Raw genomic sequence first — 56,381 nt, forward strand, 5'->3', positions numbered from 1 at the left:
TGCCCCAACCCTTGCGCAGCTAACTGACGCACTTCCCCGTCCCTGTCGGTCAGCGCTTCGGACAGCGCCTCCACCGCCAGCGGATCCGGCCCTAGCTTGCTCAATGACCAGGTGGCCGCGCGCCGCACCAGGCGGAACTCATCCCGCCGCCGCAGCGCCGCAATCAATGGGGCCACCGCCAGCGGCGATCCGACGCGACCCAACGCCTGCGCGGCGACCTGGCGCACGCCGGGAATGGCATCCTTCAACGCGGTGATGAGCGCCTGAATAACCTCATCGTCCTGCGCTTGGGCCAGCCGGCCCAACGCGGCGCTGGCGCTGGCGCGCACGCCGGGATCATCGTGCTGGGTCAACTCGATCAGGCGCGGGATCGCCGTGACCTCGCCCAGCTCGGCCAATGATTCGGCGGCCGCAGCCAGGCCAACGGGACTATCGCCAGCGAGGGTCTGCTGTAAGATTCCGATTGCGGCTTGACCGCCTACATCTTTCAAGGTCATCGCTGCCTCCCATCGGACAAACGGTTCTGCATCAAGCAGTAGATCGCCCAGGGCCGTTAGATCGTGACCGCTGAGCGGAACGTCGCGCAGCGCGGCCGCGGCCTGCCAGCGTTGGTGCGGAGACGGGCTTGCCAGCGCCATACGTTGTTGGCGCAGCCAGGCGCGCGCTTCCGGCTGCCATTGGAACCGGGTGTAGCGCAGGCCGCGCAGCACCTTTTCCTGCCAGCCTTGCAGCCGTCGGGCCAGGCGCTGCCAGGCGCTTCCTGCCTGGCGTGATGCTGGAATGGTCGCAGTCGTGTTCACGCGGGTTGACCTACAGAGACGATCATCATCGGGTGGGTAGTATACACGCAACCGCCGTTGCTGCAAAGAAACCCGTTGCGCAGAGAGCAGTTCCCCACGTGTGCTGCGCTGCCGCTTGTAAGCGGCTTTGGCCTATGACAGGTCACTTGCGAAAAAATCGCCTCTTGACAAACCGATCCCTTGGCCTTCCTCATCGTTCCATCGCTCTTCAGGGTGCCTTTGTATTCCACGGCTGGCGGCGCGCTCGCAACCTACGATGCCGAGAACCGGTTGACCGGCATCAGCGGCTCGACTCAGCATTCGGCGAGCCGCGCTCACGCCGAAGGCTCAGGGCAGGTCGTGGGGGGAAAATCGTTACACCCTCGGTGCGATGCCGATGCAACGCCGACCGGCGCATTGCGTTCACGCACGTGATTGTCCGCTAACGAAGCCCATTAGGCGCGATTTCAATTGCTCGCTGCGGGTCAACAGCGCAGCGCGTATGCATCGCAAGGTTGTTCGTGTATCGTGTTTCCGCTATAATGTCCCCACCATTTCCACCACGAGAGGCGTGTCATGTCTCCGAAACCGATCAGCGACAATACCTTGTTTTACGGCGACAACCTCAAGATTCTGCGCGAGTACATCACCGATGAAAGCGTGGACCTGATCTACCTCGATCCGCCCTTCAACTCCAGCCGATCGTACAACGTGCTCTTCAAGGACGAGAGCGGCCGCGAGGCCGAGTCGCAGATCATGGCCTTCGACGACACCTGGCACTGGGGCGAATCGGCCGCGCAGCAGTACGAAGCGCTGATCTCCAGCGCGCCGCCGCACGTGGCCGCGATGATCGGCGCGCTGCGCCAGTTCATCGGCGCTAACCAGATGATGGCCTACCTGGTGATGATGGCTGGCCGCCTGGTGGAACTGCACCGCGTGCTCAAGCCGACTGGCAGCCTCTACCTGCACTGCGACCCGACCGCCAGTCATTACTTGAAAATGGTGTTGGATGCAGTCTTTGGACCTCAGAATTTTCTGAACGAGATCATTTGGAAGCGAACAAGTGCCCATAGCAGCGCGAAGCGATACGGACCCGTTCATGACGTGCTCTTTTTTTACGGCAAATCTGAGATGTTTGTTTGGAACCAGCAATATGAGCCATTCGATGCGGCCTATGTAAGTACCCATTATCGTTCCACTGATGAGCAAGGAAGAGCTTTCACCCTGTCCGATCTGACGGCTGCGGGCACGCGTAACGGATCATCCGGCCAACCATGGCGCGGCTTTGACCCTGCTTCAAAAGGGAATCACTGGAAATACACCATCGAGAAGCTCGAACAACTTGATGCTGAAGGGCGTATTTACTGGCCTTTGCGAGGAGGATGGCCCCGATATCGCCGCTATTTTAGCGAAGTCAAAGGCGTTCCTATACAGGATGTTTGGAGCGATATCGATCCCATCAATGCCCAGGCGGCTGAACGCCTCGGCTACCCCACGCAGAAGCCGCTGGCGCTGCTCGAACGCATCATCCAGGCCAGCAGCAACCCCGGTGATTGGGTGCTCGACCCCTTCTGCGGCTGCGGCACGGCCGTGGCCGCGGCGCAAAAGCTGGGCCGGCGCTGGATCGGCATTGACATCACGCACCTTTCGATTTCGCTGCAAAAGTACCGCCTGGAGAGCATGTTCCCCAACCTGACCGTGCGCGTGGTGGGTGAGCCGGAAGACTTGGGCGCGGCCAGAAAGCTCGCCCAGGACGACCGCTATCAGTTTCAGTGGTGGGCGCTCTCCCTGGTGCGCGCCAAGCCAGTCGGCGGCGCGGCCGGCGTCAGGCAGGGCAAGAAGGGCAGCGACAAAGGCGTGGACGGCGTCATCACCTTCATGGACGATCGCAGCGGCAAGGCCAAGCGCGTGCTCGTGCAGGTCAAAAGCGGGCACGTCAAGTCAGGCGATGTGCGCGACCTGATCGGCGCGCTGCAAAACGAGGACGCGGCCCTGGGCGTTTTCATCACCCTGGAAGCGCCCACCAAGGAGATGGAGGCGGCCGCGCACGCCGCCGGCTTCTACGATTCGCCGGGCTGGGGCAAGAAATACCCCCGCATTCAACTGCTCACCATTGAGGAATTACTCAAGGGCAAAACGGTCAACATGCCACCCTCCGCGCAGACCTTCAAGCAGGCGCCGCGCGCCGACAAGGCGACCGAGATGAAGCAGCCGGAACTGGCCGGACTGACCGATGTTTAGCGCGGACGATTCTGTCCAGCGGTTGCTGCTCCTGAGCGACAATCCCGCCATGTTTTCATCCACGCCGCTGCGCATTGTGATTATTGCCGATGACCCCCTGGCTCGCGCGGGCCTGGCCGCGCTGCTGGCCGGCGAACCAGGCTGCCAGGTGATCGGTCAGACCCCGGCCGACGCGGAGCTGGCCGCCACGCTGGACGTGTATCGCCCGGATGCCGTGCTGTGGGACCTCGGCTGGGATCCGCAGCGCGTGACCGCGCCGGGCGGCAAGTCGGCCCTGGAGCGCCTGGCCGAACTGGAACGGCCCGAGCTGGCCCTGGTGGCCCTGGCGCCCGATCCGACCCACGCATCGGCCGTGTGGGCCGCCGGGGTGCGCGGCCTCCTCTTGCGCGACGCTACCTCAGACATGATGATTGCCGCGCTGACCGCGGCCAGGGCGCGCCTGGCCGTGTTGGACCCCGCCCTGGCCCCGGCGCTGATCATGCCCGCCGAACGCCCAACGGCCGCCCTGCTTGAGACGTTGACTCCGCGCGAGCTGGACGTGCTGCGCCGACTGGCCGAGGGCTTGTCCAACAAGGAAATTGCCCGCCAGCTCATCATCAGCGAGCACACCGTCAAATTCCACATCAACGCCATCCTGGGCAAACTGGGCGCGCAGAGTCGGACCGAGGCCGTCGTGCGCGCCACGCGCCTCGGCCTGGTTGCCCTCTAGTCTCAAGCACGCGCTTCAACCTAACCTTTTTTCCAGGTCGCACCCTCACCAAGCGGCGGAAGCCTGCGCACGCGGGCTGCGCGATACTGGTCCTGTTTGATTGGTAATGATGATTCACAGAGGAGAAAATCAGATGACTTCAGTTTTACAGGATTTTTCGGATGCATTGGCGCTCACCGTGGAGCAGGCCGGGCCGGCCGTGGTGCGGGTGGAAGCGCGGCGGCGCCTGCCGGCCACCGGCATCGTCTGGTCGGCCGCGGGCGTGATCATCACCGCGCATCACGTGGTTGAGCAGGATGACAATATCGGCATCGGCCTGCATGACGGGCGTACGCTGTCCGCGCGCCTGCTGGGTCGCGACCCCACGACCGATGTGGCGGTGCTGCAGGCGCAGCTTGGCAATGGGCAGTCTCCCCTGGCCGCGCCGACCTGGGCCGACCCGGCTAATCTGCGCGTGGGACACCTGGCGTTGGCTCTGGGGCGTCCAGGTCAGCGCGTGTTGGCTACCTTCGGCATCGTGAGCGCGCTCGGCGAGAGCTGGCGCACCCCGGCCGGCGGCGAAGTAGATCATTACTTGCAGAGTGACGTCGCGATGTATCCTGGCTTCTCCGGCGGCCCCTTGGTGGACGCGGCCGGCCAGATCATCGGCATGAACACCTCGGCCATGCTGCGCAGCATCAGCCTGACGATTCCCGCGCCGACGCTGCGCCGGGTGGTGGAAACGATCCTCTCGCACGGCCGCGTGCGTCGCGGTTACCTGGGCGTCAGCGCGCAGGCGGCGCGTTTGCCGGCCCTGCTGGCTCAGCAGTTAAACCAGGAAACCGGTCTGCTGCTTGGTTCCGTGGAAGCTGATGGCCCGGCCGACAAGGCTGGTCTCTTCATGGGCGACACCATCATCAGCCTGGACGAACAGCCCGTGCGCCATCTCGACGATCTGATGGCCCTGTTGAGCGGCGACCGCGTCGGCCGCGCCGTGGCGGCGCGCATCGTGCGCGGCGGCCAGGTGCAGACCGTCAACGTGGTCATTGGCGAGCGCAGCGCGTAATCCTGGAGAGGTGTGAGGAACACGCATGTCAAACATACTTTTGCAGTTGAACGATGAGGTTGCCGACCTGGTCGGCGGCACGCAGCGCAGCCTGGTGCAGATTACCAACGGTGGAATGCGCGGGGCCGGGTCAGGGGTGATCTGGCGCGCGGACGGCTTGATTCTGACGAACAATCATGTCGTGCAACGGCGCTCGCTCAACGTCACACTGCCCGATGGCCGTAAGCTGCCGGCCCGGCTGGTGGCGAGCGACCCAGATAACGACCTGGCCGTGCTTGGCATCGAGGCCAATGGCCTCCCCGTGGTTGACCTGGGCGATTCGCGTGGTCTGCAGCCGGGTGAACTGGTGTTTGCCCTGGGGCATCCGTGGGGGGTGCGCAATGTCGTCACCACGGGCGTGGTCATCGGCGTCGGTTCGCAATGGCCGGAGATGCCGCGCAGCTCACGCGACCTGGTGATGGTCAGCCTGCACCTGCGCCCCGGCAATTCCGGCGGCCCCCTGGTGGATAAGGTCGGCCGCCTGGTGGGCATCAACACACTGATGACCGGGCCGGATGTGGGCGCCGCCGTGCCCGTACACGTTGCCAAAGAGTTCCTGCGTCACTCCGTGCGCGTTTGATCTGAAAACGTCCAGAGCGATTGAAATTGCGCCTGACCGCGCACCGCCGGGCGTTCAGTTCAGAGCGAATGAATTCTCGCCTGATGGGCGTACCGCCAGGCGTCCGCCTGCGCGGACGCGATGTCGGCCGGCGCAGGCCGGCCTTGTGGCGGCACGCCCTTTCGGCCCGAATTCATTCGGCGGCTGCGAGCGCCGCCAGCGCGAATCTGCGTCCCGAACGATTGAAATCGCGCCTGACCGCGCGCCGCCGGGCGTCCAGAGCGAATGAATTCGCGCCTGATGGGCGTACCGCCAGGCGTCTGCCTGCGCGGACGCGATCTCGGCCGGCGCAGGCCGGCCTTGTGGCGGCACGTCCTTTCGGCCCGAATTCATGCGGCGGCTGCGAGCGCCGCCGGCGCGAATCTGCGTCCCGAACGATTGAAATCGCGCCTGACCGCGCGCCGCCGGGCGTTCAGAGCGAATGAATTCGCGCCTGATGGGCGTACCGCCAGGCGTCCGCCTGCGCGGACGCGATGTCGGCCGGCGCAGGCCGGCCTTGTGGCGGCACGTCCTTTCGGCCCGAATTCATGCGGCGGCTGCGAGCCCCGCCAGCGCGAATCTGCGTCCCGAACGATTGAAATCGCGCCTGACCGCGCGCCGCCGGGCGTTCAGAGCGAATGAATTCTCGCCTGATGGGCGTACCGCCAGGCGTCCGCCTGCGCGGACGCGATGTCGGCCGGCGCAGGCCGGCCTTGTGGCGGCACGCCCTTTCGGCCCGAATTCATGCGGCGGCTGCGAGCCCCGCCAGCGCGAATCTGCGTCCAGAGCGATTGAAACCGCGCCTGACCGCGCGCCGCTGGGCGTTCAGAGCGAATGAATTCGCACCTGATGGGCGTACCGCCAGGCGTCCGCCTGCGCGGACGCGATGTCGGCCGGCGCAGGCCGGCCTTGTGGCGGCACGCCCTTTCGGCCCGAATTCATGCGGCGGCTGCGAGCGCCGCTGGGCGTTCAGAGCGAATGAATTCGCGCCTGATGGGCGTACCGCCAGGCGTCCGCCTGCGCGGACGCAATGTCGGCCGGCGCAGGCCGGCCTTGTGGCGGCACGCCCTTTTGGCCCGAATTCATTCGGCGGCTGCGAGCGCCGCCGGCGCGAATCTGTGTCCAGCCCAGCGAGCGAATGAAATTGCGCCTGACCGCGCGCCGCCGGGCGTCCAGAGCGAATGAATTCGCGCCTGATGGGCGTATCGCCAGGCGTCCGCCTGCGCGGACGCGATGTCGGCCGGCGCAGGCCGGCCTTGTGGCGGCACGCCCTTTCGGCCCGAATTCATGCCGCGGCTGCGAGCGCCGCCGGCGCGAATCTGCGTCCAGCGAGCGAATGAAATTGCGCCTGACCGCGCACCGCTGCGTGTCCAGAGCGAATGAATTCGCGCCTGATGGGCGTACCGCCAGGCGTCCGCCTGCGCGGACGCGATGTCGGCCGGCGCAGGCCGGCCTTGTGGCGGCACGCCCTTTCGGCCCGAATTCATTCGGCGGCTGCGAGCCGCCAGCGCGAATCTGCGTCCAGCCCGGTTCAACCAGGCGGACGCAGATTTGCGCTAATTCACGCAGATACACACCGGCGCGGCGATCTCCGGTCTCCTCGTTACTCCCCGCTGAGATCGCCTCCCGTCGTCGGTAATCCGACCGGCGGCAAGATCTTGATGCGCACCGGCAGCGACTCGCCCAGCAGGTTGCCGCTGGCGTCGTTGGCCGCCACCTTGAAGTCGTAATCTCCAGGCGTCAGATCGGCTGGCACGATGAACTGCCAGGCGCCATCCGGGCCGACCTGCGCGGTGCCCAGCGCCTTACGGCCGGCGTAGATAGTCACCGTGCTGTTGGGCGGCGCTGCGCCGGTCAGCCGTTCGCCCGCTGGAAGCTGGCCGCCTGGCGGCAGGTTGATGGTGGGCGGCGCGGCCGGCTGTGCATCGGCCGCAATCGTGAACGGCAGCGGATCCGCAAAGACCTCACTGCCATCGGCGTCCACCGCGGCCAGGCGCAAGACATGATCGCCGACTGTGAGGGCCGCCGGCGGCACAAAGCTCCAGTTGCCCGTCGCATCGGTTGTGACTTCACCCAGAAGTTTGTCGCCATCATAGAGACGCACCTTGACGCCAGGTTCAGCCGTGCCGGCGAAAAGCGGCCGGCTGGTGTGCAGCGGCGAGACCAGGGGACTGGTCAGGGTCGGCGCTTTGACGCGCCCGCTGCTGGGCGTGCCAACCGGCGTTGGCGTGGCGGCGGGTGTTGCGCCCGGCGTTGTTCCCGGTGTTGCGCCCGGCGTGCCGCCGGCGCTGGGTGTTGCGCCTGGCGTGCCGCCGGCGCCGGGTGTGGTTCCTGGCGTGCCGCCCGCGCCGGGCGTGGTTCCTGGCGTACCGCCCGCGCCGGGTGTGGTTCCCGGCGTGCCGCCGGCGCCGGGTGTGGTTCCTGGCGTGCCGCCCGCGCCGGGCGTGGTTCCTGGCGTACCGCCCGCCCCAGGAGTTGCGCCTGGCGTGCCGCCCGCGCCTGGCGTTGCGCCTGGGGTCGTTCCTGGCGCGCCGGCTGTGGGCGTGGGTGAAGCGGCGTCTACGATCGTGATGTTGAGCGGCTGCGAAGTCGCCAAGGTGTTGCCGCTGGCGTCCACGACGCGGGCGGTGATGACATGGCTGCCGCTGCCCAGGGCCGGGAAGGGGAAGCGCCAGGCGCCATCCGGGCCAATCGTCGCTGCGCCAAGATCGGTGTTGCCATCGAAAATGCGCAGGGTGTCGCCCGGCCGGCCGGCGCCGGCGAGGTCGCCCAGGCTGCCAGCCGTCAACTGCGCACCGGGCGCGGGTGAGGTGATCGTGGGGATCACGACAGTCGGCGTTGCTGTCGCGGCATCCACGATGCTGATGTTGAGCGGCACGGAGGCGGCCAACAGGTTGCCGTTGGCGGCCACGGCGCGCGCCGTGATGACATGGCTGCCGCTGCCCAGGGCCGGGAAGGGGAAGCGCCATGTCCCGTCTGGGCTGACGGTCACCGCGCCAAGATCGGTGTTGCCATCAAAAATGTGCAAGGTGTCGCCCGGCCGACCGGCGCCGGCGAGGTCGCCCAGGCTGCCAACCGTCAACTGCGCGCCGGGCGCCGGCGAGGTGATCGTGGGCACCACGACGGCCGGCGTGGGCGTGGCCGCGGTCGCTGGCAGCACAGTGATATTCAGCGGGCCTGAGCTTGCCAGCACCTTGCCGCCGTTGTCCACGACGCGCGCAAACAGCGTGTGCTGGCCGGAAGTCAGCGCCGGCAGCGGCAGCCGCCAGTTGCCCTGGGCGTCAGCCTGCGTGTTGCCGATGGCGCTGTCGGCGTCGAAGAGGCGAATGTTCTGATTGGCGCGGGCCGTGCCCGCGGCGTCGCCCAGCCCATCGGCCGCCAACTGCGCGTTGGCGGTGGGTGATGTGAAGACCGGCGCAGGCGCCGGGTTGACGCGTGTCACCAGCACGATGAACAGCACCGCCAGCAGCAGTGCAGCCAGCACTTGCCAACGATCGAAGAGCGGCGTCCAGTACCATCCACGTTGGCGAAACATGACTTAAGCCTCCCCTAGTCTGGCTTTGGCCTGGCGAATCCAGTCGGCATAGTTCGGGCGACGCCAGGCGGGCGTCGGGCAGATCTGCGCCAACTGCTCCTCGCTGGCATCCGCCAGGGCGCGGTTGGTGCAAATGCCGGCATCGTACAGTTGACCTTCGAAGACAGCGCCGATGCCCTCCATCGTCTCGAAGTCGTCTGGCGCTGAGCCGTCCCACCCTCGACCGATCGAGTTCGTGGCTTCGGCGAGACGCCGCGCGTCGGCTTTGATGGCAGCCAGGTCTACTTTCTGAAAGCCCTTGATCCCAAAGATGCGGCGCAGCTCCTCGTCGTCCGCATTGGCCAGTTCCCAGAAACTGCCGATCCCCGCGGCGTACAGCTTGGCTTCGTACGACTGGCCGACGCCTTGCACTTTGGAGAGGTCCTGCGGACAGGCGGTCATGTGCGCCTTCTGATCGGCAGCCCCGCTGAAGACAGCTCCGCCGGCCGCCAGACCGGCGCCTAGTCCTGCCAGGCCGCTGATTGTGGACTCTTGTTGTCCAAATGGCGCGCTGCGACTGCCGTCGGCGGCCAGCTCTGCCTGCACATTGGCTGTTCTCACGTCGGCGGCCGCCGCTTCCGGGTGAGATGCTGCGCTGGCAAGCTGGCTGCGCAGGCTGTCCGCTTCTTCGAGGGCCGGAATTTGCGCGGGCCAATCGGCTCGCAGACTGGCCAGTTGGTCTTGCAGCGCGGCCTCGTGCGTGCGCGATTCGGCCAGGGCAGCTTCCAGCGCGCGATAGGCCGCATCACGCGCCTGCAGCACGGAGTCTAGTGAATCACGGCGGGCAGTGGTCTCGTTGAGCTGGCGGCGCAGGCTGTCCAGGTCGCCTTGCGCGGCGCCCAGGCTGGCATCCCGCGCCTGAAAATCGGCGCGCAAGCGGCTGATCTCATCTTGCAGGGCCGCCTCGTGCGTGCGTGATTCGGCCAGGGCCGCATCGAGCGATTGGTAGGCGGCCTCGCGCGCCTGCAAGGCGGCGTCGAGCGAATCACGGCGGGTGTTGGCGTCGCCTACCTGTGCGCGCAGCATCTCCAGTTCGCCCAGCGCCGCCGTCAGGCGTGCATCCACGTCCTGGCGACCGGATTGTAGGCCGCTGACCTGGGTTGTGGTATTATGCAGCTGCGTTTGCAGGCTGGACGCCTGACCGCGCGCCTCCGCCGTCGCAGCCTGGCAGGCCTGCAGCTCAGCCTGCAGCGAGGTCACGCGGGCTTTGACCGTGCTAAGGTCGCTGCGCAGGGCGTCCGCCTGGGTGCGCGTGGCCAACAGGTCGCGGCTGCGCTCTTGCAGATCAGCCTCGGCGCGCGCCAGGCGTTCCTCGCTGCCGCGGCGTTGGCGTCTGAAATAGAGCAGCTCCAAGAACCATTCGATGATGAAACCGATCAAAATGCCCAATACGAGGGCGGCTAACGGGCTGAAGTTGAACGAAATTGGCATAAACACCTTCCTTGTCTCGGCATCTGCAAGCACATGGCTGATTCCTGGACGGCGGCGCCCGCGAAGAGGGTGATGGGTCGCCAGGTGGTTATCTGGGCGATTGACAGGGATATTATAGCACAGCGGAATTAAAAGGTACATTACAAATGCCTGCAGCGGCCCCCGCTACAATAGCCGGATTGGCAGGCAGTCAACCCGTTGATGGTTGCCTTTGGCCGCAGCAGGGCAGGAAATCGGCGCCGATTTCGGAAACTAATCGGACATGCGGTGCGTTTTACGGGTTATGCTTCATGTGATGAGCGAACGCAAACTACGATGGCTGAGGCCAGGCCTGGTCATGCTGGCGATTGGCGCGCTGTGCGGACTCCTCCTGCTGGCCGTTGGCGCGCAGCGCTACGGTGGGCTGGACGGGCTTTGGCGCCGCGCGCAAGCCGCGCTGGGCGAACCACAAGCGCATCCCCTGTTTGTGCCGACGCCCCTGCCCACGGCCACGGTGGCTGCGATGGGTTTGCCGCCAGCGGACAGCATCCCGTCGCCTACGCCGCGCCAGCCGCGGCCAACATTGACGGCCACCCCTTGGCTGCCGACGTCGTCGCCGCCGTTGATCCTGCCCACAGATGCCACGCTGCCGCGCGCCGCGCCAACGACTGCGCCCACACCGCAGCTGCTTTTTCAACCGGCCGGGGCGCAAGTTTTGCTGGCTGGGGTGCGCCATGAGTGGCAGACCTGGAACAACTGCGGCCCTGCCACGCTCTCTTTTCAGCTCAGCTACTTCGGCAGCGCGCTGCGCCAGGAAGACATCCGCCGCGCCTTGCGTCCCAACAAAGAGGACAAGAACGTCAATCTGGGGGAAATGGCTGCGTTTGCCCAGTCCCAGGGTCTGCAAGCGTTGGTGCGCGCCCATGGCGACGCCGACCGCCTGCGCCTGCTGTTGAGCAACGGCTTGCCGGTGTTGATCGAAACCTGGCTGGAGCCGCACCCGAACGATGGCATGGGGCATTACCGTCTGTTGACTGGCTACGATGACGCCGCGCAGGTATGGATCGTCTATGATTCGTATGTCAGCAATGGCCTGAAAAAAGGCGATTCGTACCAGGGCATCCGCGTGCCCTACGCGGAGATGGAAGCGTTGTGGCGCATCTTCAATCACACCTATTTGCTTGTTTACCGGGCGGAGCAAGCGCCGTTGGTGACGGCCATCCTGGGGGCGGATGCCGATGCGGCCGCGGCCCTGCAGCACGGCCTGGCGCTCGCGCGGGCTGATGTGGACGCCCGGCCGCAAGACGCCTTCGCCTGGTTCAACCTGGGGAGCGACCTCACGACCCTTGCGCAGTTTACGGAGGCGGCCGCAGCGTACGACCGCGCGCGGCAGTTGGGTCTGCCCTGGCGCATGCTCTGGTATCAGTTTGGCCCGTTCGAAGCCTATTTTGAAGTAGGGCGCTATGCGGAAGTCCTTGCTCTGGCCGACGCCACGCTCAAAACCACGACCGATGTCGAGGAACTGTATTTCTGGCGCGGGCGCGCGCTGGCCGCGCTGGGCGATGCCGAGGGCGCGCGCCAGGCATTTGCACGGGCCGTGGCGCTGAACCCGCGCTTCGCCGCGGCCGTAGATGAGCTGGCGCGCTGAACAAGCGACCGTTGGCTTCGACGGACGATTTCAACGCAAGGGCGCCCTGTGAAAATGGTCGCGCCAGTGGTAGGTCACGCCTCCGGCGTGACGACGCTCTCGGCCACAGATCATGTTTCCCTGCGCCAGCGTCGTTCGGCCAGGAGACCGGACCTGCGGAAGACAACGCTGTTGCGAGCCAGCGTCCCAGGTAGGTCACGCCTCCGGCGTGACGACGCTCTCGGCCACAGATCATGTTTCCCTGCGCCAGCGTCGTTCGGCCAGGAGGCCGGACCTACGAAGACAACGCTGTTGCGAGCCAGCGTGCCAGTAAGGAAAATCGCGCATGACATTACGCGGACAGCCCACCTCACGATTCACACACATTGCCTGGAACACCCTGGTCGTGGCTGCCGCGTTTGGTCTGGCCGCCGCGGCCGGCCTGCTGCGCAACATCATCATTGGACGCCAATTTGGCATTGGGGCCGACCTGGATGCCTATTACGCCGCGTTCAAGCTGCCTGATTTGATTTTCAGCATCGTAGCCGGGGGCGCCTTGGCAACGGCCTTCATTCCCGTGTTTGCCAGGTTCCTGTCCGCCGATGACCGCGCGGGCGCCTGGCGTTTGGCCAGCGCCGTGACCAACCTGGTCGTCGTGGCCGTCACCGGGCTGGCAGTTGTTGCCGGACTGCTGGCGCCCTGGATTGTGCGCACGCTGATCGCGCCTGGCTTCACGCCCGCCGCGCAGACTGAAACCGCCGCCGTGATGCGCATCTTGCTGCTTTCCACGATCGTTTTTGGCGTCAGCGCGGTACAGGGCAGCGTCTTGCACGGCTTCAAGCATTTCTTGCTGCCAGCCCTGGCGCCGGTCGTCTACCCGCTCGGCATCGTGGCCGGCGCCGTTTGGCTCAGTCCAACGTTAGGCGCCCGCGGGTTGGCGGTGGGGGCTGTGGTCGGCGCGTGCCTGCACCTGGCGATCAAAATCCCGGCCCTGCTGCGCTACGGTTTTCACTGGCGCCCGGTGCTTGACCTGGGCGCGCCGGCCGTGCGCCGCGTCCTCTGGCTGCTTGGCCCGCGTCTGCTCGACCTGGGCGTCTTTCATGCGACGCTTATCATGATGACGAACCTCGCCTCGCGCCTGGGGCCGGGCAGCGTCAGCGCGCTGGAATGGGGCTGGGACGCGATGCAGCTGCCGGAGACGATCATCGGCACGGCCTTTGGCTTGGTTGCGTTTCCCACCCTGGCTGAACTGGCGGCGCAGGGCGACCTGGCCGGGCTGCGGCGCACCCTGCACCAGACGCTGCGCGTCGTCGTGGCGCTGACCGTGCCCGCGGCCGCCGGCCTGATTCTGTTTGGCCGGCCGCTGCTGCAGCTGCTCTATCAGCGCGGCGCGTTCGATGCCCACAGCACTGAGGCGGTTTACGTGGCGCTGCGTTTCTACGCGTTGGGCCTGGTGGGTCATTCCTGCCTGGAGTTGGTGGCACGCGCCTTCTTTGCGCGCCAGGACACGATCACGCCGCTGCTGTTGGCGGCGGCATCGGCGGCGGTCAACATCCTGCTGGGCCTGCTGCTCATGGGGCCGTTGGGCTTCGGCGGCCTGGCTCTCGCAAACTCGATCGCGGTCACGGCAGAAGTGATCGCGTTGTACGTTGTGCTGCGCCGGCGGTTGGGGGGAGAATGAGGATCGGAGATCGGAGATCAGAGATTAGAGAACGAAGATTGCGGAAGACTCGGTCATCATTGTCCTGTGGTATAATAGCGTGCCTGCCCGGCCTTTGTCTGGCGGCAGGCGCACCAACTAAGAGAGGATCAGCACAATATGGCGAAGCAGTGGAATAGTCCCCCGGCGATGCAGATTGATGTCAAGAAGAATTACTCAGCCACCCTCGTGACCATCCGGGGGACGATTGAGGTGGCCTTGTCGGCGCAGCATGCCCCGAAGACGGTGAACAATTTCGTTTTCCTGGCGCGTGAAGGCTTCTATGACGGTGTTTCGTTTCACCGCGTGATCAGCAATTTCATGATCCAGGGCGGCGACCCGACTGGCACAGGGACCGGCGGGCCGGGCTATCGCTTCGAAGATGAAACGCGGGGCAACCCGCTCAAGCATGAGACCGGCGTCATTTCGATGGCCAACGCCGGACCTGGCACCAACGGCAGCCAGTTCTTCATCACGCACTCGCCGCAGCCGCACCTGAACGGCAAGCACACCGTTTTCGGCAAGGTGGTCAAGGGAATGGACGTGGTCAACGCCATTCGCCAGGGCGACGTGATATCGAGCGTCACGATTACCGAGGCGTAAACCGCGCGCGCTGTTGGCCGCAAGGAACACAAAGAGCGCAAAGAGGCTGCCGACGTGGGGCTGCTCTACTGCTTCTTCGTGATCTCTGCGTTCCTTGTGGTCGAATACTTCTTCTTGGAGGGTATCATGAGTGTCGCTGTCAGGTAGACGGGTTCGTCAAGGCGCGGAAACGACCTTGCCCGGTTGACTCAGACGGCTGTTCGCTTGCGACCAGGTCAGATATGAGTATCAATGACATGGTGCGCAGCCGAGGGACCAGGCTGGTCGCTTGCCGGCTACCGCCGCCTGGGACGGTCGGAAGAACGTATCCTCAGCAACTTCCCCACCTTACGACCGGCTGATTTACGCAACGCCCTGGCTAATGTGACAGCCCACGTGGGCGAGATCGAACTGGCCGTCGGTGCTGCCAGATTTGCGAATTCCTGAAAGTTATATTACTATCGGGAACATGATCCCTAGATTTCTAGAAGAAACCATCATCGAGCGATGCACCTCCCTGCATAAGGTCATCTTGATCCTGGGCGCGCGGCAAGTGGGGAAGACGACCCTCCTGCATGCCATCGAGTCCAGGCTGGCACGCGCCGGTCGTCGTGTTCGCTACCTGAACTGCGATGTAGAAGAGGAACGCCGCGCGATTGACACGACCGCGCGGACGCTGTTGGACCGGTTGGTGGCAGGTGTAGATGTGGTGTTGGTTGATGAGGCGCAGCGATTGGACAACCCTGGCCTGACCTTGAAGATTCTTTACGATCTGTACCCTCAGCTCGTCGTGATCGCCACAGGGTCATCGAGTTTCGATCTGCGCAATCGGGTGACCGACGCCCTGACGGGACGCTATCTCGACTTCACCCTGTTTCCGTTTTCACTGGGCGAAATGCTGACTGCTTCCGGTGTTCTGTCTGACCTGGCGCTGCGCCAGCCGTCCGCCGATGCGCTGCTTCCGGGCCTGCTGCTGTATGGTCTGTACCCGGAGATCTACCTGGCGGGCGACCCGAAGACCCGGCAGCTTCTGCTCGCCAAACTGGTCGAAAGCTACCTTTTCAAGGACATCCTGGCCTTCCAGCGCATCCGCTATTCCCAGGTGATTGTGGACCTGGCGCGCGCCCTGGCGTACCAGGTTGGCAATGAAGTGAATGAGACCGAGCTAGCCAGCCGACTGAAAATTGATCGCAAAACGGTCGTGAGCTATCTCGATATTCTTGAGAAGGCGTTCGTGATCGCCCGCCTGCACCCATTCTCGAACAACCCGCGGCGTGAGATCGGCAAACAAGCCAAGATCTACTTTCTTGACCTCGGCATCCGCAACGCGCTCATCAACGACTTCAACGACCTGGCGATCCGCGCCGATCGTGGGCGTTTGTGGGAGAACTTCCTGGTCGTGGAGCGTCTGAAGCATTTCGCCAACCGCGGCGAGACAGTGCGCAGTCGCTTCTGGCGCGCGTACGGCGGCGCCGAAGTAGACTACCTGGAAGAAACGGCTGACGGCGTCCACGCGTACGAATTCAAGGTCGGCGCTGGTTCAGTGCGAGCCGGCGGCGACGCGTTTCGCCGCGCGTATGGCGTCGGCGTTCAACTCGTCAACCAGGAAAACTATCTCGATTTCGTGTTGGGTTCCTCCTGACCTGGACAAGCCGGCGCGCATGCCTCGGTGTGGGCTGCACTGACTATCGGTCTCGATGGTGAAACTGACGGCGCAGCGGCTGCGGTTCGATTTTACCGAGGAAATCTACACTGAAGAGGGCAAATCCAACTCCAGCTTGCCCAGGGTGATCAGGCTCTCCAGGTCGTCGAGACCGTCCGGGGCATACTGGCGAAATACGTTGCGCACCTGCGCCAGGGCGGCCTCATCGGCCAGTCCTAGCATACGAGCGATATCGCCCAGGTCAATCGTTCGACTCGCATTGAACTTCATGAGCGCCAGGTAAGGCAGAGGCAGCACCGGTAGTCCCTGCGCGTCGCGGTTAACTTGCGCGGCCTCTAACGCGACCGGCCACCACGGATCAATCCCTTCAATCACGTCAATTGATTCCCCGGCAGGGCTTTGCCAACGTGAGCCGCCGATACTGAGGGTTCCCATGCGCACGTAACCGGCAGCGTACAACTTGCGCGTCGCGATCTCAACATCTTGAACGCCAACGACGATGTCGAGATCGCGGGTGAACCGCTCTGGCATGTAGAGGCGTGTGGCGGCCGCACCGACGACCGCCCACAAGATAGGTGAAAGCACAGGCGCGAGATCAGGCCATTGGGTCATCGTGGTTCTCTCAAGCAAGAATTCACGCGAGCTGCCGCTGCCACTACGTTGGCGCCGTCGTGCCATATCAATGATCGTGCGTCGCGTCAAGGTGCGAACATCAATCGCTGCTGTCATGGCGTAATGATAGCACAGGCGCGCCATTTTGACGAAACGGCCGTAGCGGGCAGCCTTCAGCCGACTTGGGTCACTCCGCCGACGGCCAGCTTAACCGTCCCGGGGGACTGTGCGCAGCTCGTCCCCTCGGCTGCGCACGATTGATGGAAGTTGGCGAATTCAAAACCTTCTTGACCGTTCTTGCCCGGACTGCTATACTCTCGCGCAGAGGCAAACATGAGTACAAACATACCAATATCTCCCGAAGCGATGATCCGATATCGGCACGCAGCGCAAGCCAGAGATTTGGCGCGTAAGGAGGAAAACGGGCAACGCCGCCAGGCTGCGTGGATTATCGCACGCGAGGCCGCACGGCTCCTCAAGGATGTTTTCGGAGCCTCGCGCGTGATTGCGTATGGCTCACTGGCCCATGGCGCGTGGTTTGGTCCCCGCTCAGATATTGACCTGGCAGCTGAAGGTGTTCCGGTCGCGGCTTTCTGGCGTGCGTGGGCCGCGCTGGATCGAATTGACCCCTCCTTTGAGATTGACCTGGTTGCCTTCGAATCAGTCTCTGAACGCCTGCGCGCCGAAATTGTCGAGTACGGAGTCACCCTATGAGCAGCCGCTATCAAGTCCTTGCCCGGCGCATACAGCTTGAAGTTGAGGAGCTCGAACACACCCAGGCGACCATCCAGAAACATTGGCAGATTGCGCTTAGAACAACGACAGACCAGGACGCGTACCTCAATTCGGTGGCTCTCAATTTGCATAGTCTGTATTCCGGCCTGGAGCGGGTGTTCGAGTTAATCGCTGTCGAGCTTGATGGCGGCGCCTTGGGCGGTGAGGCTTGGCACACCGAACTGTTGCGGCAGATGGCCCTGGATGTACTGGACGTGCGCCCCGCTGTGCTTCAAACGGACACGGCTATGCGCCTGGACGAGTACCGCAAGTTCCGGCACCGCATTCGCAACATTTATGCCACCAACCTCGATCCTGAGCGGATGAAGCATCTGGTGCTGGAACTACCGGCCTTGTGGCGTCATGTTCGACAGGATTTGGATCGGTTTGTGGATTTCCTCAAGCAATTGACATCAGATTGATGCCGTGAGACCACTCAGTGCGCGCAATGGGTGGAGAAGAGATGTCCTTGACCATTTTGCTCAGACCGCTGTTCGCTTGCGACGAGGTCAGACATGAGTACCAAAGACATGCTGCGCAGCCGAGGGACCGGGCTGCGCACGAGTGAAGGTAGTTGGCGGATGCACAGGAAACGGCAACCGCTCACGGCGCTAAGCCTCGCTTCCCCACGTGTCAGGGCCGGAACGGTTGCCGCCATACGATGCGTCATGACAACGGGTCATGGCGCTGAAATGGCCCAGACTTGTCATTCTCCCTGTGACCCATCCTATCTCAGTTTCAATTCATCCACCCAGACGCTGAAATCAGGATAGCTCCCACTCGATTGGTTAGTGGTCAAGGCCTTGATGCAGACCGCCTGAATGCGGCGTCGTTCAAGAGACCGCCCGTCCGCCCTGCTGTCACCAATTATCCTTGCCTGCGCGCGTGCCAGGTCGCTGCGCACTTCCAGTATACACGCCCTCGCGCCCATCTGGACTGCACACTTACTGCACTCTTACTGCACTCTTTCTGCACAGATATGGCCAACCGCCGCGGGCGCAGTTTGACGGCGAGCGCAGCTTGCCCTTATAATGAACCCAGGATTCTCTATCTCCATCGCTGCATGGCTGAGGAGCCTCCGCATATGCCATCTTCCCTTGAAACCGGCACCGGCCAGGCGTGGCTGACGCTTGTCAAGCAGGCGCTGCACGCCTACCACGACGACCATGAACTGCTGGCACTCACGCGCCTGGCCGATTGGCGCCTGGTGCGGGCAGCCCAACTGCGTCCTCCCGGCGCCTCCCTACCCGACGCGGTGCGCGCGGTGCTGGCTGACGGCCTGCAGCGGCTGCAGGCCAGCGACGCCGTGGGCGCCGCGGTGCTGCGCCGCCACTACGTGGAGCGCGAGCCGATGGCGCAGCTCGCCCTCGACCTCCATTTCTCCGAACGTTCGCTCTTCAAACATCAACAGGCCGGCCTGACCGCGCTGAGCCAGCTCCTCTGGCAGGCCGAGGAGCACGCGCAACGTGTGGCTCGCCTCAGCGCACGGCAGCAGCAGGCCCTCGATGAGCTGCCAACCCCCACCTTCTCGCGGCTGTTCGGCGCGGACGAGATGCTCTGCGCGCTGCGCCGCTTCCTCACCGACGCGCAAGCGCACTGGCTGGTGGCCTTGGATGGCATGGGCGGCATCGGCAAGACGGCCCTGGCGCGCGCGGTCTGCGAGGCGCTGATCTACGAGGGCTGCTTCGAACGCGTGATCTGGATCACGGTGCAGCAGCGGCTGTTCGCCTGGGGCCGCGCGCACAGCCTGGACGCGCCCGCGCTGTCGTATGCGCAGCTGCTCGATGAACTGGCCCGTCGCCTCGATCTGGCCGCGACCACAGGTCAATCCGCTGACCGCCGCGAGGCGCCGGTGCACGCGGCGCTGGGCGAGCTTCCCACCCTGGTCGTCGTGGATAACCTGGAGACCGCGCCCGATGTGCAATCGTTGGTCATGGGCCTGCACCGCCTGTCACGCCCCGCCCGCATCTTGCTCACCTCGCGCTACGCGGTCGGCGCCTTCGAGCCGGTCACGTCGCTGACCACGCGGCCGCTGACGCTGCACGACGCGGTGGATTTCATCCGCTACGAGGGTCAGGATCGCAACATCGAGGCGCTGCACCACGCCAGCGAGGAGGACCTGACGCGTGTCGCGCGCATCACCGACGGCAATCCGCTGGCAATCAAGTGGGTGGTGGGGCAGCTGCAGTCGCTGCCGCTCGACCAGGTGCTGGGCGATCTCGTCCAGGTCAGCGAGGGCGATCACGATCTCTACCGCTATCTTTTTGCCTATGCCTGGCAGCACCTCTCTCAGCCGGCTCGCCATCTCCTGCTGCACATGCCGCTGCTCGACGCGCGCGGAACCGCGTGGCAGCACTTGGCCGCGGTCAGCGGGGCGCCGGCCGATGGCGAGTTTTGCCGCGCGATCCAGGAGTTGGTCAATGCCTCGCTGCTCAATGTGGGGCGCGCAGGGCAGGACACGGTCTACAGTATTCACCGCTTGACCGAGTATTTCGTCCTGTCTGAACTCGTGGGCGTGATGACGCCGGCGGCGCTCTCATGATCGAGACAGATCTGGCCGTTGATTTTCTGAGCGGCCTGGAGCGCAGCCTGCATTACTGGCTGGCCCGCTGGCGTCAACCGGCTGATCACGCGGCTTTGCAGCCGCTGCAGGGGCATGCGCTGCGCGCGCTGTGGTGGGCGGCCACGACCGGCGTATGCCTGCCGTTGGCGGTGGACCTGGCCATCGCCCTGCACAGCGACATGATGTACAGCGGGCAGTGGCAGGAGTGGAAGGTGTGCCTGGCCCGCCTGGCTGCGGCGGCCGATCGCGTGGACGCTGCACGCCTGTTCAATCTATTGCACCGCCTGGCCACGATGTGCTTTCGGCAGGGAGACCTGGACGAGGCGCTGGCCTGGGGTGAACGTGTGCTGGCGTTGGCCGCAGTGGGCCAGGATCGCCTGGGGCAAGTGATTGCAGCCAACCTGCTGGCGGAGATCTACCTGACTGCGGAGCACTTTGCGCCTGCGCAGGTGTTCGCGGAGCAGGCCGTGGCGCTGGCCGCGGCGGGCGGCGACACGCCGCGCCGGGCTGATGCTTTGATCAACCGCGCGCGCGTACACCTGGACGCGGCCGTGGCTGCAGCGGGCGGTCTGGCGGCCGTTGAGCTGCAGCCGTTGACCGCGGCGCAGACGGCGGCGCTGGAGGCATGGCTGCACGAGGCGTTAGCCCTGGTGCAAGCCTCGGGCGATGTGGTCTATGAGACCAAAGCGCACCTCTTCCTGTACCATGCGCTGGCCGCGCGTGGGGAGTGGGTGCAGGCCCTCTGGCGTGCGCAGACCGCCCTGGCCCTGGTCGAGTCCTATGGCGATGACGCTGGCCGCGGTGTGGTGCTGCAGGCCGTGGGGCGTTCCCTGGCCGGACTGAGCCGCCGCGCCGAGGCCATCGAAGCCCTACAAACCGCCATACGCATCCACGAGCGCCACGGCAACCGGCCGGCGCAGCAGAACACGCAGCGGCGCTTGGAGAAACTACTGCAGGTGAATTGACCACCGCGCAGCCCCGTGTATAATTGGCAAGTAAGATCATTTGATTGCCGGAATTCCAAATTTGAGCGATTCTTCTACCACATAGAACACAAAGAGCACAAAGACCCCGCCAATCTGCGACTCTTCTGCCGTTTCTTTGTGCTCTATGCGTTCCTTGTGGTCTAGTGCGTGCTGACTTTGTATTGCTGATCTGACTGCCAATGCGGAGGATCCATGTTGCCAATTCCTGAACCGACTCCCACTATTCAACGCTTGGAGAAACCGCATGCATATCTTAGTCGTTGACATCGGCACCGGCACGCAAGACATTCTGTGGTTCGATTCGACGCGCGATCCGGAGAACTGCCTGAAGTTGGTGGCGCCCTCACCCACGTTGCGCGTGGCCGCGCAGATTCGCCAGGCGACGGCCGCCCGGCAGCCGCTTCTGCTCAGCGGCGTGCTGATGGGCGGCGGGCCGAGCGCCTGGGCCGCGGAGGATCATCACAAGGCCGGGCTGCCCATCTGGGCCACCGCGGCCGCCGCGCGCACCTTCAACGACGACCTGGAGGCCGTGCGCCGCGACCTGGGCATCGAAGTCGTGAGCGCAGACGAGGCCGCGGCGCTGGCCCGGCGGTCGGATATGGCGCACGTGGTGTTGAAGGACTTTGACTACGCGGTGATCGCGCAGGCCTTTGCTGCTTTTGGCCTGACCCTGCAACCGGATGCGGTGGCCGTCGCGGTGTTCGACCACGGCGACGCCCCGCCGGCCGTCAGCGATCGCCAGTTTCGCCTGGATTACCTGGCCGCGCGTTTGCAGACCGACAGCCGCCTGTCCACTTTTGCCTTCCCGGCGGCGGCCGTGCCGCCGATCATGACCCGTTTGCAGGCTGTGGTGGACAGCGCCCGCGCAGAAGTCTCAGCGCCGCTGCTGGTGATGGACACCGCGCCCGCGGCCGTGTTGGGCGCTTGGGACGACCCGGTGGTCAGGGCGCACCCATCAGCGCTGATTGCCAACGTGGGCAACTTCCATTGCCTGGCCTTTCAGTACCTGGACGGGCATTTTGTGCGCCTGTTCGAGCATCACACCGGGCTGCTGACCCAGGAGACGCTAACCGGCTGGATCGAGCGCCTGGCCGCTGGCTCCATCAGCCACGCGGAGGTCTTTGCCGGGCATGGGCATGGCGCCGTGGTGCTGGATTCGGCGCCGGTGGGGCTTGATTTTGTCGCGGTCACGGGGCCCCGCCGCGCGCTGCTCAACGGCGGCCGGCTGCCCGTATACCCGGCGGCGCCGCACGGCGACCAAATGATGGCCGGCTGCTTTGGGCTGCTGCGCGCCTGCGCCGATCATTTTGCCAACTGGCGCGACGAAATCGTCCACGCCGTGGACAACGGGCAGGGCGTCAGCCTTTGGTGAACACATAGAAACGACGAGGAGAAAACAATGAGCGACTATGAGCTGACAGGAACCCGCGTCGAAGTGCTGCGGCACATTCCGTATGGCATTCACATCATCACCACGCGCGATCACGAGGGATTGCACGCGGCCTCGGTCAGTTGGGTGATGCAGACGTCATTCGAGCCGACGCGCCTGGTTGTTGCGCTGCGTACGTCATCGCGCATCTTACAGCACATCCTCAACAGCGAGGTTTTTGCTCTCAATCTTGTAGCTCGCGAGCAAAACCAGATGGCGCAGGCTTTCTTTCAGTACGTGCAGGCAGGCTTCGATCAGGACACGCTCCACGGCTATCGTTGCCGCCCGGGCGAGACTGCTTGCCCCTTGTTCGTGGATGCGGCCGCTTGGATCGAGTGCCGCAATATGTGCAGCATCGAGGATTGCGGCGATCACACACTGCTCATTGCGGATGTCGTGGAGGCCGGGCTGCGTCTCGCCGCATTCACGCCCCTTGAACTGTGGGAATCGCCCTGGTCGTACGGCGGTTAGCGTTTTCTGCGGTTCGCAGCAGGCATAAAAAAGCGCCGGGCGTTTTCAACACCCGGCGCTTGCATTTTTTAACTACTCAGCCATCTGTCGCCACCGATTGAAATCGGCGGCTGAAATGGGGGAAACCTGCTGAAGCAGGTTCGAAACGCCGCCCGCAACCCGCTTCAGCGGGTTTTCAGGGGTATCAGGCGTCGGATTCATCCGATGCTGGGGGCCGGCTGAGTAATTGCATTTTTCTTGGTTTAGGCAGCGAGCCCGGCTGCAGTCAGCACCGGGCGGAATTTGTAGCCATAAACGATCACGCCTTCAGGCCCATCTTCGGTCAACTTGCGTGTGACCATCTCCACCGGCATACCGATCTTGACATCGTCAGACTCGATATCGGTGAGCTGAGCCGTCAGCATCGGCCCTTCGTTCAGCTTCACCAGGGCCACAGTGTACGGCAAGTAGCTCTCGAACCCGGCCGGCGCATCGTACATCGTTGTGAACGAGTAGACTTCGCCGCGCCCACTCATTTGCTGCATCGTCTGCGCCGGTTCGGCGCAGTGGGGACATACATCCCGCGGCGGGAAAATGGCCTTCCCACATTCATCACAAATTTCGCCCATCAGGCTATAGCGTTGGCGCCGCGTGCGCCAATTTCGTGCAACTCCCATGGTCATTGACCTCCACGTATCTGGGTGAAAAAGCCCTCAATCACGTTCATTCTATCACACTTTTTTCTCAAAACCTATCAACTTGTCTCATCTTTCACAACAACAGGCAAGTTTGACAGCTTCTGACAGGCCTTCGTCACGGTTCATTGGCGAGAATATGGGTGATAATGGTGGCCCCACTGCCGCCAATGTTCTGCGCCATGCCGATGCGCGCATGAGGCACCTGGTTGGCGCCTGCTTGTCCTTGCAACTGCTGCACCAGTTCCACAATTTGATAAACACCGGTCGCGCCCACGGGATGCCCACGCGCTTTCAAACCCCCCATTGTGCTGATGGGAACCCGGCCGCCGATGGCAATTTCGCCTTCCTCTGCCAGGCGCACACCGTGGCCCGGATCGGCAAAACCGGCCGCTTCCAATGACAGCGCCGACATGATGGTGAACGCGTCATGCGCCTCGAACAGGTTGATGTCACGCGGCGTCATGCCAGCCTGGGCATAGGCGCGCTGCGCGCTCAGAAAACCGGCTTCCAGCATCAGTGGGTCACGCCGGTCGTGCACGGCCAGGGTATCGGTCGCCACGGCAGACGCCAGGATGCGCACCGGTGGGCGGTTCAGCCCGAATTCGCGGGCGCGGTCGCTTGCGCAGAGGATGACGGCCGCGGCGCCGTCACAAATGGGCGAGGAATCGAGCAGGTTCACCGGCGCGGCAATCATGCTTGATTTGACATAATCCTTGACTGTCAGCGGTAGGTGGAACATGGCATTTGGGTTGTTCAGCGCATTGCGGTGCGCGTTGACGGTGAAATTAGCGAACGCCTCGTGCTTGACGCCGTACTGGTGCATGTAGCGCTGCATGAGCATGGCGTTAAGCCCCACGAAGGAAACGCCCTCCGCCGCTTCGTATTCTTGATCGGCCGCCAACGCCAGGCCTGTCGTGGTCTCCTCGCCCGCAGTGTCGGTCATTTTCTCGACGCCCAACACCGCCACCACGTCGTGCGCTCCGCTGGCTACGGCCAGGTAACCCACACGCAGCGCGGCCGCGCCTGAAGCGCACGCCGCCTCGATCTTGAGGGCTTCGACGCCGCGCCAGCCCACGAAGTCTGCCATCAGCGCGCCCAGGTGTTCCTGTCCGGCCAATTCACCGGAGAGCATGTTACCCACATACAAGGCGTCAACGGACTCCACGCCGGCGTCGCTCAGCGCGGCGATCAAGGCGTCATGACCTAAATGGCGCAGCGAGCGGTCCCAAATTTCGCCGACGGGCGTCTGTCCAATGCCGATAATACTCACTGATCTCACAGCAACACTCCTTACGCCGTCTGCAGCTTGCCGCGATAGCGGACATAGGTGGCGTAGTCAATTTCCTTGCGTCGTTCAATATACTGGCGCGTCAGCGGAGCCGTGTCGCGACGCTGCGCGATGCGGTCGGTCACTTCGAACGAAATGGCATCGCTGCCCGCGCCTGACCCAAAGGAGACGATGAGCACGCGGTCGCCCGGTTCTGCAATATCCAAGATCGCGGTCAGGCCGATGACCGAAGAACCGGCATAAGTATTGCCGATGAGGCTCACCAGCAGACCTGTTTCGATTTGCGCCGGCGTAAAGCCCAGGGTCTTGGCCGCTTTCTGCGGGAACTTGAGGTTTGGTTGGTGAAAAACGGCAAAACGATAGTCCGCCGCCGTGCGACCCATTTCACTCAGGAGCATCTCGGCCGCGGTCGTGATATGATGGAAATAGGCCGGGTCGCCCGTGAATCGCTGCCCGTGCGACGGGTAGTGCGCATAGGGCCGGCGCCAGAAATCGGGCGTGTCAGTCACGTACGACAGCGAACCTTCGAGCACGGCGACGCTTTCCTCGCCTGGGCCAATAATGAACGCGGCCCCGCCTGCGCCCGCGGTGTATTCCAAGGCGTCGCCGGGGCGTCCTTGCGCCGCGTCCATGCCAATGCCCAGGGCGTAATCCGCCATGTGTGAGCCGACGAAGCCGAAGCATGCCTGCAAGGTTTCGGTGCCTGCCTTGCACGCAAACTCCCAATCGGCCGCCTGCGTCGTGGGCACGGCGCCAATCGCCTCTGCCACGATGGTGGACGTCGGTTTGACGGCATACGGATGCGATTCGCTGCCCACCCAGACCGCGCGAATGAGCCGTGGGTCAATGGCGGCGCGCGCCAGCGCATTGCGCGCCGCTTCGATGGACATCGTGGCGGTGTCTTCGTCCAGGCCGGGCACGGCCTTTTCTTTGATCGGCACGCCGCCTTCGCCATCGGTCCACACGCGTGACACCTCTGTTACCGGCAGGCGAAAGCGCGGTACGTAAGCGCCATAACCAACGATGCCTACTTGTCGTTTTGGTTTCATCAACATAGAAATTACCTCGAATCACTGCCAATGTGCGCAGACGGGCGCTCGTCACCCAGCGCCCGTACGAGTTCTTCTGCTCGCGCCTGCCGGATTTGCCCCTCGCGCACGAGTTGGACGGCGATGGCGCTGACCTCGTCACCCTGCGCGCCGGCCGCCAGCGCGACCTGGCGGGCGTGCAAGGCCATGTGCCCGCGCTGAATACCGTCTGTGACCAGGGCGCGCATGGCTGCCAGGTTCTGCGCCAGCCCCACCGCGACCATGATCTCAGCCAGCCGGCGCGCGCTGGGCTGCCCCAGAATCTTGAGCGCCACCTGCGCCGTAGGATGGGCCTTGGTGGCGCCGCCTACGACGCCGACGGCCAACGGCATTTGCAGGCGCCCGTACAGCTCGGCTCCAGCCTGCGCGCCCAATGACGGCACCAGCTGCCAATCGGTGAGGCCGCGATACTGCCCGCGGCGCGCGGCGTAGGCATGCGCGCCGGCCTCCAGCGCGCGCCAGTCGTTGCCTGTTGCCAGGGCCACCGCATCAATGCCGTTCATGATGCCTTTGTTGTGCGTAGCCGCTCGATACGGATCGGCCACGGCAAACGCATTGGCTTCTACGATGCCCTGCGCCACGCGCGCGCCAGCCAGGTCGGTGGTTGCCAGCGCCTGCACAGGAATGGTCACCTCGGCCCAGGCCTGCCGTTGATCGCTCAGATTGGAGAGGATGCGCAGCAGCGCGCGGCCGCCGGTCAGCGTCTCCAGCAGCGGTGCAATGGCCTCAACCGCGGTGTTGACGGCATTCGCGCCCATCGCATCGCGCGTGTCGAACAGCAGGTGCACAATGAGCATGGGGCCAGCCCGCGTATCCGGCAGCGGGCGTACCTCTAATCCACGGGCGCCGCCGCCGCGCGCCTGGATGCTGGGATGAAGGTGGTTCGCCGCGGCCAGAATGTCTGCTTCCGCAGCCCGCACCGCCGCCGCGGCTGTCGCCAGATCATGCCGGGGGAGGTCGAGCAGCTGAACCTGACCGATCATCACCGACTCGCTGCTGCCCGTGCGAAAGCCGCCGCCCGCGCGCGCCAGGCGCGCCGCAAAACTGACGGCAGCGACAATGGACGGCTCCTCAACCGCCATCGGCACCAGGACATCTTCATCTTTGATGCAGAAGTTGGTGGCAATGCCAAGCGGCAAGGTCAACAAGCCGATGACGTTCTCGATCATGAAGCTGGCCTGCCCCAGGCTCAACCCGGCTTGCAGCACACGGCGTTCATCCGGGGTCAACTCGGCCCATTCGGCCACGATCGCAGCCCGTTCTTCGCAGCTCAACTGGTAAAAGCCACTCAGGCGTGAAGATTTGTTCATGCATGATTCCCAAGACATACAATGCGCCCGCAGCGGCTTGTTGCCGGCGGGCGCCACTATTCAATTTGATGCTCATTCCAGCCCCATTTTACAGGTCAGACGCTGTCAAAACCTATCAGCTTGCTTCCAGGGGCTATCGGCGAACGCCAGCCGCCAGGTCAACGCCCGATCAAGGACGCCAGCGCCGCCAGCGCGGCGGTCACGGGACCGGTCAGCAGTTGTGGCGCCAGGCCAAGCACGGCGCTGACGAGGACCCCCACGGCCACCAGCCAGCCAGCGACGAGCGGCTCGCGGCGCACCTGGGGGTTCGCAGTGCTGCCGCCTAGGGCCGCCAGGCCGCGCAAGAACCCAATCGCCACCCCAAGCGCTGCCGGTATCATGACCAGGAGCCAACGGGCATCGCGCACGCCGACTTGCTGCAGCAGCGTCCACTGACTGGCAAAACCGGCTGTCAACGGAAAGCCGATCAAGCCCATGCCGCCAGCCAAGAGGCCGCCCACCGTCCAGGGTAGGCGGTTGGCCAGGCCGCTGATGCGGTCGAACTCCGTGGACGCGGCCTGCTGCCGTAAAAGGGCCAGGCTCATCGCGCCGAGCAGAATCAGAATCGTGCGCGCGCCAAAGAGAAGCAGCACCAGCGTCCATGAACTGAGCAAGCCCAGGCCCATGGCCAGCAAGAGATTGCCATAGTTGTAAAGGCCGGCATAGCTCCAGAGCCGCGCAAAGTCGCGCTGCCCCAGCGCCGCCAAACCGCCCCAGGCCATACTGGCAAGCCCGCCGTAGATGAGCACGCGCGCCAGGTTGAAATCGTTGATGATCGCGACGTAATCGGAGGTAAATGCGCGCACGAGGTAGAGGATGACTGCTTCACTGGTTAGCTGCAAGAAGGCGGCTACGAGCGGCGGCGCCTCATTGGCCAAGGCTACACGGGGTCCGTGCAGCGGAGTTGGGGCCAGCAGGAGAGTCAGCCCCCAACCAAAAAGGGCGATCGCCATGCTCAGCGGCAGGGGGTCATCCGGGTTGAATGGAATCTGCTGCAAGAACCAGTCTGCGGTCAGGAACAACGGGAAGGCCGCCAGCGGCAGCCAGAGCTGGCGGAACGCGCCCCGCGTCGACCCCGCGCGCCCCGATTGGACGATGAAGACGCCCACGCAGGCAATGAAGGCCAGCCCCAACGGCGCCAGCGCCAGCGGTCGCACCATCATGATGAGACCCGTCAGGCTCGTGACCAGCAGAGACGCGGCGAAGAAGGTGCGCCCTTGCGAAATGCGCCAGGCGAAGATGAGCGCGATGATGGTGATAAGGTAGAGAAAGCTCAGGAAAGGACGCAGGGCCTCGGTGAAACGCAGGGCGATTCCTCCCCAGGCCACTTCTTGCCCCAGCAGCACCGGTCGGCCGGCCAGGGAGATTGGCAGGTTGGGCGGCACGATCCAGATGAGCAGCCCAAGCCCCAGGATCAAGGCGACAGCAATGCCTACGGCCAGGGTGGCAAAACGGCGCAAGGCGTAGGCCAACGCGGCGGCCACTACCGGTACGACCGCAAGCAGGATGGCGCCGCTGATCATGACCGCCGCTCCTGATCTGGCGCCGCGGGAATCGGAGCGGCGCGAGCCACCATGAGGTAGGCGCAGGCCAAACCGACCAGCAGTTCCAGGGCGCCGATCACGCCAATCATGCGTGCATCGTGCGTGAGGCTGGCATAGAAGATTTGCACCGCGGCCAGCCACATCAGCAGTCCGATCCCGGCCTTGAGCGGCTCTTCTTCCAGGGCCAGGGCCAGCAGAGCCATGACGGCCAGCCAAAGACACAGGAAATCGGTTTCGGGCGTAAGCCCGGGCAGAGCGACGTTGACATTGGTCAACAAGAAGCCAACGCCGATCATGACGACAATTACAATACGAAAGGGCATGGTGGTGGACAGTACCGGCCAGCGGATCGCCGGTGTGGGCCGTGGCTGCTGTTTGTTGCTTCGGGCTGATGACCGCGCTGGCTGGGCGCGGCCGGAGCGGTTATCGCCAATCTGGCGAGCCGACAAGTACCACATGATGCCAATCAGCGCGCCCACCAACATGCGCAGAACCGCCCATTCAGGCGGCATGAGACGCATGCTGATAACCGCCAATGCCAGATAGAGCAGCTGCAGGATGAGCAGGATCGCGCGCCAGTCGGCCGCGATGATGAGCAAAGCCGCAGCCACCATGGCGACGGAAATGGCCGGCACGCCGGATACGGCATTCAGGGCTGCCGCGAGACTGGATAAGGATGGGATAGGTGGCATAATGATGCGTCTTTCTAGATTCCAGCCTGCAGCAGCCAGATAAGCAGGACGGTTAGGGCCAGCCAGCCGACATAGCCTGCGCCATCCAGCAAACTGGTGACATAGAGCACGACCAGCGTGATTCCGCGACCAGCAAGACGTAAGCCAGTCAGCAACCAGTCCAGGTCCACGACCTGGGCGATCACGCGTTGCTGAGTGATCTGCGCCGTCAGCAGCCGCGGTCGCCAGCGCGCCAGCAGGTAACCTGCGCCAACCGCCAGCCCCTGGCCCAGCCACATCCAGACTGATAGCCCGCGCATCTGCGACCACCATGAATCGAAGAGCACGGTCGGTTCCAGAAGGCCAAGCCAGCGCGCAAGCAGCGGCGGCTGCAGCCCCAAAGCGAGCAGCGGTGCAGCAAAAAGCACGAAACCGATCAGATGACGCGTCGCCAGCCAGCGTTGACCGGTCAGCGTTTCACCCGCGGTTGTCGGCGAAGCCGCCGGCCAATGGCGCAGAATGGCCGCTACGGCGACCATATCCGCCAGCAGGGTGAGCAGCCAGCGTAGTATGTTTAGACCAGGCAGTAGGGCGTCCTGCAAGGTGGGCAGGGTGGCGATGGTGACTCGCACGGGAAAGCCAATAGTCGCCGGTATGCCGATGAGCGCCAGCATGGCCAGCGCCAGGGGCAGTCGCCAGCCCGATACCCGCGCGCTGGCCAGACCGACCACAAGCCCGCTCAGGCCCAGGGCGACAGTAATGATGGGCCAGGCCGCCGCAGCCGCGCCGGTCGCGGGGCTGAGGATCATGGCCACAATGCACCATGTCACGCGATTGGCGGCCACGAGGAGCAGGCTGCGCTCCTGATTGGGGTCCAGCCAGGCCGCCAGACTGCTGCCCAATAGGCCAACCAGTCCGACCGCCAGCCACACCGGCTGCCGCAGTTCAACGGCCAACTCCACCTGGTAGATGCGGCCCAGCAAGGCCAGTCCGACTGTCGCCGGCAGCAAGAATTCTGTCAGGCGGGCGGGCCGGCCGTAGGAGGCAGAGGCCAGGAGCCAGGCGTGGAAGGGATAGAATGCAAGTCGCCACAGGCAGGCCAGAAGAAGAAAGAGAATGGGCAGCGAGGCCAGGGCGCCTGCCGTGAGTGGCAGCTGCGCAGAATCGAGGCCGGAGAGGCTGAGGGCCAGCCACACAAGCAATCCGCCGAGGGCGCCGCTGACGACGATGGCCTGCTGCGGTTGCGCGACGCCGCGGGCAATCAACGCAATTTCCAACAGAATCCACATGCTGGCGAAGGTCAACAAGTTGCTGGATGAGACCATGAGCAGAGCGGCGGCCAGGGCCAGCAGCCGGCGGCTGTGGACTTGAGGGGTGTTCCAGCCGGCAGAATCCCAGTTGAAAAGAATCTCGATCGCCGTCACCAATAGGGCAAGCAGCCCACACAGCCAGGCCCATCCATCAACCTGCCACACCATCTGCGCAGGCGGCAGCACCATGACTTCCCAGGGGCGCTCGAACACCGCCTGGTCGGGCATGCTGCGCAGTTGGTACCAGAGCAGCCCCGCCATCAGCACGGATAGCGCGGCAATCCCGCTGTGCCAGCCAGGTTGACGCCAGCGCACGAGCAGAACCAGAGCAAGCGCTCCCACCAGGAGGGCGATGACTGGCCCGATGGGGGACGCCAGAGTAGCGCTCAAAACCGCAGTTTCTCTATCATAAGGTGTGAAACCGATTCTACCACACGGCGGAAGGGGCGCCAAACAGCGCGCGCCCGATTTGCATAATCATGGCGCAACTTTTAGAATCACAGTCTAGCAAAGACCCTGAAAGAGCAAGCGGAGAATCGGAGGGAAACAGAGCATGCAAAAACTTGTCGAGTGTGTGCCGAACTTTAGTGAAGGGCGCCGTTCAGAGGTGGTAGAGGCGATTGTAGATGCGCTGCGTCGGCCGGGGGTTTCGGTGTTGGACGTGGAAAGCGACGCAGACCATAACCGCTCGGTGGTGACTTTGGTGGGCGAGCCAGAAGCGGTGCTGGAAGCAGCCTGGCAGGGTATTGCCGCGGCCGCCAGGTTGATTGATCTGGACCAGCATCAAGGCGCGCATCCGCGCCTGGGCGCGACCGATGTGGTGCCGTTTGTACCGCTGCGCAACATGACGATGGCTGAGTGTGTGGCGCTGGCGCAGCGCCTGGGGCAGCGCGTCGGCAGCGAGCTGCAGATTCCGGTTTTTCTGTACGAGGCGGCTGCGACTCGACCGGAGCGCGTCAACCTGGCGGATGTACGCCGTGGGCAGTATGAACTTCTTAAGACGGAGATTGCCACCAATCCGGCGCGCACCCCCGATTATGGGCCGAGCCGCGTGGGCCCGGCTGGCGCAACGATCATTGGCGCGCGCGCCTTCTTGATTGCGTTCAATGCCTATCTCAACACCACGAACGTCGAGATCGCCAAGAAGGTGGCGAAAGCCCTGCGTCATTCGAGCGGCGGACTGCATTTCGTCAAGGCGATGGGGCTGCTGGTGGAGGGGAAGGCGCAGGTTTCCATGAATCTGACCGATTTCATGCAAACGCCGATTCACCGCGCCGTGGAGATGATTCGCTCAGAGGCGGCGCGCTACGGCTGTGGGATCGAACGCACGGAGTTGGTGGGCATGATTCCGCAGCAAGCGCTGCTGGATGCCGCGCAATGGTATCTGCAGATTGACAACTTCACGCCGGAGATGGTGCTAGAGAATAGGGTGACAAGCGCTTGAGCGGGCCGCCGCCGTAAGCGAGCGATGGAAATCGCGCCTGATAGGCGTACCGCCGGGCGTCCATCTGCATGGACGCAGTGGTCGGTTGGCGGCTGCAGTCGGCGCAGGATGCCTGGGCGGCGGCAACAAAAGGACGAACGACCCGCAGAGTCGTTCGTCCTGTCAAGGCATGGGTCCCCCCAGGTTCGAACTGAGGACCAACCGGTTATGAGCCGGCCGCTCTAACCGCTGAGCTAGGGACCCCCGGCGGCCGCGCGTCACGGCCGATCGCGTGAGCGGGTGAAGGGAATCGAACCCTCACGGCCAACTTGGAAGGCTGGTGTTCTACCACTAAACTACACCCGCAAACCAGTCGGGGCGAGAGGATTTGAACCTCCGACCCCAGCGTCCCAAACGCTGTGCGCTGCCAACTGCGCTACGCCCCGAACAGGCGCTTAGTATACTGCAAAAACGAACAGCGGGCAAACGCACAGGCGTCAATGGTGATTTTTGAACGGAGAGTCGGTTCTACCATTCAGTGTACAGTGTACAGTGCACCGTTCAGTGTTCAGTATGCCGCTTACGGCCCCCAGGTAATCTGCTCATCCATCCACTCTGGCAGCGCGCCCGGCAGGTTGAGCAAGCGCACCGGCGCCGCGGTTGGTTGGGTGATGTACAACGCCCACGCGCCGTCACGATTGGAGAGGAAGGCGATCCAGTTGCCGTCAGGCGACCAGGTGGGGAGTCCCTCGATGGCAGGGCTGGCGGCGATCGGCGTCACTTTGCCGGTCTTGGAGTCGCGCATGAAGATGTCCCAGTTCCCGCTGCGCTGCGCCGACATGAAGACCAGGCGGCTCCCGCCCGGCGACCAGGCCGGCGATGTGTCGCCTGCGACATCGGTCAACGGCGTACGTTGGCTGCGGTCTGGGGTCATTTGCCACAGACCACAGCGGTTGCCTTGATCGTCGCACCCCTCATAGGCAATGTTCTTCCCAGGGTGCCAGGCCGGGCTGCGCCCAAACACGATATACTCCGTGGCCTCGGTGCCTTCGGCCCAGGCGTGGTAGAGACGCCAGCGGCGGTCGCCCTCACGGTTGGACGCAAAGACCCATTCCTGGCCGTCTGGCGACCAGGTGGCATTTCCATCTTCAGCGAAGGTGGTGACGCGACGCAGGATCTCGCCCTTGGTGCTGATGGTCGTTAGCCCAATCTCACTGCCGCTGACATTGCGCACGGCCAGGCGCGCGCCGCCTGGAGCCACACGCGGCTGCCGCATGTTCCTTACCAGAGCTTCAGGCCGCGCGCCCGGCGCGGCTGCCACCCGGTAGAGCACGAAGTTGTTGCGTTCGTTATCCCAGGTGGCAAAGTAGATGCGTCCGTTGGCAAGGGCGCCGGCGGGCGCAGCCGGCGGCGTGCCTTCAGGACTCGTTGCAGTCCCTGCGCCGCTATCCGTTGGTGTGGCCGCGGCCGCTTGATTGCTGCAGCGGCTGCTGGCGGCGTCGCGCGTTGCGCGTAAGGTAGCGCTGGGCTGCACGTCCAGGGCAATGGTATACTGCGCCGCCGCATCACACCACGCGCCGCGTTGAGCCTGCGAATCGCCATAGGCAATGGCTGCCTTGGCCAACCGCGTTTCAACATCCAGGTAGTTGGGCTGCAGCTTATACAAGTCTGCAAAGGCGGCGACTGCCTTCTGCCAGTTGGCCTGCCAATAGCCCATGGCCTGCAGGTAGGCTGTGGCGAGCTGCTTTTGCTCCAGCGCAGCTTTGTCGTTTGGACGCAGCGCCAGCGCGCGCTCGCTCTGACGAATCCCTTCTTCCAAGCGGCCAGCGGCGATCAAGTCGGAAGCCGTCGTGTAGTAAATCTTGTACAGCAGGTTCGTAACGGTATTCGCTTCATAGGCGGCATCCGTCGCGCGGATGCGCTCCAGGCGCTCGGCGGCCTGCGCCCACTCTTTCTGATCGTACAGCGACTGGGCTTCGCCCAGCAGGACATCGAGCGTGTAGGGTGTGCTGACCGGCGGGGGGGTTGGAGTTGGCACCGGCGGCGACGTAGGTTGAGGCGTGGCCGTGGCCGCCATCACGCGCAGCATGGCTGCGCGCGCCTCAACGTGGTCTGGCTGCAGGCGCAGCGCCGCCTCGAACTCAGCCACCGCCAGCGCATTCTCGCCCGCGGCCGCATGGGTCAGCCCGCGTTGGTAGTGATCGGCGACGGCCGTGGCCTGCGCCATGCTGCGTTGTTCCAGGCCTGCGCGCACGCCCCAGAAGCCTGCCAGCAGCACACCAACAAGCCCAACGATCAGAACCAGGCTGTAGACTGTGAGCCAACGCCAGCTTGGCCCGCGCCAGCGGCGCGCAGCCGGGCGTAAGCGCCTTCGTGATGTGGTTCGCGCGACTGGTTGGCGCTCCTCTTGGCTTGCAGCGGGCGGCTGAACCTGGCCCGGCGCACTGGCTGAGGGCGCTGCGTCGTGGACATCGGCCGCCGGGGCGCTTAGAGGAATCAAATCGGCGTCAAAGGATGTCACCTGAGCGTCATCTCCTGCTCGAATTGTAGAATAGCCGCGCCTTCGGCGTCCAGTAGTTGGATGGCGACCGACGCACGCGCCGGAACGTTCGCCGGTACGGCAATGACTTGATCGAAGGGTCGCGCCGGATTGAGCGTGACCGGCAGATTGGCAATCGCCGCACCGTCCACGGAGACGGTCAGCTTGCCGCGGAAAGAGCGCACCGGGAAAATGGCGATCTGCAAACCCTGCGCTGTCGCGCGCAGATTGACGGCGCCATCCTGATCAGCGTAGACGAACGTGCCAATGCCAGCCACGGGAAACCAGGTTTCCTCCCAATACAGGGTTTCACCTGCGCGCAAGTTGACACGCTCATCGAACGTCGGCGCCAGCCCGCCATGCATTTCGACATAACTGGAACCATCATCCGTGTAGAGCGCGGCTGGCAGGGGGTCGCTCCAACCCAGGCCAAAAAACTTCACGCCGCGCATTACATCAGCCGGGAACACGCGCGCCAGGCCCTCATCCGCCGCTAGGTCATACACGCCGGCAAAGCCCGCGGCCGCCGCGGGCCTGGCAAAGAAGCCCAGGTATTGGCGCCAATTACCCAAGCGACTGAGATCGCGCCCCTGGAAGTTGGGCCAACTCATGGCCTGGCCGCTGCCCGGCAGGGTGCTGTCGCCCGTTGAATGAATCGTGACCTCGTTGATGGGCAGGATCAGGCGCAGTTCTGGGCCAGGGCGATTGCGTCCCCCAGGCGCCAGCATGGCGTTGATCCAATACTTGAAGGTCGCTTCCTGCCCGGTGGCATTCGTCAACCGGGTGCGCACCGTAAACGCGGCCTCGCCCGCGCGCAGCGTGATATCCACGCTGATCTGCAAACGGCCCTGCGGTTCTTGGAAAACGGTGATCGTCGCTTCGTCGGGGCTGGGTTGCGGCGTGTCGTAGCCCCACGGTGTGCCCCACGCGTAGCCATGTTCCTCGACCGGAATGCCCCATTCAACGCCGCCGGCCGCCAGCCAGCCAGCCTCCAGCCCATCACGCCCCGGCGGACCCCAGGGCGACGGTTTGAGTACCGGATTGCGGTAGAACACCTGGTGACGCGTCGGCTTGTAGTAACATTCGATCAGGCGGCCGCCCAAATCAGGCAACACGCCCAGGCGTAGAAACTCGTTTTCCAGCACAACCTCACGCAGCGCCTGCGGCGTTGGCTGGGGCTGCGCGGCCTCGTAAGCTGCGCGGTCCAGCATACGCCATGACCAGTTGAAGACCGGGTCGGTGACTTCACGCTGGAAAGCCGCAAAGGGATAGGTGTTCAGCGTGATTTGTCGTTCATACAGACTGACCGTGGGCGCGGCGGTGGGGGTGGTCGCCAGCGTTGGCTGCGGCGCGGGCGTGGACGTGGATGTGGCGGCCAGCGTGGGGGAGACGACGGGCGCGTTGGTGCGCGCCGATGTAGGCGTGGGCGATGTCGTCGCCGTTTGCGTCACTGGGGTCAGGGTCGGTGTTGTGCTCGGCTTTGTCGCCGAGGGTGTTGAGGAAGCTGCAGGCCCAGGCGTTGAGCTGGGCAACACCACGGTGGCGGTGGATGCAGCGGTCGTCGCCGTCGGCGTTGGCGGCGGCGGAGTTGACTGATTACACGCACTGAGCAGCCACAGCGCCAACCAGGCCGTCAAAAGACGAAAAGGGAAAGCGTGGGTTGTGGGCGTCATCCACGGCGCAGGCAGCCCGCGCACGTCGCCATGCCTGCCACTGTCAGCCGCTTGATCACCCATTTCCTTGACGAACCATCGTGTGCGCATGGCAACGATTATAGTCACAATTGCCCGACTTGCCAAGCGCAGGCATCATTTCAACAAGAGAATTTCCGATCTGCTCACAGTGTGGTAGAATCGTGCACTCTTCATGAGTGCCATCCTGCCTGCGGCAGCCGGGCCGGCGCCCACCGAGGCCGGCTCACGAGGTCATCTGTTGTCCATTCGCACCTTCATCAATTCCGCACGTAACAGCGTCGGTGCCTTGACCCTGGTTTTACTACCCTGGTGGTGGCATTGGATCATCATACGCCGTCCTTTTGAGGGTATTCTCTTCCACGAATTAACTGATTTTTCGCTCTACGCCACCGATGCGCTGTTGCTCTGCGCCCTGGCGGCCTGGCTCGTGACCAAGCCTGATCTGTCTGCCCTGCCGCGGTGGGTATTGTGGCCGCTGCTGGCGCTCCCGCTGCTGGCGTTTGCCCTGGTCACGGCAGCCGCGGATCGTGACCTGGCGCTCTACCAGGCCGCGCGCCTCAGCCTGGTGACGCTGTGGTCATTGGCGCTCGCCGGATCACCCTGGCTGCGCCGTGCGGCGCCTGCGCTGCTGCTGGTCGGCAGCTCGCTGCAAGCGATCATCGCGCTGGCGCAGGTTGCCTTGCAGCACGCTGTTGGGCTGGGCTTCGTGGGCGAAGTGCCGCTCAGCCAGCAAATGCCAGGCGTGAGCGTTGTCTATGCCGCTGGGGTGCGCTGGCTGCGCCCTTACGGCTTGACTCAGCATCCCAACATCTTAGCCGGATGCTTGTCGGTGGCTTTCCTGTTGGCGCTGGCAACCGTCACCACAGGCAACGTACGCCAACGCTGGGCCTGGTATGTTGGGCTTGTGTTGACCGGCGCAGGGCTGGCTGTTGCTTTCTCGCGCGCCACCTGGATCGGAACGGCGTTGGGCGGCCTGTTCATCGGCAGCCACATCCTGTCAAGCCGCTCACCGGCCGTGCGCCGCCGTCTTGTGCGCCGCGTACTGTTGCTCCTCGTGAGCGCCGGCCTTGTTTTCGGCGCGTTGACCTGGCCCATTCTTGCCAGTCGCCTGGGTCTCACCGGCGCCAGCGCAGAGGCGCGGTCTATCAACGAGCGCGGCGCGACCATTGCGATTGCCTGGCGCCATTTGATCACCGCGCCCTGGCCCGGCATCGGCCTGGCGCAGTTCACCCGCCTCACGTTGGCCGGCAACCTTGATCTGCTCGGCCCCTACGCCCCACAGCCAGTCCATGTGACACCCCTGCTCGTGTTGGTTGAACTTGGCCCCATCGGTGGTCTTCTCTGGCTCTGGCTCATGTTGGCCCCTCCGATCCGCTGGATCAGACGGCCAACCCATGCTGCCTCTCTGCTGGGGCCAACGGCTGCGCTGCTGGCGCTAGTTGTGATCGGCCTTTTCGATTATTACCCATTTCAAGCCACGCAAGGCCGCCTCTTAACGTGGACTGTTCTGGGCCTCTGGGGCGCCGCTTGGGCCGCCGCTGCCCGGGAGACGACGCCCATCACGCCCACCTGACCCCCCGGATGCCTAGCGATTCTCGTCCGTGGCTTTTGGTTTCTTGGTTGATCCTGTGCACGCTTTGCCGTGTGCGATTTGACAGACCAGCCCGCTGGCGCTAAAATAAAAACCGACCGGTCGGTATGTATTTTCCAGGAGAACGCATGACGCATCAGCAGCGCAGCGACGAGACGCGCGCCCATATTTTGGCGGCCGCCGTGGATTGCTTCACCCGTACAGGCTACGATGCCACGGGCGTGGCGGAGATTTGCGCGCGCGCCGGCGTCAGCAAAGGCGCCTTCTATCACCATTTCCCCAGCAAGCAAGCCGCGTTCATGGCGCTGTTCGAGCAGTGGCTGTCTGACCTGGATGGACAACTGCGCGCCGTGCGCGGCGCCAACGAAAGCGTGCCGACCCGCTTGCTCGGCCTGGCCGGGATGGTGACAGCCGTCTTCGAGTCGGCCATGGGGCAGGTGCCGATGTTCCTGGAGTTCTGGCGTCAGGCAGCCAGGGAGCCAGCCGTCTGGCGAGCCACCATCGAGCCTTATCGTCGTTTTCGTGACGCGTTCGCCGAGCTGATCGCACAGGGGGTGGCTGAAGGCAGTTTGCGGCCCGTAGATCCGCAGGCGACGGCCCGTGTGCTCGTTTCGCTGGGCGTGGGTCTCGTACTCCAGGGCATCCTGGATCCTGAGGGCGCGGATTGGGGCCGCACGGCGGACGATGCCGTGCGGGTGCTGCTGGAAGGTGTGCAGAAAGCGTCTGCATGACAAAACACGAGGTGAGGACATGACTGCTTCGACGACAATGTGGCGCAGCGGGCCGAGCACGGCTCCGCTGCCGCCGTGGGCCCCAGGTTTGCCGGTGCTCGGCAGCGGGCTTAAGCTGATGAATGATCCAGTGAGTTACCTGACGGCTTGCTATCAGGAATTTGGCCCGATCTTTCGCGTGCGTGCGCTGAATCGTCGGATGACCGTGCTGGCGGGATTGGAAGCAAACCAATTCCTTGCCCGCGCCGGCGACGAACATTTCGGCAGCGAGGAACTGTTCGGCGGATTTGCCGACGAAATGGGAACGCGGGTTTTTCTGGTAGCGTTGGATGGCGAGCCGCATCGTCGGCTGCGCAAAGTGATGCGTCGCGGCTATGGCCGTGAAATGATCGCGCCGCATGTCAACGCGGTCGTGGACATGGTGCGCGAGCGCGCCAGCCGTTGGCAGCCCGGGCAGACGGTGCCCGTGCTGGACATGTTCCAGCGCCTGGTCGCTGAGCAGTTGGGTTGGGTGCTGGTCGGGCGCAAACCAGGCGCCTATTTCGAGGACGTGCAGACCTTCCTGAACGTGATCATGCGGGCCAGCGTGCTGAAGATGTGGCCGGCGTTCATGCTGCGCACCCCTGGCTATCGCCGCGCCAAGGCCAGCGTGTTTGCACTCGCACGCGAGGTGATCGCAGCGCATCAGGCCGTCTCTCCCGGCGCCGCGCGCGCGCCTGATCTGATTGATGACCTCCTGGCCGCACGCGACGAAGATGGCGAGCCATTCGCTGAGAATGCCCTCGTCGTATCGGCCATCGCGCCATTTTTCGCTGGGATTGACACGGTGGCCAACACCCTGACGTTCATGCTCTACGCACTGCTCAAGCATCCGGATGCGCTGGCGCGGGTGACCGCAGAAGCGCAGGCGATGTTTGCCAACAGCGTGCCGCCGCTGCATGCGTTGAAGGACTTGAAGGCGCTGTACGGCGCTACCCTGGAAACCCTACGCCTCTACCCCGTCGCTCCCTTCACGCCGCGTACCGCGGTCAAGCCGTTCGAGTTTGCGGGCTATCGCGTCGAGGCTGGCGCCGAGGTCCTGGTGGCAAACGCCGTCACGCACCGCCTGCCATCATTCTTCCCGAACCCAGACGTTTTTGATATTGATCGCTACCAGGAGCCGCGGAACGAGCATCGGCAGGCCAGTGCGTTTACGCCTTACAGCCTCGGCGGGCACACCTGCCTCGGCGCCGGCCTGGCCGAAGTGCAAATGATGCTGACGATGGCCGCGCTCCTCGCCTCAACCCGTTTGACATTGGAGCCGGCCGATTGGCAGGTCAAGATCAAACTGGCGCCGCTGCCGTCGGCCGGCCGCGGGATGCGCGTGCGGGTGGTCGGTAAATCCGCCTGAGTATGAGAATGACGACTTAGCGCAGCAGCGAAATTGGCTGAATTCTTCCTGTGGATGGTACAATGTTGACCCCCCAAACTGACCATTCGATGTGAAGAAGAACATGATGTCAACCTTTCCAGATGCTGCTCTACCCGCTCTCGCCCAGGTCTATGCGCGGCTAGGCGAATTGTGGTCTGAGCACGGCGATCAGGCGATTGCCTACGCCGTGCCAGGCCTCTGGATTGACCCGGCCGGGCCAGCGACGCCGCGCCAGGTCAATCCGCTGCGCTTTTTCCTGGACACGATCGAGACCATTGCGCAGCAGCCTGCGCAGCCCCTGGTGGACGGCCCCAATGGGGGCGGGTGGAGTAAACATGCCGTCGCGTACAACCTGTTTGCGCGCGCCGGCGTCGCGTTCGATCATGATGGCGATGGCGCGCTGGCTGCGCCGCTCAACAGCCAGGGCTGGCGCGAGACGGGCTCTTTCCTCAAGTGCATCAGCCTGCTGCCCTACCTGCGTTGGCTGGGCATCAACACCGTTTATCTGCTGCCGGTCACATCCGTGGGGCAGGACGGTCACAAGGGCAATCTCGGTTCGCCCTACGCCATCCGCAATCCGTACCGCCTGGACGATAATCTGAGCGAACCGCGGCTCAACCTGGGCGTGGAGACCGAATTCAAGGCCTTTGTGGAGGCGGCGCATCACCTGGGCATGCGGGTGGTGCTCGAATTCGTCTTTCGCACGGCCGCGCGCGACGCCGACTGGGTGCAAGAACACCCGGAGTGGTTCTACTGGATTGATAACCGGACGCCCGACCGCCGCCCCGGCATGTCCGCGCGCGAAGCGACGTTGGCCTACGGCGCGCCGATGTTCTCCGCTGAGGAACTGGCCCGAATCTTTGCCCAGGCTGAAGCTGACCGCTTCGACAACTTACTGCCGCCGCCGGCTCATTACCGGGCCTTCTTCACGCCGCCGCCCACGCCCGAGCAGGTGGCCCTGATGGACGGTCGTTGGTTTGGACGCCTGGCCGATGGCCGCATCGTGCGCGTGCCTAGCGCCTTTTCAGACTGGCCGGGCGACATGCAGCCGCCGTGGACCGACGTGACTTACCTGCGCCTTTACGATCATCCTGATTTCAACTACATCGCCTACAACACCTTACGCCTGTACGACAGCCGCCTGGCCCGGCCCGCGTACGCGGTGCAGCCGCTGTGGCAGCGTATCATCGGCATCATTCCGCACTATGAGCGCACGTTCGATATTGATGGCGTCATGATTGACATGGGCCATGCCCTGCCCAGCGCGTTGAAGGCGGAGATGGTCGCTGCGGCGCGTGCGCTCAAGCCTGATTTCGCTTTCTGGGATGAGAATTTCGGCTCGCCGGCCAACAGCGTGCGCGAGGGCTACAACGCGACCCTGGGCAGCTTTCCCACGAGCCTGCATGACCAGTTCAGCGCGGCGCAGTTCCTGGCCCGTCTGGCTGAAAAGGGCACGCCGCTGCCCTTCTTCGCCACGCCGGAGACGCATGACACCGCACGCGCGGCCAATCGCCCCGGCGGCATGGCCTATGCGTGCTTCGCCTGGGCCATCTGCGCGGCGCTGCCTGCCATGCCCGTTGTGCACGGCGGCTTTGAGCTGGGCGCAACCGAGCCGCTCAATACAGGCATCGGCTTTTCGCCGCAGGAGCAGGCGCGCTATCCAGCCTCGACCCTGGCGCTGTTCAGCGCGGCCGCCTATCCGTGGGAGAGGCCCATGCACGCCGCGCCGGCCGGTCCCGCCAACCCGGCGGCCTGGGTGCGCCAGGTGTTGGCCGCGCGTGCGCGCCTGGCGTCCGTCATCACCGACCTGGACCCGGCCACGTTTGCCTTCGGCCAGGCGCCTGACAACCCGGTTATCTTTGCCATCCTGCGCCTGACGCGCGGGCATGAGCCGCGACTCCTCGTGCTGGCAAACAGCGACTACTTCAACCCGCAGGCGCTCGACCTGGCGCTGCCCGGCGTTCCCAATGTTCTTGTAGATCAACTCGGCGCCCAAGCGCACCTGCTGGATGCTGATCAGCATCTGCGCCTGGTCTTGCAGCCGGGCCAGGCTGTTTGGTTTGAGCTTTAACGTGGACAAGCGGATGGGCCGCGGCCCATCACCGCATCGAAGGATCAGTTACACATGAATTTTGTTGACTTGCATTGTCATACCACCGCCTCTGACGGCACGCTGACCCCCACGCAGCTGGTGGGGCGCGCCGTGGAGTTTGGTTTGAAGACGATCGCCGTGACCGATCATGACACCACCGACGGCGTGGCCGAAGCCTTGGCGGCTGGCGCAGCGGCCGGCATCGAAGTCCTGCCGGGGATCGAAATCAACACCGATGTGCCCGGCGGCGAGATTCACGTTTTGGGCTATTTCATTGATACCACCGACCAACCGTTCCAGGCTGAGCTGCGCCGTTTACGCGACGGTCGCGAGCGCCGCGGGGCAGAAATCACGCGGCGGTTGGCCGCGTTGGGCGCGCCCATTTCCTGGCAGCGTGTGCAAGAGATTGCTGGCGACGCCCCCATCGGTCGGCCGCACATTGCTCGCGCCCTGCTGGAGGCCGGGCATGTCAATTCGATGAATGAGGCTTTTCTGCTTTACATTGGGCGTGATGGGCCGGCGTACGTGGAGCGTATGCGCTTCACGCCGGTCGAAGCGGTGCAGACGATCAAACGCGTGGGCGGGCTGCCCGTGCTGGCGCATCCCATCATTGCCCGTTTCAGCGGCGATCCGGTGGTGGAAGTGAATCTGGACAACACCCTGCCAGAGATGATTGCCGCCGGGCTGGTGGGCTTGGAGTGCTACTATCCCAATTACACCGAGGGTCAGGTGCAACAGCTGTTGGCCGCGGCGCGCCGTTTTGGCTTGATTGCCACGGGCGGCACCGATTTCCACGGCCCGCGCGCCGACCGTGCGGAATTAGGCAGCATCTATGTCCCTGAACGCGCCGTGACGCAGTTGAAAGCCGCGCGCCAGGCGTCGGCCTGAGCGCCGACTGGGTGTTCGGCGCCTGAAGCAACCCGCCAGGGGCTAGGCAAGCCCCTGGCTACCAAATGCAAGGCCCTGCGGGCCTCCGCAGCAGCCCCGCAGGGGCTTCCATGTCGTAGCCAGATGGCTTTAGCCTCTGGCGAGTCTCGGTCGCAGACCTTGCCAGAGAAAATGTTAGTGATGTTACTGGCGCAGACGCGTCGTCACCCGCTGGCGGATGGTCGCCAGCGCCTGCACAACCCGGTCCGAACCTGGATCAGCCAGGGTCATGAGGAGGGCATCCTCGCCGGTGTCTCGGTAATAGCGCCGCCGCCGACCGACCTTTTCAAACCCGAATTGACTGTAGAGCGCCTGCGCCGCCAGGTTAGATTTACGCACTTCGAGCGTCACTTCCACCGCGCCGCGCGCCAGGGATTCGTCAATCAGGTGCAGCAGGAGCCACGCGCCCAAGCCGCGCCGCTGCCAGGCCGGATGGACGCCGATGGTCGCCACGTGCGCTGAATCGTAGAGCATCCACACGCCGGCATAGGCCAGGATGGCCGGCTGTTCTGGCGTTTCCCCGTGGATCACCCGGTAAAATGAGAATTCGTTGTGTGTGATTTCGTACTCGTACATGCTGCGCGGCCACGGGTCACCGACGAACAGAATCGGCTCGATTTCCATGATCGCGTCCAGGTCATCCCGCTGCATCGGAACGACGGCAAAGACGGCGTCGCTCTGCATCACGGGATCAGCCCTGCGGGTAGTTCGTGCAAATAGATGGGCGCCAGCGATGCAATCTCATCCGAGACGTTGGTCAGGAAACGCGGCCACGCCAGCTCGGCCACGAGACTGGCCCGACGCACGCTGAGCGCGGGCGAGGCGAAAAACGCCCGCTCGCCGAGATGGGCGCGCAGGGCAGTACGCGTGGCCTCCAGCAAATCACCGGCAAACAGGGCCGGCGCGGGCGCAGTCTGCGCCAACGTTTCGATGCTGCTGATGGCAAAGGGGCTGACCGTACGCCACGCGCCGGAGCTGGCGCCCTGGACATAGTGCGCCCAGCAAACGCGGCCGCGGCCGGCTTGCACCAGGGCGGTCACTGGCTGCGGCTGCGCGTGGTGTGCATAGGCGATGGCGTCCAGGGTCGCGACGCCGAACAGCGGCAGGCCGTTGGCGCTGGCAATACCCTTGGCGAGGGCCAGCCCGACGCGCACGCCGGTGAATGAGCCAGGGCCAATCGCCACCGCGACGGCATGCACGTCGTTGGCGGTGACGCCTGCCTGGGTCAGCATGGCGATCACCTGCGGCATGAGTTCTACGGTATGGCGCCGCGCCGAGTGCCAGGTTACTTCGCTCACCACTCGCTGGCCGTCATAGAGGGCGATGCTCGCCAGGTCAGTGCAGGTGTCGAGCGCCAACATGAGCGGTTGTGTCATGCCGTCGTCTCCTGCCCCAGGCCGCGCAGAAGCTCGGCATGACGCGCGCCGTGCGCGGTGAAAACCAGCCGCCGCGTCTGTTCATCCAGCCAGGTGAGCTGGACATCGAGGCGATCGGCTGGCAAGGCTGGCGCCACCAGGTCGGCCCATTCGATCACCGTGACGCCGTCGCCGCCGAGGAGATCATCCAAGCCAAAGGCCAGCGCCTCAGCCGTGGCTGCCGCCAGGCGATAGACATCCACGTGGTAGAGGTGCAGCCGGCCATCGTACTCGCCCACCAGGGTGAACGTCGGGCTGGTGATTTGTTCATGCACCCCCAGGCCAGCGCCGATGCCCTGCACCAGGGTCGTTTTGCCCGCGCCCAGGTCTCCACTGAGGGCCAGGACGTCGCCTGGTTGCACAAGTCCGCCAAGCCGTTGACCCACGGCCTGCGTGGCGGCTGGACTGCCGCTGGTTATTTCAATAGTCGAAACTGCCAACAATTCGTCAGACAAGGTCAACTCCCACCAGGTCCCATGTTTTCGATAGGGCGATTGTAACACAAGCCCTATCGCTTTGGTAATCTGGGATGACCTGGGTATAATGCACCCGACAGGCAAAAAAAGTACATTACGTTGACACTGGTCGCCGCGGCGACATCATCGGTGAGGAAAGCGCAAACACTCAATGAAAGTGCTGGTTATTTCTGACATCCATGCCAATCTGGCAGCGCTCGACACAGTCCTGAAGGATGCTCAAAGCCGTGGCTACGACGAAATCTGGTGCCTGGGCGATGTGGTGGGATATGGCCCAGATCCCAATGGCTGCATCGAACGCCTGGCCGAACTAGGCCCGCAGCTGACGGTGCGTCTGGCCGGTAATCATGACTATGCTGTCTTGGGCAAAGAGATCAACGTGGACGATTTCAACCCCGAGGCGAAAAAAGCGGTTCTGTGGACACGCGAGCAGCTGACCGCAGAGGCCTGGGCTTACCTGGATGCCCTGTCTGGTCAGGCGGTGCAGCGCGGCGAATTCATGCTGGTGCACGGCAGCCCACGCGATTCGGTATGGGAATACGTGCTGTCACCGCGCGTCGCGCGTGAGAACTTCGAGGAAGTGACCGATTTTCGCTGCTGCCTGGTGGGCCATACGCACGTGCCCGCGATGTTCAGCTATCGCGTCGATCGCCGGGATGGGAAGCCCTTTGGCCGCTGTTTGCAGCATCGCTTGACGCCCAGCCCGCCTGACTTGGCCCTTTCCTTCGATCAGGTGCGTCTGATCATCAACCCGGGCAGCGTTGGTCAGCCGCGCGATCATGACCCGCGCGCCAGCTACGCGCTGCTCGATACCGAAACCCGGCTTTGGACGTATGTGCGGGTAGAATACCCGATTGAACAGACCCAGCATCGGATGATGAGCGCCGAGTTGCCGGAACGCCTGATCAATCGCCTCTCGTTTGGCTGGTAGCGCCTGTTTGCCGCCGCAGGAACAATCGCACGTTAATCTCGTCATTGAAGATGAATGCACGACAGACACACGGCTGCGTCAGCAGCTGGTTGATAGATGCGTGGGATTCATCCCAGAAGGAAGAGAGGTTCGATCATGTCACGTAAAGCCATCACCAGTATCTTATTGATTGTGGTTGCCCTGGGTTGGGTGGCGTGCGGTGGGGCTGCGCCCGCGCCGGCGTCCGGGGGCAAAGAAGCAGCCAATATGGAGGCGCCGGCTCAGCCCCAGGCGACGGCGGCGCCGGCCGCCAGCGATGCCGCCGGCATGCCAGCCCTGCAGGACCGCATGATTATTCAGCACGCCGAGATCAGCATGGTGGTTAAAGACACCGAAACCGCGGCCACCGCGATCCGCAATCAGGCGGCTGCTGGCGGCGGCTATGTTTCTAGCTCCAATTTGTTCCGTGACGGCGAGCAGCTGCGCGGCACACTGACGGTGCGTGTGCCTGCGCAGGCGCTGCCTACCTTCTTGGATCAGATCAAGAGCATGGCGGTGAGGGTTGTGCGCGACAACCTGTCCGGCGAAGATGTGACCCAGGAGTACACTGACTTGGGCAGCCGCCAGCGCAACCTGGAGGCAACCGAGACTGAACTGTTGGCCCTGCTGACAGAGGTGCGCCAGAAGCCCAACGCCAAGCCTGGCGACATTCTGGAAGTGTACGACAAAATCACGCAGATTCGGGGCGAGATCGAGCAGATCAAGGGGCGGATGCAGTATCTGTCCAACCTGACCGCGTTGGCGACGATTCAGATTGAGTTGATTCCTGATGCGTTGAGCAAGCCGGTGGTCGAGGAAGGCTGGCAGCCGCTGGTCACGCTGCGTGAGGCCGCGTCGCGGTTGGTCAAGACGCTGCAAGTCCTGGTGGAAGCCTTGATCTGGCTTGTCATCTATGTGCTGCCCGTCCTGATTCTGATTGCGCTGCCGTTCGCGTTGTTGATCCTGTTGATCCGGTTTTTGCGCCGCCGCTCTCCGCCGACGCCCAAAGCGCCGGTGGTGAAGCCGCCGCCTCCGCCGCAGGAAAAAGCCGAGTAGCCAGAAGCCCAGATTTCCCCCTCTCAATCACCAGCCGCCGTTCTACGGCGGCTGGTCTGTTTGATGGCCCGATTCTTCTTCCGCGCGTTGGAGGGCGCAGATTCAAGGATGCGGGGGCGCCGGCTCGCCTGACCTACCCTGGACGTACTTCCCGCTGTCTTCCATCAATTCGTGGTAGACGCCCAACATATAGGCCTGCTGTAACCGTTGGGCGTCCGCGTCGCGCCGCTGGCGTGAGGCATGGTAGGCTGAAATGCGCCGCATGATCTCCTGTTGGACGCGCCGGGGGTTGGCCACCAGGTCAAACGTAAAGCCTTCATCGGCCGCCGCGGTCTTGATGAGCACATTGCCAAAGTTCAGCGTATTGGCCAAGAAGGTTGGAAGATCGGACTGTACGTTCTGAATGCGATCCAGGCCGGCCTCGCGGCGTTTTTCGCTAAGGCCGAACGGTCTGCGCTCGATGTCAATCACTTTCTCATTGGTCACAATGTAGAGGTCGTTGGCCCAGTCCTCATACTGCCACCACAGCCAACCACAAGCCCCCAGCCAGAACACACCGGTGAGGATCCAGTAAAACCCCTCGACTGAACGCACCGTAATTCCCAGCGCCACAGACATGACAATCCAGGCCAAGAGCGATTGCCAAACCCGTTCGATCAAGATCAGCCAGTGTTTGCGCCACACCGTTCTTTCGGGCGTGATATCCCACGATCCCAACAAACCGCCCTCGAAGGCCAGGCTTAGGCTGCCCGCAGGCAGTCGTCGTCGCGAGACGGCGCGCTTCATCCAGCGCAGCGGTCGCAGGATGACAAATTCGACTGGAAAGAAGATATAACGCGGCGTTGCGGCGACGAAGTTCAGCCCCTTCCGCCACCACGGCATCCGTGTCGGTAGTTTGGTCCCAGGCGGCAGCGCCTGGTCTGGCGCCTGGCTTACCAGGCTCAAACGCAGGTCTTTGACGAGCTGCAGGCGCAGACTCTCGCGCTGTTCCACTAATTGCTCTGCCTTCAAACGCCGCCGGTGCTCGAAGATCAGGCTCTGGACGAACGTCGGATTACCGACATGGTCGAACACAATCTGCGAAGCCGCGTTGGCTGTCTTGATCCTCAAGTCGCCATAGTTGAGCAGTTTGCCCCAGAAGCTGGTGAGCAGGGTGGTGTCTTGCACTTGATCCAGGGGCGCTTCCAAGCGGTGTTCGTAGATAAAGGCGATTTTCTCACGGGCCGTAACGCGCAGGGGAGTCACGACGAAGTAGTCATTGAAGTAATCAACGACAAACCAGATGAGGGCTGGAATGAAGACGACGATGCCTAGGATAGCTGCGGTCAGCACCGACATCGGGACGTCCAGGCTCCTCAGGGCCGCGTAAAGGGCCGCCACAATCCCCAGGAGTCCCAAGGGGATCAGCAGCGAACGGGCCAAAACGATAAAGTGCCGCCGCCCATCGTACAGGAGAATATCCCCCTCTTCTTGCCACTGATACTTCCGATGTTCCTTGCGCTGCGCCTTGACCCTCTGCGTAAGATGCGCGTCTCGCCACAGCGCCTGGTCTATGCCCATCAGATAGAACAAATCCTCATAGCGGACGCGAAACCAGGTCGCGCCAGGCTCATCGGCCTGCGCGGGGTCAGCCAACCCTTGTTGACTGGTCAGCAGGCCGCCCTGCCTGCCCACGCTGTCTGGTCGCGCGGCGCGCACCGTGGTCTCGTGCCGTTCTTGACGGAAGAGGGAGCTTTGCCCATAGAACCGGCCTGGCGCCATCACGTCACGCGGACGTTCTTTGCCTTCGTCATCTGTGGCGCGAATCACCGCCGCGCCGCGGTGCAGGATGCGCAGGGAATTGTCACGCACACCCTGTTGCGATACGGTCTGCGCGGCCGGATAGTACTCCCACGCGGTAATGCTGGCCAATCCATGCAACTGCTCAGGTGTCAGGCCTTTGAACGGGTCAACCAGTCTGAGGAATGGGATAATGGGGGGAAGGCGCAAACGCTTGCCGACCCCCGTGGTGAGCGCCAGGTGCTCCATTTCGGACAACGGCACACGGATGAGTTTGCAGCGTTCCTGCACGAGCGCGGTGACCGGGGGAATACTTCCCAGGTTACTGGGGCCATTATGGAAGAAATTGCCGGCAGTGATGATTTGAGGTGTCTCTTCGGGCATCTCAACCTGGTAAGCGACCTTGACCTGTCCCCAGTCAATGAACCAAAACCAGGTATCACCCCCAGTCAGGGCCGGTTCACAAATTGTCTTGCCGTTTGTCAGTTCTTCAACACTCGCCAGCGTCGCTAAACGCCTGATCTGCGCGTCGTTCAACGGCGCCAGCAGCGGCATCGCTCGCAGCCGCGCGGCGATTGGTTCACGAATCAGGTCTTGACGCAGATTTGGCCGTAGGGCCATGGCCCAGCTCAGGTCAGCGGGCGCAATCACATACAAGCGACTGTCCTGCAGGGCAACGACTTCGGTCTCTTCGTAAATACCGTCATACGAGGCCTGGCGGCTGAAGGCCGCGCCGACGTTGTGGGTGCGTTCCCACCACACGTGGCCTGCGGAATCACGGCCGATCTCACGAAAAGCGCCGCTGGGCACCAGGTACAAGTAATCGCCTGCGCCGCGCGTCTCCACGAGCTGATCGCCAGTCTCGAACTCACGCTCTACAATACGCTCAGCCAACTGCTGCAGATCGGGCGGGTTCAATACCTTGAGCGCAGTAAAGTTGCCGAGATTCCTGGCAACCTCCTTGCGGTCTACTAAACCTGGGTCTTTCTCTGTCATCATGGCGGAGGCCTTTCGTCCAATCCCCCTGGAATCGTCAAGCGCCGGCTCGACTGGCCGGTCATTTTGGCGCTAGAACCAGCCCTATTTTACCACACGTCCGTGGCCGACGCTGCTTACGGCCACCATAAGCGCCAGGCGATGACAAAGAGCAGCCCGCTGCCCACGGTCAGGATGGTGTTGCGCGTGCGCCAGGCCACCAGGGTGCTCAGCAGGCCGGCCCACAGGTAATCGTTACGCCAGGTCAAAGCCAGCGCGCCCTGGCGGATCAGCAGCGCCGGCAGCACCAGCGCGCTCAACAGGGCCACGGGCAGAAAGCGCAGCGCCAACATCACCCGCGGCGGCAGTGTGATCCGGCTGCCCACCATAAACAGGGAGACGCGGGCGGCGTAGGTCACGGCCGCCATGCCCAGGATGATGATCCAGACCCTGCTCATCGCCGCGCCTCCAGGGCGACGCCCACCAGCATCGCGCTCAGCGCGGCCACAACCAGGTGCCAGTTGTTGGGCAGGATCAAGGCCCCGGCCACGGCGACGACGCCAGAGACGAATGCGACCATGCGCATCGTACCTCCCTCACGCAGTTGTGGGATCAGCAGTCCGATGAAGGTGGCAGGCAGCGCAAAATCGAGTCCCCAAGCCCGTGGATCACCCAGCGCCGGGCCGATCCAGAAGCCGACGGCGGAGCTGAGCAGCCAGAAGCTGATCAACGAAGCCTCGATGCCGGCCAGATAGCGCACGTTTGCCGGGTGCGCGGCCCAATGCGTGCTGGCCAGGACGAACGACTCATCTACAATGCCATGCGCCAGCAGCGCCTGCACCCACCAACGCTGGCGGCGCAGATGCGGCGCCAGCGCCAGCCCCATGAGCAGGTGGCGCAGGTTGATGAAGAGCGCAGAAAGCACGATCAGGCCGGCTGGCGTTCCCGCGCCGATCATGCCCAGGGCCACGAACTGCGACGCGCCTGCCAGAACCAGGGCTGACATGCCCACGGTTTCGGCCAGGGTGAGGCCCACCGTGTGCGCTAACAGGCCGTAGGCCAGCCCAAAAACGATCATGCCGACGAGCAGGGGCAGCGTCGCACGCGCACCCTGCCAGAAGGGGTGCGGCGTGCTAGAGGATGGCGCGCCCATGTCAGCCGCGCGCCCAGCAGATGCCCATCAGAACGACGGCGTTTCCGCCGATTTGAACCCACCAGCGCCCCTTACCCAGGATCAGAATGGCAAGAACGGCCGCCAACACCGGTTCAACCTCCAAAATGGTCCTTGATCGCTTCGGCCGCAGCCAGGTTCATGCCCGGCGCAGCTGCCAATTCTTCGACGCTGGCCTGTTTGATGGTCTGCAGGTCGCCGAAGCGTTTGAGCAATTCCTTGCGTCGGCGCGGACCGATTCCTGGCACTTGATCCAGCTCAGACATGACGCCGGTTTTGGCGCGCAGTTCGCGGTTGAAGGTGATGCCAAAGCGATGGGCTTCGTCGCGGATGCGCTGCAGGAGGTAGAGGGCCTGCGAGTCGCGTGGCAGCACCAGGGGATCATGATGGCCGGGCAGATAGACATCCTCGAATTTCTTGGCCAGGCCAATGACCGGCACCTGGTCGAAGAGATCGAATTCGCGCAGCACCTCCACGGCCACGTTGAGCTGGCCTTTGCCGCCGTCAATCACTACCAGGTCTGGCAGACGCTGCCACATCTCATCGCCCTTGCGCGCTTTGCGTCCCGGAGCTTCATCATCGTCCGGCGGCTCAACCGCGCGGCGGAAACGGCGGCGCAGCATCTCGCGCATGGACGCAAAATCGTCAGGCTCGCCCGTGCCCAGTGCGCCTTTGCCGCGAATCTTGAACTTGCGGTAGTCGGTCTTCAGCGGCGTGCCTTGCGCAAAGACCACCATCGCGCCGACGGTGTTGGTGCCTTGCAGCGTGGAAATGTCGTAACACTCGATGCGGCCCGGCGCGTCAGCCAGACCCAACGCCTGCCCCAACTCTGCCAGCGCGGCCACCTGCTTGTTCTTGTCGGCCTGCCACTGTGCGCGCAGCGCGTTCAACGTTTCGACCGCGTTCTGAGTCGCCATGTCCACCAGGTCACGCTGCTGACCTTCCGTAGGCACGGTGAGCAATACCTTCTCGCCGCCGCGGCGGGAGCGCAGCCACTGTTCGATGATCAGCCGTTCATCCAGGTCCTTGGGCAGCACGATTTCCGGCGGCACATACGCAGCCTCGCTGTAGAACTGAGTCAGGAACGCACTGAGCACCGCGTCCGTCTCGCCGCTTTCTGCGCCTTCCAGCACGAAGGATTCGCGACCGATCAGTTTGCCGTGGCGGATGAAGAAGACCTGCACACAGGTGTCGCCGTTGGCCTGCGCAAACGCGACCAGGTCCTCATCGGCGTGCTGGCCGCTGACCGTTTTTTGGCGCTCGACCAACTGTTCGGCGGCTTTGATCTGATCGCGCAGCCGCGCGGCGCGTTCAAACTGCCAGTTTTCGGCCGCGTCCGCCATCTGGCCGCGCAGGGTCGTGAGCGCCGGCTCGGTATTGCCGCTGAGGAAATCGGCCAGCCCCTGGATCATGCTGCGGTACTCTTCACGATTGACCGCGCCAATGCAGGGGCCGTTGCAGCGGCCAATGTGGAAGTAGAGGCAGGCGCGGTCATCCTTGCCGGTAATTTCGCGATTGCAGGTCAAGTAGGGGAAGACATGACGTAAGGCTTCCAGGGTCACGCGCACATTGAACGCGGACGTGTAAGGCCCAAAATAGCGGCTGCCGTCGCGCGCCATGCGCCGCACAATCGTCACTTTGGGAAAATCTTCGGCCCAGTGTATCTTGATATAGGGGTATGTTTTGTCGTCTTTGAGCCGGATATTGTACCGCGGCTGGTGGCGCTTGATCAGCTCGTTCTCAAGCACCAGCGCCTCTAGTTCGGTTTCAACGATGATCCAGTCAATGTCCGTGATGTGGCTCACCAGGCGCCGGGTCTTTGTCGTGTGGAGCGCTTGCTGCTGGAAGTAGGAACGCACGCGCGCGCGCAGGTTGATGGCTTTGCCCACGTAGATGATCGCGCCTTCGGCGTTTTTCATCAGATAACAGCCGGGACGCGTGGGCAAGATGTCGAGCTTGGCCTGGAGTGAATCCGAAATTGACATGCGGCAGATTGTAGCACGCGGACGGCTGACTGACAAAGCCGCTGCAGACCGGAGAGTGAGGATGCGGACCTTGCCGCCGCAGGTTACGACGGCGCCTGGCGATGACAGGGCGGAGGACAAAAACGAGCGGGGTGGAGGAGACGCGTCTCCCTCACCCCGCTGGCACGTTCATCAGGGATGATCAAGCGCCTACCAGACTCTAAAGCCAGGCGAGGTGGACTGCGCCTGGGAGATGAGCTGGAAAAGCATGGGGCCGTAGCTGATGATGATCAGGATGATGGTGCCGGCCAGCCAGGGGCGCCAGTTTTCCAACCAGGCGGGCGTCGGCCCTGGGTCCAGCGCCTCGGCCACGGGCATCTCCACCGGCTTGGTGAGTTTGCGCTTGGAAGTCACGGTGCCGACTACGTTGACATAGTAGAGCGCGCCGCTGACGAGCAGGATCAGAGCGCCAATCAGGGCTTCGATCATGAAGGGACTCCATTCGGGCGACAGGTACGGCGCCACGCCCAGCATGGTGCGCCGCGGCACGCCGTAGCGCAGGCCCAGGATGTGCAGCCCGTTGCTCATCAAGACCATGCCCACGAACCAGGTCCACGCTTGCCACAGGGCCGCGCGCTTGCTGAACAGTTCTTTGCCGGTCAGCTTGGGCAGCAGCCAGTACGTAATGCCCATGAAACCCAGGGTGGTGGCGCTGCCCACGGTCAGGTGAAAGTGGCCGGGCACCCACATGGTGTTGTGAATGACCAGGTTGAGGTTGTACGACGCGTTGGTCAGACCGCTGATGCCGCCAAAGGCAAAGAGGATCATGGCCAGGTTCTGCGCAACGAAGGAAGGTTCACCCCAGGGCAGCGCGCGAATCCAGCCCAAGAGGCCTTTGCCGCCGCGTGCGCGGCCGCCGATTTCCATCGAGGCGATGACGTTGAAGGCGGTCAAGACGCTGGGGAAGAACACCGCATACGTCAGGATGGCATGAATGTACTTCCAGGCCGCGGGAATGCCAGGATCGGTGTATTGATGATGGAAGCCAAGCGGCGTGGAAAGAACCAGGAAGAGCCAGAAGGCAAGGCGCGCCAGCGGTTCGCTGAACAACTTGCCGCCCACCTGTTTTGGAATCATCCCGTACCAGGAGATGTAGACGGGCAGCAGCCAGAAATAGACCAACGGGTGGCCGGTGAACCAGAAGAAGGTGCGCGCCAACTGCGGGTCAATGCCTTGCACCAGGCCTAGTGACCAGGGAATGAGCTGGAAAAGCATTTCCACGGCGATGCCCAGGGTGGCAATCTGCCACAGAACCATCGTGATGAGCGAACCAAAGGCAATGAACGGGGTGCGCTCCTTAGGGTTCTCACGCCGCCAGGCGCGCCAGGTGATGATGATGCCCCAGCCAACCGCCCATGAACCAACGACCACCAGGGTCAGACCGATATAGAACAGCGCCGAAGCTTTCAGCGGAGGGTAAAACGTGAAGAGCACCGTGGCCTGGTTGGTCAGCAGAGCGATGGATGCCAACACCAGACCCAATACCATCACCACCAGGGCAATCGTATGCACGATCGGCTTGACGACTTCTTTTTTCAAGCTGTAGCTCGTGGTGAAGGTGAGAAACCCGGTGATAAAGAAGGTTGTCCAGACCAGGGCATTGAGCACGGCGTGCAGCGTCAACCCCTGGTAGTAGCTTTGAATCCCAAGAGGCCGCAAGAGGCCATAGAGGTTGATGCCGTTATGTTCCAGCTTCTGGAATGGGCCGATGAGACCGCCGATGGCCAGCGCGGCCATGGCAATGCCGATATGCCAGGCGGTGAAACGATTGGCACGAGGAAAGTTTTGAGTCATATCGTAACCTCACGACAAAAGATATCAAGGGCGAATGATGAGAACTGGCTTGCGATCATGCCGGCGGCTCCGTGCTTACGGTTCCACGATAATCTGCGCAAACATGGTTTGGTGACCAATGCCGCAGTATTCATGGCAGATGATCTTGTACGTGCCGGGCTTGTCGAAGGTGTGCGACAGCTTGGAAACCTGGCCTGGAATGATCATGAAATTGACGTTGGTTTCGTCAATGTGGAAGCCATGCATGACATCCTTGCTGGTGACGTAGAATGTCACTTTGGAGCCAGCTTTGACTTTGATCTCGTTCGGTTTGAACGACCAGGTTTGGGCCAACAGACGCGCCTCGAATTTCCCCGGCGCCAGTTCGCGCAGGCCAGGTTCGCCGAACGAGGTGGCGCCTGGTGTGGCGACGAGGCGTGGATCCACGCGCATTTCAGGCGATGGCACCTGAATGCCGGTGGCGAACGCTGAGACGGTGATCGCGGCCCCAAAGATCAACAGCATGGCCGCCGCAACATAAATCCATAGCTTCTCGTAGGGATCAACATGTATCATTGCGTGACTCCTCGCGCCAACATGATCAGATAGGCGCTGCCCCATAAAGCGATGATCAACAACAAGTAGATCGCCAAAACAGCCAGTGTTCCCTTCGGTGCTTCCATGACTTTTTCTCCTCTCTGATCCTCACCTACAGCTGCGGAACCTTACTCGGGCTGACGGATGTCAACGTCGAGCTTGATCTCTCCACTCGTCTCGAACTTCAGCGTCAGCGGCACTTTTGCGCCGGGCGCGAAGGCTTCCTTTTTGTCAATGCACATGACATGCATGCCGCCGGGCTTCAACTCAATGGTCTTGCCGGCCGGTATTTCGATGAACCCGCCCGGCACGGGGCGCATGCCCATGGCGCCTTCCGCGGTCTTGTACGTTTCGTGCAGTTCAACGACGCCGCAGGCCGTTGAGGTAACCCCGGTCAATTTGTCGGCTGCGCCGCCGGAGTTTTTCAGGTTCATGTAGAACGCGCCGGTCATCATCATCTGCGTGGACGGTCTTCCCCAGGCTTCTTCGACCTTGATCTGCGGTGCGGCCGGCGCGGCGCTGCACGCAGCAAGAAGCATGGTCAATACCAGGACAACGCCTACGACGAGCCATGAGCGTCTCATTGTTTTCATTCGCTTCCTTCTCCTTTGCTGCTCTTTCTTACCGTGACGCCAGGCGAGCAGCGCCTGGCTCGATCTCGACTCACCTGGGCACAACAGGCGTTCATCTTCACGATCAGGGAATCAATTCATCCGTAGGAGCGCGCGCAGATCGCCTGCGATCTCGGCCCCAGTGGCGCCGAAGGGGATCAGCAGGCGGATGCTGCCCTGCCGATCAAGCACGAGCACGGTGGCTGTATGATCAATGAGATAACCGGTGGCCGCGGTGCCCTCATGCGCTTTGTAATAGATGCCTAAAGGCGTCGCCGCCGCGGCAATCTGCGCGGGTGAGCCGGTAATGCCAATGAATGACGGATCGAAATTCGCCACGTATTCCGCCAGGCGTGCAGGCGTATCGCGGTCGGGATCAACGGACACAAAAACTACCTGCACCTGCTGTGCGTCAGCGC

General features: G+C 63.5%; 49 protein-coding genes and 3 tRNA genes (2 of these 52 only partly in view). 23 read left to right on the forward strand and 29 right to left on the reverse strand.

Annotation, left to right across the window (positions count from 1 at the left end; translation table 11 throughout):
- On the reverse strand, positions 1-800 hold the 5' portion of the coding sequence (locus ACPQ6D_RS14775; protein ID WP_423225113.1) for a HEAT repeat domain-containing protein. 478 nt of this gene lie to the left of the window's left edge; only the first 800 of its 1,278 coding nucleotides appear in the window; it begins with the start codon at positions 798-800; its stop codon lies off the left edge, out of view.
- 555 nt (positions 801-1,355) lie between these two features.
- Here ACPQ6D_RS14775 and ACPQ6D_RS14780 point away from each other — a divergent pair.
- The 4 genes from ACPQ6D_RS14780 (at position 1,356) to ACPQ6D_RS14795 (ending at position 5,393) form a co-directional block, all read left to right on the forward strand.
- Complete coding sequence (locus tag ACPQ6D_RS14780) at positions 1,356-3,020, forward strand: DNA methyltransferase (protein ID WP_423225114.1); 1,665 nt, start codon at positions 1,356-1,358, stop codon at positions 3,018-3,020.
- Positions 3,013-3,729 carry a LuxR C-terminal-related transcriptional regulator gene (locus ACPQ6D_RS14785; protein WP_423225115.1) on the forward strand — a complete coding sequence of 239 codons (717 nt, stop codon included), beginning with the start codon at positions 3,013-3,015 and terminating at the stop codon, positions 3,727-3,729. Before ACPQ6D_RS14780 ends, ACPQ6D_RS14785 begins: the two co-directional genes overlap by 8 nt.
- A gap of 133 nt (positions 3,730-3,862) precedes the next feature.
- Entirely contained in the window at positions 3,863-4,774 is a 912-nt protein-coding gene (locus ACPQ6D_RS14790) for a S1C family serine protease (protein ID WP_423225116.1), read from the forward strand.
- Between the two features lie 25 nt (positions 4,775-4,799).
- Entirely contained in the window at positions 4,800-5,393 is a 594-nt protein-coding gene (locus tag ACPQ6D_RS14795; protein ID WP_423225117.1) for a S1C family serine protease, read from the forward strand.
- Positions 5,394-7,014: 1,621 nt separating this feature from the next.
- On the opposite strand, the gene ACPQ6D_RS14800 is transcribed toward ACPQ6D_RS14795, so the two are convergent.
- Both ACPQ6D_RS14800 and ACPQ6D_RS14805 read right to left on the reverse strand, forming a co-directional pair.
- Positions 7,015-8,946, reverse strand: coding sequence for an Ig-like domain-containing protein (locus tag ACPQ6D_RS14800; RefSeq protein ID WP_423225118.1), 1,932 nt, complete (start codon positions 8,944-8,946; stop codon positions 7,015-7,017).
- A gap of 3 nt (positions 8,947-8,949) precedes the next feature.
- The gene (locus ACPQ6D_RS14805) at positions 8,950-10,416 is read right to left on the reverse strand and encodes a helix-hairpin-helix domain-containing protein (RefSeq protein ID WP_423225119.1); all 1,467 of its coding nucleotides are present in this window, start codon (positions 10,414-10,416) and stop codon (positions 8,950-8,952) included.
- 295 nt (positions 10,417-10,711) lie between these two features.
- Between ACPQ6D_RS14805 and ACPQ6D_RS14810 the strand changes: the two genes are divergently transcribed.
- The 5 genes from ACPQ6D_RS14810 to ACPQ6D_RS14830 all read left to right on the forward strand — a co-directional run bounded on the left by ACPQ6D_RS14810 (position 10,712) and on the right by ACPQ6D_RS14830 (position 15,945).
- Positions 10,712-12,043, forward strand: a complete 1,332-nt coding sequence (locus tag ACPQ6D_RS14810; protein WP_423225120.1) for a C39 family peptidase — start codon at positions 10,712-10,714, stop codon at positions 12,041-12,043.
- 325 nt (positions 12,044-12,368) lie between these two features.
- Positions 12,369-13,703, forward strand: coding sequence for a murein biosynthesis integral membrane protein MurJ (gene murJ, locus ACPQ6D_RS14815; RefSeq protein ID WP_423225121.1), 1,335 nt, complete (start codon positions 12,369-12,371; stop codon positions 13,701-13,703).
- A gap of 138 nt (positions 13,704-13,841) precedes the next feature.
- Positions 13,842-14,324, forward strand: a complete 483-nt coding sequence (locus tag ACPQ6D_RS14820; protein ID WP_423225122.1) for a peptidylprolyl isomerase — start codon at positions 13,842-13,844, stop codon at positions 14,322-14,324.
- A gap of 231 nt (positions 14,325-14,555) precedes the next feature.
- Positions 14,556-14,750, forward strand: coding sequence for a DUF433 domain-containing protein (locus tag ACPQ6D_RS14825; RefSeq protein WP_423225123.1), 195 nt, complete (start codon positions 14,556-14,558; stop codon positions 14,748-14,750).
- Positions 14,751-14,772: 22 nt separating this feature from the next.
- Complete coding sequence (locus ACPQ6D_RS14830) at positions 14,773-15,945, forward strand: ATP-binding protein (RefSeq protein ID WP_423225124.1); 1,173 nt, start codon at positions 14,773-14,775, stop codon at positions 15,943-15,945.
- A 105-nt stretch (positions 15,946-16,050) separates the two neighbouring features.
- Here the strand turns inward: ACPQ6D_RS14830 and ACPQ6D_RS14835 are convergent, their stop codons facing one another.
- Positions 16,051-16,695: a hypothetical protein gene (locus tag ACPQ6D_RS14835; RefSeq protein WP_423225125.1), complete on the reverse strand. Its 645-nt coding sequence runs from the start codon at positions 16,693-16,695 to the stop codon at positions 16,051-16,053.
- A 216-nt stretch (positions 16,696-16,911) separates the two neighbouring features.
- Here ACPQ6D_RS14835 and ACPQ6D_RS14840 point away from each other — a divergent pair, with 216 nt between their 5' ends.
- The 6 genes from ACPQ6D_RS14840 to ACPQ6D_RS14865 all read left to right on the forward strand — a co-directional run bounded on the left by ACPQ6D_RS14840 (position 16,912) and on the right by ACPQ6D_RS14865 (position 22,801).
- Positions 16,912-17,292, forward strand: coding sequence for a nucleotidyltransferase family protein (locus tag ACPQ6D_RS14840; protein WP_423225126.1), 381 nt, complete (start codon positions 16,912-16,914; stop codon positions 17,290-17,292).
- Positions 17,289-17,774 carry a ribonuclease toxin HepT-like protein gene (locus ACPQ6D_RS14845; protein ID WP_423225127.1) on the forward strand — a complete coding sequence of 162 codons (486 nt, stop codon included), beginning with the start codon at positions 17,289-17,291 and terminating at the stop codon, positions 17,772-17,774. Before ACPQ6D_RS14840 ends, ACPQ6D_RS14845 begins: the two co-directional genes overlap by 4 nt.
- Positions 17,775-18,436: 662 nt before the next feature.
- The gene (locus ACPQ6D_RS14850; RefSeq protein ID WP_423225128.1) at positions 18,437-19,894 is read left to right on the forward strand and encodes an NB-ARC domain-containing protein; all 1,458 of its coding nucleotides are present in this window, start codon (positions 18,437-18,439) and stop codon (positions 19,892-19,894) included.
- The gene (locus ACPQ6D_RS14855; RefSeq protein ID WP_423225129.1) at positions 19,891-20,880 is read left to right on the forward strand and encodes a tetratricopeptide repeat protein; all 990 of its coding nucleotides are present in this window, start codon (positions 19,891-19,893) and stop codon (positions 20,878-20,880) included. Before ACPQ6D_RS14850 ends, ACPQ6D_RS14855 begins: the two co-directional genes overlap by 4 nt.
- Before the next feature lie 265 nt (positions 20,881-21,145).
- A complete protein-coding gene (locus tag ACPQ6D_RS14860; protein WP_423225130.1) occupies positions 21,146-22,273 on the forward strand; it encodes a DUF1786 family protein in 1,128 nt (375 codons plus the stop codon).
- Positions 22,274-22,300: 27 nt separating this feature from the next.
- On the forward strand, positions 22,301-22,801 hold the full coding sequence (locus tag ACPQ6D_RS14865) for a flavin reductase family protein (RefSeq protein WP_423225131.1): 501 nt from the start codon (positions 22,301-22,303) through the stop codon (positions 22,799-22,801).
- A gap of 242 nt (positions 22,802-23,043) precedes the next feature.
- Here ACPQ6D_RS14865 and ACPQ6D_RS14870 read toward each other — a convergent pair whose 3' ends face one another.
- The 7 genes from ACPQ6D_RS14870 to ACPQ6D_RS14900 form a co-directional block, all read right to left on the reverse strand.
- Complete coding sequence (locus tag ACPQ6D_RS14870; protein ID WP_423225132.1) at positions 23,044-23,457, reverse strand: Zn-ribbon domain-containing OB-fold protein; 414 nt, start codon at positions 23,455-23,457, stop codon at positions 23,044-23,046.
- A 136-nt stretch (positions 23,458-23,593) separates the two neighbouring features.
- Positions 23,594-24,757 carry a thiolase domain-containing protein gene (locus tag ACPQ6D_RS14875; RefSeq protein WP_423225133.1) on the reverse strand — a complete coding sequence of 388 codons (1,164 nt, stop codon included), beginning with the start codon at positions 24,755-24,757 and terminating at the stop codon, positions 23,594-23,596.
- Positions 24,758-24,768: 11 nt separating this feature from the next.
- Positions 24,769-25,827: a hydroxymethylglutaryl-CoA synthase gene (locus tag ACPQ6D_RS14880; protein ID WP_423225171.1), complete on the reverse strand. Its 1,059-nt coding sequence runs from the start codon at positions 25,825-25,827 to the stop codon at positions 24,769-24,771.
- Complete coding sequence (locus ACPQ6D_RS14885) at positions 25,827-27,182, reverse strand: hydroxymethylglutaryl-CoA reductase, degradative (protein WP_423225134.1); 1,356 nt, start codon at positions 27,180-27,182, stop codon at positions 25,827-25,829. The genes ACPQ6D_RS14880 and ACPQ6D_RS14885 overlap by 1 nt, the downstream gene beginning before the upstream one ends.
- Before the next feature lie 140 nt (positions 27,183-27,322).
- Complete coding sequence (locus ACPQ6D_RS14890) at positions 27,323-28,726, reverse strand: proton-conducting transporter transmembrane domain-containing protein (RefSeq protein ID WP_423225135.1); 1,404 nt, start codon at positions 28,724-28,726, stop codon at positions 27,323-27,325.
- Positions 28,723-29,439 (reverse strand): hypothetical protein, encoded by a 717-nt coding sequence (locus tag ACPQ6D_RS14895; protein WP_423225136.1) that lies wholly within the window; start codon positions 29,437-29,439, stop codon positions 28,723-28,725. Before ACPQ6D_RS14895 ends, ACPQ6D_RS14890 begins: the two co-directional genes overlap by 4 nt.
- Before the next feature lie 14 nt (positions 29,440-29,453).
- On the reverse strand, positions 29,454-31,118 hold the full coding sequence (locus ACPQ6D_RS14900; RefSeq protein WP_423225137.1) for a hypothetical protein: 1,665 nt from the start codon (positions 31,116-31,118) through the stop codon (positions 29,454-29,456).
- A 163-nt stretch (positions 31,119-31,281) separates the two neighbouring features.
- On the opposite strand from ACPQ6D_RS14900, the gene ftcD reads away from it, so the two are divergent.
- The gene (ftcD, locus tag ACPQ6D_RS14905) at positions 31,282-32,172 is read left to right on the forward strand and encodes a glutamate formimidoyltransferase (RefSeq protein ID WP_423225138.1); all 891 of its coding nucleotides are present in this window, start codon (positions 31,282-31,284) and stop codon (positions 32,170-32,172) included.
- Between the two features lie 170 nt (positions 32,173-32,342).
- On the opposite strand, the gene ACPQ6D_RS14910 is transcribed toward ftcD, so the two are convergent.
- The 5 genes from ACPQ6D_RS14910 to ACPQ6D_RS14930 form a co-directional block, all read right to left on the reverse strand.
- Positions 32,343-32,415: transfer RNA gene (locus ACPQ6D_RS14910), tRNA-Ile, on the reverse strand.
- A gap of 31 nt (positions 32,416-32,446) precedes the next feature.
- A tRNA-Gly gene (locus tag ACPQ6D_RS14915) sits at positions 32,447-32,517 on the reverse strand.
- 7 nt (positions 32,518-32,524) lie between these two features.
- Positions 32,525-32,597 (reverse strand) — tRNA-Pro (locus tag ACPQ6D_RS14920).
- Positions 32,598-32,731: 134 nt separating this feature from the next.
- The gene (locus tag ACPQ6D_RS14925) at positions 32,732-34,672 is read right to left on the reverse strand and encodes a hypothetical protein (protein ID WP_423225139.1); all 1,941 of its coding nucleotides are present in this window, start codon (positions 34,670-34,672) and stop codon (positions 32,732-32,734) included.
- A complete protein-coding gene (locus ACPQ6D_RS14930) occupies positions 34,669-36,453 on the reverse strand; it encodes a DUF5107 domain-containing protein (RefSeq protein WP_423225140.1) in 1,785 nt (594 codons plus the stop codon). The genes ACPQ6D_RS14925 and ACPQ6D_RS14930 overlap by 4 nt, the downstream gene beginning before the upstream one ends.
- A gap of 103 nt (positions 36,454-36,556) precedes the next feature.
- On the opposite strand from ACPQ6D_RS14930, the gene ACPQ6D_RS14935 reads away from it, so the two are divergent.
- From ACPQ6D_RS14935 to ACPQ6D_RS14955, 5 genes are all read left to right on the forward strand, one after another.
- On the forward strand, positions 36,557-37,957 hold the full coding sequence (locus ACPQ6D_RS14935; RefSeq protein ID WP_423225141.1) for an O-antigen ligase family protein: 1,401 nt from the start codon (positions 36,557-36,559) through the stop codon (positions 37,955-37,957).
- Between the two features lie 146 nt (positions 37,958-38,103).
- The gene (locus ACPQ6D_RS14940) at positions 38,104-38,706 is read left to right on the forward strand and encodes a TetR/AcrR family transcriptional regulator (RefSeq protein WP_423225142.1); all 603 of its coding nucleotides are present in this window, start codon (positions 38,104-38,106) and stop codon (positions 38,704-38,706) included.
- A gap of 19 nt (positions 38,707-38,725) precedes the next feature.
- A complete protein-coding gene (locus ACPQ6D_RS14945; protein ID WP_423225143.1) occupies positions 38,726-40,096 on the forward strand; it encodes a cytochrome P450 in 1,371 nt (456 codons plus the stop codon).
- A 103-nt stretch (positions 40,097-40,199) separates the two neighbouring features.
- Positions 40,200-42,188: an alpha-amylase family glycosyl hydrolase gene (locus ACPQ6D_RS14950; protein WP_423225144.1), complete on the forward strand. Its 1,989-nt coding sequence runs from the start codon at positions 40,200-40,202 to the stop codon at positions 42,186-42,188.
- 54 nt (positions 42,189-42,242) lie between these two features.
- Entirely contained in the window at positions 42,243-43,097 is an 855-nt protein-coding gene (locus ACPQ6D_RS14955) for a PHP domain-containing protein (RefSeq protein WP_423225145.1), read from the forward strand.
- 183 nt (positions 43,098-43,280) lie between these two features.
- Here ACPQ6D_RS14955 and rimI read toward each other — a convergent pair whose 3' ends face one another.
- The 3 genes from rimI to tsaE are packed head-to-tail and all read right to left on the reverse strand — an operon-like array spanning position 43,281 to position 45,006.
- The gene (rimI, locus tag ACPQ6D_RS14960; RefSeq protein WP_423225146.1) at positions 43,281-43,820 is read right to left on the reverse strand and encodes a ribosomal protein S18-alanine N-acetyltransferase; all 540 of its coding nucleotides are present in this window, start codon (positions 43,818-43,820) and stop codon (positions 43,281-43,283) included.
- Entirely contained in the window at positions 43,820-44,512 is a 693-nt protein-coding gene (tsaB, locus tag ACPQ6D_RS14965; protein ID WP_423225147.1) for a tRNA (adenosine(37)-N6)-threonylcarbamoyltransferase complex dimerization subunit type 1 TsaB, read from the reverse strand. The genes rimI and tsaB overlap by 1 nt, the downstream gene beginning before the upstream one ends.
- A complete protein-coding gene (tsaE, locus tag ACPQ6D_RS14970; protein ID WP_423225148.1) occupies positions 44,509-45,006 on the reverse strand; it encodes a tRNA (adenosine(37)-N6)-threonylcarbamoyltransferase complex ATPase subunit type 1 TsaE in 498 nt (165 codons plus the stop codon). Before tsaE ends, tsaB begins: the two co-directional genes overlap by 4 nt.
- Positions 45,007-45,178: 172 nt before the next feature.
- Between tsaE and ACPQ6D_RS14975 the strand changes: the two genes are divergently transcribed.
- Both ACPQ6D_RS14975 and ACPQ6D_RS14980 read left to right on the forward strand, forming a co-directional pair.
- Entirely contained in the window at positions 45,179-45,958 is a 780-nt protein-coding gene (locus tag ACPQ6D_RS14975) for a metallophosphoesterase family protein (RefSeq protein WP_423225149.1), read from the forward strand.
- A 135-nt stretch (positions 45,959-46,093) separates the two neighbouring features.
- A complete protein-coding gene (locus ACPQ6D_RS14980; protein ID WP_423225150.1) occupies positions 46,094-47,032 on the forward strand; it encodes a DUF4349 domain-containing protein in 939 nt (312 codons plus the stop codon).
- A gap of 102 nt (positions 47,033-47,134) precedes the next feature.
- On the opposite strand, the gene ACPQ6D_RS14985 is transcribed toward ACPQ6D_RS14980, so the two are convergent.
- From ACPQ6D_RS14985 to ACPQ6D_RS15030, 10 genes are all read right to left on the reverse strand, one after another.
- Complete coding sequence (locus ACPQ6D_RS14985) at positions 47,135-49,810, reverse strand: cyclic nucleotide-binding domain-containing protein (RefSeq protein WP_423225151.1); 2,676 nt, start codon at positions 49,808-49,810, stop codon at positions 47,135-47,137.
- A gap of 113 nt (positions 49,811-49,923) precedes the next feature.
- Positions 49,924-50,244: an AzlD domain-containing protein gene (locus ACPQ6D_RS14990; protein WP_423225152.1), complete on the reverse strand. Its 321-nt coding sequence runs from the start codon at positions 50,242-50,244 to the stop codon at positions 49,924-49,926.
- The gene (locus ACPQ6D_RS14995; RefSeq protein WP_423225153.1) at positions 50,241-50,939 is read right to left on the reverse strand and encodes an AzlC family ABC transporter permease; all 699 of its coding nucleotides are present in this window, start codon (positions 50,937-50,939) and stop codon (positions 50,241-50,243) included. The genes ACPQ6D_RS14990 and ACPQ6D_RS14995 overlap by 4 nt, the downstream gene beginning before the upstream one ends.
- A 1-nt stretch (position 50,940) precedes the next feature.
- Positions 50,941-51,063 (reverse strand): hypothetical protein, encoded by a 123-nt coding sequence (locus tag ACPQ6D_RS15000; protein ID WP_423225154.1) that lies wholly within the window; start codon positions 51,061-51,063, stop codon positions 50,941-50,943.
- On the reverse strand, positions 51,053-52,942 hold the full coding sequence (gene uvrC, locus ACPQ6D_RS15005; RefSeq protein ID WP_423225155.1) for an excinuclease ABC subunit UvrC: 1,890 nt from the start codon (positions 52,940-52,942) through the stop codon (positions 51,053-51,055). Before uvrC ends, ACPQ6D_RS15000 begins: the two co-directional genes overlap by 11 nt.
- Before the next feature lie 189 nt (positions 52,943-53,131).
- Positions 53,132-54,775 (reverse strand): cbb3-type cytochrome c oxidase subunit I, encoded by a 1,644-nt coding sequence (locus ACPQ6D_RS15010; RefSeq protein ID WP_423225156.1) that lies wholly within the window; start codon positions 54,773-54,775, stop codon positions 53,132-53,134.
- Positions 54,776-54,850: 75 nt separating this feature from the next.
- Positions 54,851-55,330, reverse strand: a complete 480-nt coding sequence (locus tag ACPQ6D_RS15015; protein WP_423225157.1) for a cytochrome c oxidase subunit II — start codon at positions 55,328-55,330, stop codon at positions 54,851-54,853.
- On the reverse strand, positions 55,327-55,437 hold the full coding sequence (locus tag ACPQ6D_RS15020; RefSeq protein WP_423225158.1) for a cytochrome c oxidase subunit 2A: 111 nt from the start codon (positions 55,435-55,437) through the stop codon (positions 55,327-55,329). Before ACPQ6D_RS15020 ends, ACPQ6D_RS15015 begins: the two co-directional genes overlap by 4 nt.
- 42 nt (positions 55,438-55,479) lie before the next feature.
- Entirely contained in the window at positions 55,480-55,944 is a 465-nt protein-coding gene (locus tag ACPQ6D_RS15025) for a copper chaperone PCu(A)C (protein WP_423225159.1), read from the reverse strand.
- Between the two features lie 111 nt (positions 55,945-56,055).
- Positions 56,056-56,381, reverse strand: partial view of an SCO family protein gene (locus ACPQ6D_RS15030; RefSeq protein ID WP_423225160.1) — the 3' portion only. The gene runs 307 nt beyond the window's last position; 326 of the gene's 633 nt are visible here — the last part of the coding sequence; its start codon lies beyond the right edge, outside the window; its stop codon occupies positions 56,056-56,058.

Source organism: Candidatus Amarolinea aalborgensis (genome assembly GCF_900491745.1).
In the GTDB taxonomy this organism is placed as follows: domain Bacteria; phylum Chloroflexota; class Anaerolineae; order SSC4; family Amarolineaceae; genus Amarolinea; species Amarolinea aalborgensis.

What these genes read in the sequence shown, in the direction of transcription:
- ACPQ6D_RS14780 (WP_423225114.1), top strand. Translation starts at nt 1,356, where the DNA reads ATGTCTCCGAAACCGATCAGCGACAATACCTTGTTTTACGGCGACAAC.
- ACPQ6D_RS14785 (WP_423225115.1), top strand. Translation starts at nt 3,013, where the DNA reads ATGTTTAGCGCGGACGATTCTGTCCAGCGGTTGCTGCTCCTGAGCGAC.
- ACPQ6D_RS14790 (WP_423225116.1), top strand. Translation starts at nt 3,863, where the DNA reads ATGACTTCAGTTTTACAGGATTTTTCGGATGCATTGGCGCTCACCGTG.
- ACPQ6D_RS14795 (WP_423225117.1), top strand. Translation starts at nt 4,800, where the DNA reads ATGTCAAACATACTTTTGCAGTTGAACGATGAGGTTGCCGACCTGGTC.
- ACPQ6D_RS14800 (WP_423225118.1), bottom strand. Translation starts at nt 8,946, where the DNA reads ATGTTTCGCCAACGTGGATGGTACTGGACGCCGCTCTTCGATCGTTGG.
- ACPQ6D_RS14805 (WP_423225119.1), bottom strand. Translation starts at nt 10,416, where the DNA reads ATGCCAATTTCGTTCAACTTCAGCCCGTTAGCCGCCCTCGTATTGGGC.
- ACPQ6D_RS14810 (WP_423225120.1), top strand. Translation starts at nt 10,712, where the DNA reads ATGAGCGAACGCAAACTACGATGGCTGAGGCCAGGCCTGGTCATGCTG.
- murJ (WP_423225121.1), top strand. Translation starts at nt 12,369, where the DNA reads ATGACATTACGCGGACAGCCCACCTCACGATTCACACACATTGCCTGG.
- ACPQ6D_RS14820 (WP_423225122.1), top strand. Translation starts at nt 13,842, where the DNA reads ATGGCGAAGCAGTGGAATAGTCCCCCGGCGATGCAGATTGATGTCAAG.
- ACPQ6D_RS14825 (WP_423225123.1), top strand. Translation starts at nt 14,556, where the DNA reads ATGACATGGTGCGCAGCCGAGGGACCAGGCTGGTCGCTTGCCGGCTAC.
- ACPQ6D_RS14830 (WP_423225124.1), top strand. Translation starts at nt 14,773, where the DNA reads ATGATCCCTAGATTTCTAGAAGAAACCATCATCGAGCGATGCACCTCC.
- ACPQ6D_RS14835 (WP_423225125.1), bottom strand. Translation starts at nt 16,695, where the DNA reads ATGACAGCAGCGATTGATGTTCGCACCTTGACGCGACGCACGATCATT.
- ACPQ6D_RS14840 (WP_423225126.1), top strand. Translation starts at nt 16,912, where the DNA reads ATGAGTACAAACATACCAATATCTCCCGAAGCGATGATCCGATATCGG.
- ACPQ6D_RS14845 (WP_423225127.1), top strand. Translation starts at nt 17,289, where the DNA reads ATGAGCAGCCGCTATCAAGTCCTTGCCCGGCGCATACAGCTTGAAGTT.
- ACPQ6D_RS14850 (WP_423225128.1), top strand. Translation starts at nt 18,437, where the DNA reads ATGCCATCTTCCCTTGAAACCGGCACCGGCCAGGCGTGGCTGACGCTT.
- ACPQ6D_RS14855 (WP_423225129.1), top strand. Translation starts at nt 19,891, where the DNA reads ATGATCGAGACAGATCTGGCCGTTGATTTTCTGAGCGGCCTGGAGCGC.
- ACPQ6D_RS14860 (WP_423225130.1), top strand. Translation starts at nt 21,146, where the DNA reads ATGCATATCTTAGTCGTTGACATCGGCACCGGCACGCAAGACATTCTG.
- ACPQ6D_RS14865 (WP_423225131.1), top strand. Translation starts at nt 22,301, where the DNA reads ATGAGCGACTATGAGCTGACAGGAACCCGCGTCGAAGTGCTGCGGCAC.
- ACPQ6D_RS14870 (WP_423225132.1), bottom strand. Translation starts at nt 23,457, where the DNA reads ATGGGAGTTGCACGAAATTGGCGCACGCGGCGCCAACGCTATAGCCTG.
- ACPQ6D_RS14885 (WP_423225134.1), bottom strand. Translation starts at nt 27,182, where the DNA reads ATGTCTTGGGAATCATGCATGAACAAATCTTCACGCCTGAGTGGCTTT.
- ACPQ6D_RS14890 (WP_423225135.1), bottom strand. Translation starts at nt 28,726, where the DNA reads ATGATCAGCGGCGCCATCCTGCTTGCGGTCGTACCGGTAGTGGCCGCC.
- ACPQ6D_RS14895 (WP_423225136.1), bottom strand. Translation starts at nt 29,439, where the DNA reads ATGCCACCTATCCCATCCTTATCCAGTCTCGCGGCAGCCCTGAATGCC.
- ftcD (WP_423225138.1), top strand. Translation starts at nt 31,282, where the DNA reads ATGCAAAAACTTGTCGAGTGTGTGCCGAACTTTAGTGAAGGGCGCCGT.
- ACPQ6D_RS14930 (WP_423225140.1), bottom strand. Translation starts at nt 36,453, where the DNA reads ATGCGCACACGATGGTTCGTCAAGGAAATGGGTGATCAAGCGGCTGAC.
- ACPQ6D_RS14935 (WP_423225141.1), top strand. Translation starts at nt 36,557, where the DNA reads ATGAGTGCCATCCTGCCTGCGGCAGCCGGGCCGGCGCCCACCGAGGCC.
- ACPQ6D_RS14940 (WP_423225142.1), top strand. Translation starts at nt 38,104, where the DNA reads ATGACGCATCAGCAGCGCAGCGACGAGACGCGCGCCCATATTTTGGCG.
- ACPQ6D_RS14945 (WP_423225143.1), top strand. Translation starts at nt 38,726, where the DNA reads ATGACTGCTTCGACGACAATGTGGCGCAGCGGGCCGAGCACGGCTCCG.
- ACPQ6D_RS14950 (WP_423225144.1), top strand. Translation starts at nt 40,200, where the DNA reads ATGATGTCAACCTTTCCAGATGCTGCTCTACCCGCTCTCGCCCAGGTC.
- ACPQ6D_RS14955 (WP_423225145.1), top strand. Translation starts at nt 42,243, where the DNA reads ATGAATTTTGTTGACTTGCATTGTCATACCACCGCCTCTGACGGCACG.
- rimI (WP_423225146.1), bottom strand. Translation starts at nt 43,820, where the DNA reads ATGCAGAGCGACGCCGTCTTTGCCGTCGTTCCGATGCAGCGGGATGAC.
- tsaB (WP_423225147.1), bottom strand. Translation starts at nt 44,512, where the DNA reads ATGACACAACCGCTCATGTTGGCGCTCGACACCTGCACTGACCTGGCG.
- ACPQ6D_RS14975 (WP_423225149.1), top strand. Translation starts at nt 45,179, where the DNA reads ATGAAAGTGCTGGTTATTTCTGACATCCATGCCAATCTGGCAGCGCTC.
- ACPQ6D_RS14980 (WP_423225150.1), top strand. Translation starts at nt 46,094, where the DNA reads ATGTCACGTAAAGCCATCACCAGTATCTTATTGATTGTGGTTGCCCTG.
- ACPQ6D_RS14985 (WP_423225151.1), bottom strand. Translation starts at nt 49,810, where the DNA reads ATGATGACAGAGAAAGACCCAGGTTTAGTAGACCGCAAGGAGGTTGCC.
- ACPQ6D_RS14990 (WP_423225152.1), bottom strand. Translation starts at nt 50,244, where the DNA reads ATGAGCAGGGTCTGGATCATCATCCTGGGCATGGCGGCCGTGACCTAC.
- ACPQ6D_RS14995 (WP_423225153.1), bottom strand. Translation starts at nt 50,939, where the DNA reads ATGGGCGCGCCATCCTCTAGCACGCCGCACCCCTTCTGGCAGGGTGCG.
- uvrC (WP_423225155.1), bottom strand. Translation starts at nt 52,942, where the DNA reads ATGTCAATTTCGGATTCACTCCAGGCCAAGCTCGACATCTTGCCCACG.
- ACPQ6D_RS15010 (WP_423225156.1), bottom strand. Translation starts at nt 54,775, where the DNA reads ATGACTCAAAACTTTCCTCGTGCCAATCGTTTCACCGCCTGGCATATC.
- ACPQ6D_RS15015 (WP_423225157.1), bottom strand. Translation starts at nt 55,330, where the DNA reads ATGATACATGTTGATCCCTACGAGAAGCTATGGATTTATGTTGCGGCG.
- ACPQ6D_RS15020 (WP_423225158.1), bottom strand. Translation starts at nt 55,437, where the DNA reads ATGGAAGCACCGAAGGGAACACTGGCTGTTTTGGCGATCTACTTGTTG.
- ACPQ6D_RS15025 (WP_423225159.1), bottom strand. Translation starts at nt 55,944, where the DNA reads ATGAAAACAATGAGACGCTCATGGCTCGTCGTAGGCGTTGTCCTGGTA.